Origin of the sequence: Brachybacterium sp. SGAir0954 (assembly GCF_005490785.1) — a bacterium.
GTDB lineage: Bacteria > Actinomycetota > Actinomycetes > Actinomycetales > Dermabacteraceae > Brachybacterium > Brachybacterium rhamnosum.
This window is the reverse complement of record NZ_CP027295.1, coordinates 2,824,746-2,881,316: the sequence shown is the minus strand read 5'-3', so window position 1 is coordinate 2,881,316 and position 56,571 is coordinate 2,824,746. Positions and strand designations below refer to the sequence as shown.

Genomic DNA, 56,571 nt, shown 5'->3' with positions numbered 1-56,571 from the left:
CCGGTCCCGGCCCGCGGGCAGCGCGTCGAGGGCTCCCGTCGCGCCGAGGGCTCGCACGGCCGCCCAGCCGAGGGCTCCGCACAGCAGCGCACCGGAGACCAGGAAGAAGGCCAGCAGCAGAAGGGCGAAGGTCCAGCTCATCTCGGGGTAGTAGGAGAAGCGCTCCCACACCCATTCGAGCGCCGCCGCGATCACGCCGCCGAGCATCGCGACGGGCAGCGTGAAGCGGCGGTAGACGAAGAGCAGGAAGCCGATCTCGACGCCGCCGCCCTGCAGCAGGCCCGAGACGACGGTGCCCCAGCCCCACTGGCCGCCGAGGATCATCTCGAGCGTCGCGGCGACGAGCTCCGCGAGAAGCGCCGCGCCGGGCTTGCGCACGATGAGCGCGGCGAGCACGGCGGGCAGGAACCAGATGCCGGCGAGGATGCCCTCGGCGGGCTTGAAGGCCGCGGTGAGCGGCCCGATCAGCGAGTACAGGGCCCCGTAGCCCAGGAAGGCGACCCCGAAGGCCGCTCCGATCGCGACGCTGACCAGCAGGTCGATCGTCCTCATGCGTGTCATTCCGACTCCTCTCCTCGTGGAAAGGGGCGTCGTGGCGCCGGGGGCGCCGCGACGGAAATCCCGACTCCCTCCGCCGGCATGACCCGGTTCAGGTTCGAGGGTCTGCGCATGCGCGCACTCTCAGCACCGTGCGGTGCTCCCCTGTCAGTGGATGACCGCGGGCCAGTCTACCGCCGCGCGCGGATCGCCTGGTCGATAGCCTCCGCAGTGGACCGCGGGTCCGTGGGGGAGAACAGGCAGTGGGTGCCGCCGCGACCGATGATCTCGACCTGGGTGCCCGGCCGGGTCACGAGCAGGCGGTAGGTCGCCTGCGTCTCGGTCAGGGTGAGGGTGCGGCGCGAGCCGACGGCGGTGAGCTGCTCCGGGGCGGGGGTCAGCGCGTGCCCGCGACGCCATCCGTAGCCGCCCACGGTGACGCCCACGACCGTGGCGTCCAGCTCGCGCAGCTGCACGCCGCGGAAGTCCTCGACGGGCCATGTGGCCTGCGGCCAGAACCCGCCGAGGCTCACGGTCACCCCGCGGCCGTCGACCAGGATGCGCGTCGCATGGTGCATCCACGTCCACACGGCGAGCAGCGCGAAGAGCACGGCCGCGGCGACCAGCAGCGGCGGCGGGACGGTCGCCCGCACGAGCGCGAGCACCAGCAGCACGACCCCGGAGGCGGCGGTGAGCGCGATCCGCGTCCAGCCCACGGCCGAGGGCCGGGTCGTGTCGGTGAACGAGGGCGCCTCGGGCCTCATGCCCGCCCCGCGTACGCGCTCACCAGATGCGGACGCGCTCGGCGGGCGTCCGGTACATGCCGTCGCCCTCGCGCACGTCGAACGCCTCGTGGAAGGCGTCGAGGTGGCTCACCACCGTGTTGCAGCGGAACTCCATCGGCGCATGGGGGTCGATCGCGAGGCGGCGGATCGCCTCCTGCGGCCGGGTCAGGCCCCGCCACACGGTCGCCCAGGACCAGAAGACGCGCTGCAGGCCTGTGAGGCCGTCGAGCTCGGGGGACCCCTCGCCCGCGGTCGCGAGGTACGCCTTCACCGCGATCGTGAGGCCGCCCAGGTCGCCGATGTTCTCGCCGACGGTGAGGGCGCCGTTGACGTGGTGGGCGTCGTCGAGGTCCCGGGGCGAGAGCGCCGAGTACTGCTCGATGAGGGCTGCGGTGCGCTCGTCGAAGGCGGCGCGGTCCTCCTCGGTCCACCAGGTGACGAGGTTGCCGTGGCCGTCGAACTTCGAGCCCTGGTCGTCGAAGCCGTGGCCGATCTCGTGGCCGATCACGGCGCCGATCCCGCCGAAGTTCACGGCGTCGTCGGCCTCCGCGTCGAAGAACGGCGGCTGCAGGATCGCGGCGGGGAAGACGATCTCGTTGCGGCCGGGGTTGTAGTAGGCGTTGACCGTCTGCGGGGTCATGTGCCACTCGGTCTCGTCGACCTCGCCGCCCACCTTCGCGTACTCGAACTCGGCGTCGAAGCGGCGCGAGGCGCGCACGGTCGCGACGAGGTCGCCCTCGACGATCTCGAGGCCCTCGTAGTCCCGCCAGGTCTCCGGGTAGCCGATCTTTGGGACGAACAGGAAGAGCTTCTCGAGCGCCTTCGCGCGCGTCTGCTCGGTCATCCAGTCCAGGCCCTCGATCGAGACGCGGTACGCCTCGAGCAGCGCGGCGACCAGACGCTCCATGTGCGCCTTGTGCTCCGGCGGGAAGTGGCGCGAGACGTACTCGCGGCCGACCTCGAAGCCGACGGCTCCCTCGACGAAGCCGACGCCGCGCTTCCAGCGCTCACGCAGCTCCTCCGCGCCCGAGAGCACGGTGCCGAAGAAGGCGAAGTTCGCGTCGACGAGCGCCGCGGGGAGATAGGGGGCGTAGGCGGAGACGGTGTGCACGGCCATCCAGGCGCGCAGCACCGCGAGGTCCTCGGCCGCGAGCAGCTCGGCTGCCGCGGAGACGAACTCGGGCTGTCCCACGGAGACCACGTCGAAGGTCCCCGCCGGGGCGCCGGTCCCCTCGACGAAGGCGTCCCACGGGAAGGCGGGGGCGAGCTCCGCACGCTGCGCGGCGGTCATCGGGTTGTCGGACTTCTCGCGGTCGCGCACACGGACGACGTCGACGTGGCACGCGGCGAGGCGGGTCTCGAGATCCATGACGGCCGCGGCGAGCGCCTCGGCGTCGCCCTCGGGGAGGCCGGGGCGGCCGGGGAGGTCGGCCAGGCGCGCGAGCTCGGCGAGGTGCGAGACGTAGGCCTCGCGGATCGCCGCATAGGACTCCTCGCGGTAGTACGACTCGTCCGGCAGGCCCAGACCGCCCTGGTGGATCTTGACCTGGTAGCGACTGGAGTCGTGATCGTCGGTCCACACGTAGGCGAGGACGGCGGAGGTGCCCGAGTCCGGGGAGGCCATGAGGCGCACGAGGTCCTCGAGGGAGGCCGCCTCGCCGATCCCGCCCAGCAGCGGCTCGAGCGGCGCGATGCCCGCCGCCTCGATCGCCTCGGTGTCCATGAACATCCGGTACAGGCGGCCGATCCGTCCCGGCTCCTCCGCGCCCGCGGCATCCTCGACGATCTCGCGGACCTGCTCCTCGGAGAGGTCGCGGAGGGCGTGGAAGGCGCCGTCGGTCGAGCGGTCCGCGGGGATCGTGTGCTCCCGCAGCCACGTGCCGTTGACGTGGCCGAAGAGGTCGTCCTGGATCCTCACCGCGTCGTCGCGGGCGCTGAGGTCGAGGCCGGAGGGGCGGGGTGTCGTCATGAGGGCGACCTTTCTGACGGTCAGCGGGCGAGGGCGGTGGTCGGGCGTGGGTCAGGCGGTGGCGAGGCCGAGGACGGCGAGCAGCAGGGTGAGCACACCCACGCCGAGCGGGACGTACGCCCAGGCGGTGCCGGCGCGCTCCGCCGGCGGGCGGCGCTGGAGCACGAGCGTCGAGAGGCCGGAGCCGATCGAGAGCACGGCCGTGCCGATCACGAGCACGGGGGAGAGGATGACCAGCACCGTCGCCCCCACCTGGAAGCAGGCGGTGCCGATGACGTCGAGCAGGCGCATGACGACCGTGGAGCGGGCGCCCACACGATGGTGCAGGAGGGTCGCCACGGCGTCCTCCGCCCACTGCGAGGGGCTGGCGATCCGGCGCCGGGTGGAGACGGTCTGCGTGGTGGCCAGCACGAGCCAGACGATCGCGGCGCCCGCGCCGATCCACACGCCGAGCTCACCGCGCAGCTCCCCGGGCCACAGCAGCAGGCCCAGCAGCACGGCGGCCACGCGCAGCAGCTCGTCGACCGCGCTGCGCACGGCGAGCAGTCCCGGGTTCACGGCCAGCTGACGGCGCGTGCGGCTCACGAACAGGCTCGTCACCACGAGGGAGAGCAGGTGCGCGGCGCCGAGCGCGAGACCCAGCACGAGCGGCAGCGGGGTCGAGGGCGCCATCGGCAGGATCGTGAGCAGCAGGACGACGATCACGACGGGGATCAGCAGCGCGACGACCGAGAGCCCGCGCACGAGGTCCCGGACGAGGTCCGCTCCCGTCGGCGGATGGTCGTGGTCGGAGTGGTCGTGCGGGTCGTGGGCCGTGTGCGGATCCTGCGGCGTCGCGGCGCAGGAATCGGCGGTGCCCTCCACGCGGGGGGAGGTCCCCGGGGTCTCGGTCATGGAGCTCCTTCTGGTCCCCACCAGGGTACCGGGATCAGGGTGGCCCCGATCCGATGTGCGACGATGCCCCCTGTGACGTCGGACGGCAGGAAGGTCGAGGGCATGGGGCTGACGCCTGCGCAGAGGCAGCGAGCGCTCGGTGCCGTGGTCGCCGCGGCGACGGGGGACGCCCTCGGCGCACCCTACGAGTTCCAGGCCCCGGTGGCCGCCTCCGACGACGTCGACATGGTGGGCGGCGGCATCCTCGACTGGCAGCCCGGCGAGTGGACCGACGACACCTCGATGGCGATCGTCGTGCTCGAGGCGGCGGCGACGTCCCCGGGTCTGCACGACCTCCGCGTCGACTCCGCGCAGGACCAGATCGCCCGCGAGTGGTACTCGTGGTCCCTCGGCACCCCGGACATCGGCACCCTCACCTCCTCCGTCATGCGCCGCGCGGCGGACAACGCCCGTGAGGACGGTCACTTCGCCCCGCGCGCCGCGGACCTCCGCCGCGCCGCGGAGGCGGCCCACGCGGCGACGCCCCGCAACGCCGGCAACGGCTCGCTCATGCGCACCCACGCCGCCGTGCTCCCGTACCTCCTCACCTCCGAGGACGACGCCGTCGCCGGCATCGAGGCCGTGTGCACGCTCACCCACGTCCACCCCGACACGGTCGAGGCGTGCATGCTCTGGGGCCTCGCCGTGCGCCATGCGGTGCTGACCGGGGAGATCGACGTGCGGCGCGGCCTCGAGCGGCTCGACGAGGACCGTCGCGCCCTGTGGAGCAGCCGCATCGACGAGGCGGAGGGCGCCGCGCCGGAGGACTTCCGGCGCAACGGCTGGGTCGTCCACGCCTTCCAGGCGGCGCTCGCCGCCGTCCACGGCGCCGGGCCGATCCCCGAGGACCGCTTCGCCCGCCGCGACATGCTGCGCCGCGTGCTCGACTCCGCGGCGCGCGCCGGCTACGACACCGACACCGTCGCGTGCATCGCGGGCGCCCTCGCCGGCGCCGCCCTCGGCGTGAAGTCCGTGCCGCCCGAGTGGCGGCGCATGCTCTTCGGCTGGCCCGGCTACGAGCTCGACGAGCTGGTCAGCCTCACCGACCGCGTGATCGGTCCGGTCGGGGGCGCCGGCGAGGGGCGGGAGCGGTCCGCATGAGCGGCGCCGTCTGGGACCTGCGGATCCTCTCCTGGAACCTGTGGGAGCTGCGCGGCGACCTCCCCGCGATCATCGACACCGTCGAGGACCTCGCCCCGGACGTCCTGCTCGTCCAGGAGGCGCCGCGCTTCGTGCTGCCGCGCGCACGGCTCGATTGGTTGTCCCGGCGGCTGGACCGGCGCGTGCTCGTGGGCGGCGGGGCCCGCGGCCGCGGCCTCGCCGTGCTCGGGACCGATGCGGTCGCCGCGCAGGTGGTCCGCCGCGGGGCGCACGGGGTCTCCCAGAGGGTCTCGGACCTGAACTCGACCTACCCGCGGGGCGTCGCCGCGGTGCGGCTCTCCGTCCCGGAGGGGGACGGCCGCTCGGTCGTCGTCGCCGCGACGCACCTCGCCCTGCAGGAGGACAACCGCCGTGCCCACGCCGAGCACCTCGCCGCGCTCGTGCGCGGCGCCGGGTCGCCGGTGATCCTCGGAGGGGACCTCAACGAGACGGCCGACGGCACCGCCCGCACGCTGCTCGCTCCGCTGTGCGACGATCCCGCCGACCAGGGCGAGTGGACCTTCCCGGCGCGCCGGCCGCAGCGCCGGATCGACGCGGTCCTCGCCTCGCCGGGGGTGCGGGTCCGGGCGGCGCGGTCGGTGCACGCCACGGAGCGCGTGAGCCGGGAGCGGCTGGCCGGGGCCTCCGACCACCTGCCGACCCTGCTCGACGTCACCCTCTGAGCGTCACCGCCCCGCCCCTGCCCCGGGCTCAGGGCCGGGCGTCGGTCGTCGCGGTGCGGAGCCCGGCGGAGAAGGGCACGAGCTGGTCCTGTCCGCCCACGTGGCGCACGAGCACCCCCGCGTCGTCGGCCGAGACGACCGTGAGCTGGGTGCGGTAGCAGCGCAGCGCCGCCGTCACCGCCGCGGCGGTGCCCGGCAGCTCCCGCACCGCGCCGTGCTCGGAGATCTCGAGCATCGGGACGGAGCTCTCCGCGCTCGCCGCGCGCGCCAGGTGGTGGGTGCGCACGTGGTCGGGATGGCCGTAGGTGCCCTCGTCGTCGTAGCTGACGATCAGGTCGGGGCCGGTGGAGGCGATCAGCGCGAGGAGGTCCGCGACCTCCGTCTCGAGGGGCCGACGGGTGAGACTGTCCTCCCCGGCGGTGTCCGAGGGGCCGGCGAGCCCCTCACGGATCCACTGCATGCCCGAGTCGCGGTAGCGGCGTGGGGCGGCGCCCGCGGCGAGGGCCGGCGCCGTCCCCAGGAGGTGCCGGGCCGCGAGGCCGAGTGCGCGGGTCGCCCCGTCGATCTCCGCGGCGCGGACCTCGTCGAGCGGGCGGTCGTCGTCCTCCGCGATCGCACCGGGGACCACCTCGCCCTCCTCGCCGCGGGTCGCGGTGACGAGCTCGACGTGCACACCGCGCGCGGTGAGATCTGCGATGAGCGGGCCGGTGGAGAGGGTCTCGTCGTCCGGATGGGCGTGGACGACGAGCACCCGGCGGGCGGCGTCGAGCAGCGCCCACGGGTCCTGCGGGGAGGGGGTCATCGCCGGGCCTCCGAGCGTGCGAGCTGCTCGCGGTACAGCGCGGCGAGGGCCTCCCCGGAGGCCTCCCAGGTGCGGGTCGTCGCGAACTCGCGAGAGGCGGTGACGGCCTCCGCGAAGCGTGCGGGGTCGCCGAGCATCGCCTCCACGGCCTCCGCCCAGACGTCCGGGTCACGGCTGCCGAGCACCACGCCGCCCGGTCCCACCGCCTCCTTCACGCCGCCCGCGCAGCGCCAGGCCACGACGGGGGTGCCGCTCGCCTGCGCCTCGAGCGCGACGAGGCCGAAGGTCTCCGACCAGCTCGTGAGCAGCAGCACGCCGGCCCCGCGCATGGCCGCGGCGAGCTGCTCCCGGCCCATCGATCCGGCGAACTCGACCCGGTCCTGGACACCGAGCTCACGGGCCCGGTCGCGGAGCTGCTGGAGGTACGGGGCGAAGTCCTGGGAGACGCCGCCCGCGAGCACGAGCCGGGCCCCGATCGCGGGGTCGAGGTGCGCGAGCACCTCGAGGGCGAGATCGGGGGCCTTGAGCGGCTGCAGGCGTGCCGTGAACAGGAGCGTGGGGCGCCGGCGGCGCTCCTCGGGATCCTCCGGGGAGGGGCGGAAGCGCTCGACGTCCACGCCGGGGCGGACGATCGTGATGCGCTCCCCGGGCACGCCGTAGCGCTCGGCGACGGTGCAGGCCTCCGCCTCGGAGACCGCGACCACGAGGTCGGAGCCCTCCGCGACGGCAGCCTCGCCGGGGATCCGGCCGGGCGACTCCGCGGGCTCGCCCGCGTCGAGCGAGCCGGAGCCCTCCGGGGCCGCGACCGAATGGAAGGACTGCAGGTGCGGGACCCCGAGCTCGCGCGCCACGGGCAGGGCGGCGACGCCGCTGAACCAGTGGTGGGAGTGGACGAGGTCCACGTCGAGCTCGGCGAGCAGGCCGCCGAGGTGCTTGCGGAACGGGGCGATCGCCTGCTCCATCGCGCTCTTCGCGAGCGTCGCGGGCGGGCCCGCGTCGAGGTGGTGCAGGCGCACCCCCGGGGCGACGTCGACCACGTCCGGGGCGTCCGGCGCGGCGCGGCGCGTGATGAGCTCGACGGTGTGGCCCGCCCGGGCGAGGGCGAGGGACAGTTCGAGCACCACGACGTTCATGCCGCCGGCGTCGTCCCCGCCCGGGTCCTCGAGCGGGGAGGTGTGCAGCGAGATCGCGGCGATCCTCAGGGGAGCGCCGCTTCGCGAGGTGGTCTCCGGCATGGGAGCCATCCTAGGTGGGAGCACGGTCGGTGCCGTGCCGGCACTCGGCCCCTGCCGGTGCCGGGAGACGTCCCCGGTGCGCTGCCGGGCGGGGTCCGCGACCGCGGCGAGGGTCCCGGCGCGGTCCTCGTCCGGAGGTCCCGAACCCATACTCCCCGGGGGTCCCGTCTATTCCCCGCCGGCACCCGTGTTCGCCCGTGACGAAAACCGGGGCGGCCTGGGTCACGAGAAGTTGAACACGCCCCGACAAGGGTCCAGAGTCGTGGGCATGGACACAGCCCAGACGGTGGATTGGGGGGCGCTGAACGCGAGCGCCGCCGGGCGACCCGCGCGCCGCCTGGTGGACCGCGCGATCACCGCCGCCGGTGGCGCGCGCCGCCCCGGCACCGTGCTGGACATCGGCGCCGGCGCCGGCGCCGACTCCCTCCAGTTCGCCCGCCGCGGCTGGACCGTGCACGCCTACGATGCGGACGACACCCTCGCCGCCCGGCTCGTCGAGAACCAGCGGATGAGCGGCACCGTGCGCTTCCACCACACGGACGTCACCTCGGTGCTCGAGTTCCCGCCCGCGCGGATCGTCTACTCGACCTACACCCTCTCCCTGCTCGGCGAGGAGGGACTCACCCGGACCTGGCCCCGACTGGTCTCCGCGCTGCCCCGCGGCGGCGTGATGGCCGTCGACGTCATCGGCCGGAACGACTCGTGGGCCGAGCGGGACGACATCGCCGCTCTCGACGCCCCGCAGATCGACGCGATGTTCCGCGGCTTCCAGGTCCTGGATCGCTCGATCCGCGACGAGGACGGCCGCTTCCAGGCGGACAAGAAGCACTGGCACGTCATCACGACGCTCGCGCGGAAGACCGCCTGACCGCCGTCGCGGTCCCCAGCGCACCGAAGGCCCGTCGCGGAGCCGTGCGGGAGCGCCGTCCACCACCTCCGTGCGCGCCCTGACGGACGAACCGAGCCGCCGCGCCTGAGCGGCCGGTCCCGCCGCCGGGCGTGCGCGTCACGGGCGACATCGCCCGACTCCTGCAGGTGCTCGTCCACCGCGAGATCGGGATCCTGCTCGCGCACCTGCGGCGGCGGTCCACGCTCCTTCCCGAGCGCATCACCCGCCTCACCGCCACGGCCCGCACCGTGGACGCCGTGATCGAGAGGATCGCCCTCATGGACGAGAGCGCCGCCTGCTGGGACTGAGCGACCGCCGCCGGCGGGGACGAGCCGCGGCTCAGCGCTCCTCGAGCAGGCCCTTCAGGGTCGCGAGGTCCGCGCTGACCGCGGCCTCGTCGGCCGCGAGCTCATCCTCGCCCATCGTGCCGCGGCGCAGGGTGAAGACCACCTCGCTGCGCTCCTCGCCCAGCGGAAGCACCCGCATCGGGTTCAGCGTGGACTCGCCGCTCTCGAGGGTCACCGTGTGGTCGAGCACCCCGTACGGGTTCTCGGGCGCGAAGCTCACGAGCACTCTGCCCATCGGGGAGCTCATCGACCACTGCTCGATCTCCCGCTGCGGATCGCTGCCCGCGAGGCCCGCGGCCCAGCGCGGCAGGTTCCGCGGATCGGCGGTGAAGGCGTAGACGTCTTTCCAGGGACGCTCCACGACCACGCTGAGGTGCCGGCTGTCGCTGCTGCTCGTCGTGCTCATGCGATCGACGCTAGCAGGCGCGGTGCACGGGGAGCCCGGCTCCGCCCGCGGCGCTGTCGAGGGCGCGCAGCACCGTTCGCACGAGCGCGGCGGTGCCACGTGGCTCCTGCACCATCGCCCCCTGGCCCGCGGGGGAGACGACCACCCAGCGGGCGCGGCCCCGGCGGGGCAGGCGGCCGATCTCCACGTGCCGCCCACCCGCGAGCGGGATGGTCAGCGCGCCGCTCGGGCCGCGGGTGATGTGCGCGGCGAGTGCCGGGCGCGCCTCCAGGAGACCCTCCAGGATCCGGTCGCGCTCGACCTCGGCGGGGCTGCGACCGGAGGACCGGTCGAGGATCGTCGGGGACATCGGCTGCCTCCTTCCGTGGCGTGATGCTCACGCTAGGGAAGGGGGCCGACGGACGAGCGGGTGCCGCGGACGGGGCGGAGGTCTCCCGGTCCTTCCCTCGCTCCCCCGTGGGCCGGTGCCCGGCGAGCAGTCGGCGTCCCCTTCCCGTCAGCGGAAGGAGACGCCGACGGCGCGCGCGTCAGCGCGTCATGGCGCTGGGTCGCCGGGATCAGCGGCCGCGCCTCCAGACGAAGCGGGCGGTCTCCTCCGGATCGAGCACCGCCGCGGGATGGGGGCCCGCCGCCCACCAGCGCTGCGACTGCTCGTCGATGTCCGCCGCGGCGAGGGCGCCGCCGGCGAGGAGCACGTAGTTGCCGAAGTCGCTGCGCTCCACGAGGGCGGCCGCCGTCAGCATCCACACGCCCGGCAGGCCGAGGGAGACGCTCGCCGCCTCGAGCGCCGCGGCCTGGGCCGCGATGAAGTGCTGCCCGGCGTCGTCGCCGACGTTGACCAGCAGCAGACCATCCACCTCGAGGTGCTCGAGCGCCTCGACGTAGAACTCCTCGGCGGCGAGGTGCGGGGGAGAGGCCTCGCCGGAGAAGACGTCGAGCACCACGACGTCGAAGAGGCGTCCGGGCATCTCGCGCAGCCGGTCGCGCGCATCGCCCACCACCACCTCGAGCCGCGTGCCCGCGGGCAGGGGCAGCGCGCCGACGACGAAGCTCACGAGCTCGCGCTCGAGCTCGATCACGAGCTGCTCGGAGTCGGGCCGCGTGGCCTGCACGTAGCGCACGAGGGTGAGGGCGCCGCCGCCGAGGTGGGCGATCGTGAGCGGTTCGCCGCGGGGCCGCACGGTGTCCACGGCTGCGGCGATGCGGCGGAGGTACTCGTGGGAGATCCGCGAGGGATCCGCGAGGTCCACGTGCGACTGCTCGATCCCGCCGATCCTCAGCACCCACCCCTCGTCCCAGTCGGAGCGCTCGACCACGGCGGGCAGGCCGCTCTCGGACAGGTGCACGGTGCGGGGCCGGGCCGGGCCGTCCGGGGTGCGGGGCAGATCGTCGTCCGGGGGGCCCGTGACGGGGTGGGTGCGCCCCATCAGAGGTCGCCGGCGAGGTCGTCGATCACGGTGCGGGCGGAGACCGCGCGTGCCGCACGGAACCCGGTGCCGGCCCAGAGGTGCACGAGCTCGGCCAGGCCGCGCCGGCTCGCCTCGGCCCGCAGGGCACGGGTGAGGTGGTGCACGGCGGGATAGGCGGTGGGCGCCTCCGCGTCGTGCCGCTGAAGGAACGGGGTGCGCAGCGCGCGGGCGGGTCGTCCGGTGAAGGCCCGGGTGACGGCGGTGGCGGTGAAGCGCGGGTCGGCGAGGGCGTCGCGGTGCGTCGCGGAGGTCCCGGCCTCCTCGGCGCGCAGCAGCAGGGTGCCGACGGCGACCGCCTCGGCCCCGGACTCCCGGAGCGTGGTCACGGCGGCCGGGCCGTCCACGCCGCCGGCGGCGACGAGGGGGAGGCGGGTCTGCGCGCGGACGGCGCGCACCACGGCGGCGGTGTCCTCCTCGCCGATCCGCCGCCCCGGGTCCCAGGTGCCCGAGTGGCCGCCGGCGCGCGGACCCTGCACGACGAGGCCGTCGGCCCCGCGCGCCTCCGCCTCGCGGGCCTCCTCGGGCGTCGTCACGGTGACGAGCACCCGGGAGCCGGCGCGTTGAAGGGCCGCGACGTCGGACGCCGCGGGCGGGCCGAAGGTGAAGCTGACGAGCGGGACGGGGTCGCCGAGGAGCAGTGCGAGCTTCGCGGGATAGGCGTCGTCGTCCACGCGCGGCGCGGGGTCGAGGTTGATGCCCAGCTGTTCCGCCTCGGGGGCGAGGCGCTCCGCGTAGCGGGCGAACGCGTCCCGGTCGAAGTCCGGGGGACCGGGGACGAAGAGGTTCACGCCGAAGGCGTGACCGGTGGCCCGCGCCGCGGTGACGCGCTCCCCGAGGGCCCCGGGGGAGAGGTAGCCGCCCGCGACCATGGGCAGGGCGCCGCCGGCGGCGAGGGCGGCGACGAGCGCGGGGGAGCCGGGCCCGCCGGCCATCGGTGCCCCGACGAGGGGGAGGTCGACGCCGAGGGAGGACAGCAGCGGGGACGGGGTCATGGTCCGACGGTAGCGCTCGGCGGCCGGGGACGGGTGCACCGGGAGCGCTGGTCGGAAGGCTCCGCGATCCGATGCCGATGCTGCCCGTCCGTGCACGGCGACGATCGCATCACCGCTGCAGGCCGGTCGGCCGCGGGGCCCCGTCCCTCGCGGCATCCGGGATAGGCAGGTGCGATGAGTCGGCTCCACAGCCGGGGTCACGGCTGTGGAGCCGATCGGGGCCTCACCCCGATGTCAATCGACGCTGATGCTCTAGGCGGTCTCGCCGGGCAGCTTGTACGCGATCACGTCGACGTTCTGGATGCTCGGCTCGGTGCTGAACAGATCAGCTCCCTGCGCAGCGAGTGCCTGACCGACGCCACCCGAGAGGTGGGTCTGGCGGGCCTCGTCGTCGGGGAACACGTCGAAGATCCCGAAGGTCGATGGGTCGAACTGCAGGGCGAACCAGGCATGCGTCCCCTCCTCCTGCTCGACGATGGGGCGGGCGCTGCGGAGGAAGTCCGCGACGTCCTGCTCCTTCCCCGGCTTGGCGTGAACGACGACCGACAATGCAACGTTGACCATGTTTTCCTCACTTGTCCTGGCTGAACAGCTCGACCATCGCGGCGTTGAAGGCCGGGAGATCCTCGGGCGAGCGGCTGGTGATCAGATTCCCGTCGCGCGCCACCTCTTCGTCGACGACGTTCGCTCCGGCATTGCGCAGGTCGGTGCGGATGCTCGGGTACGAGGTCAGCGTCCGACCCTTCGCGACACCGGCCTCGACCAGCGTCCACGGTCCGTGGCAGATCGCGGCGACCGGCTTGTCGGCGACCATGATGTCGCGCACGAATCCGACGGCGTCGGCGTCCATGCGCAGCTGATCGGGGTTGACCGTGCCGCCGGGAAGCAGCAGGGCGTCGTACTCGTCGGCCGAGGCGGACTTCACCAGGGCGTCGACCGAGAACGTTCCGGCCTCGTCCAGGTCGTTCTCGCGGGCCTTGATCTCGCCATCGTGCAGCGAGAGCAGCACGGTCGTGGCCCCGGCGTCCTGAAGAGCCTGTCGCGGCTGCTCGAGCTCCACGCGCTCGACGCCGTCCGCGGCCAGGATCGCGATCCGCTTGCCATGCAATTCGTCTGCCATGTTCTGCTCCGTTCTGCGAGAGATGACGGCTTGCCCGTGGGGCGAGCCGCACGCTGTCCGTACCGGGCAGCGTGGTTCGGGTGCAGGACGACTCGGGTGCGGTCGTCGTTGCGCTCATCGAGGTCCCGGCAGGTGGTGGCTGCCGATTCTCGGGCCGGGTCCTGGGGGACGGAGAGGAAGCTTCGGCCCGGAGGTCGTCGCTGACGTTCCGCCATCGACGGTGGGACTTCTTCGCCGGGGCCTGGCCGAGTGTGAGCGCCTGCCCCTCAGTAAGGGTAGACCTCGCACGTCAGCGACGGGGCGCACGTGGCCATCTCATCCGGGACGCCGGGACGCCGGGACGTCGGGACGCCGGGGCACGAGGACGTCGACGACGCCGCAGGACGTCCGGTCGGCGTCGTCCGAGGGTCGCCGATCTGGCGACGCAGCCTGTTCGTCCGATGCGCTCCCTGCGACGAGGTCATCGACCCCGTCGCAGCCGTCCGACGCTCACGCCCGGGAGGCGGCCTCCCGGAGCGCGGCCTCGAGGTACGGCGCCGACGCACCGGCTCCGGACGAGGCGACCTGCGCGGGCGTGCCTGAGGCGACCACCGTGCCGCCATCGTCCCCCGCCCCGGGCCCGAGGTCGATGACGTGGTCCGCCACGGCGACGATGCGCATGTCGAGCTCGACCGCGACGACGGTGTTGCCTGCGTCCACGAGGGTCTGGAGATGCGTCACGAGCCGGTCGGAATCGGCGCTGTGCAGCCCGGACGTCGGCTCGTCGAGGACGTAGAGGGTGTCACCGCGCTGGGATCGTTGGAGCTCGGAGGCGAGCTTCACCCGCTGCGCCTCGCCTCCGGACAACTCGGTGGCCGGCTGTCCGAGACGGAGATATCCGAGGCCGACGTCGACCAGCGCCGCGAGCGACCGCATGATGTCGAACTCGCCCTGGAAGAAGTCGTGGGCCTCCTCGACGCTCATGGCGAGGATCTCCGCGATGTTGCGGCCGCGCCAGGCGATCTCCAACGTGCTGGACTGGTAGCGGGTGCCGTGGCAGTCGGGGCACTCCGTGTAGACCGAGGGGAGGAAGAGCAGCTCCACCATGACGGATCCCTCGCCCTTGCAGGTCGGGCAGCGACCGCCGGTGACGTTGAAGGAGAACCTGCCCGCCTTGTACCCGCGAGCGCGAGCCTCGGGCGTCTCCGCGAACCTCCGCCTCACGTGGTCGAACAGGCCCGTATAGGTGGCGACGTTCGAGCGCGGGGTGCGCCCGATGGGCTTCTGGTCGATGCTCACGACGCGGCGCACCCCGTCGACGTCGCCGCGGATCTCTCCCTCGAGCTCGTCGGGCTCGTCCGACAGCAGGAGCTCGTCCCCTTCGGCGGCGTCAGCGTCCTCCGCCTGGTCAGCTCGTCCCTGCCGTTCGTCGAGCAGTGCGGGGAGGGCCTGGCTGACCAGGCTGGACTTGCCTGATCCCGACACTCCGGTGACGGCGGTGAACACCCCGAGCGGGAAGGAGATCGACACGTCGCGCAGGTTGTTGCGCGTGACGTGCTCGAGCTTCAGCCATCCCTGCGGCTCGCGAGGCGTCCGGTGGGGCAGGCCGCTGCCCCCGAAGACGTATCCGCGGGTGACGGACTCCTCCACCTCGGCGAGCCCTTCGTAGGGCCCGCTGTAGACGACACGCCCGCCGCGCTCACCCGCGCCGGGCCCGATGTCGACCAGCCAGTCCGCGTGCCGCATCACATCCACCGAATGCTCCACCACGAACAGGCTGTTGCCCCGGCGCTTGAGCCCGTCGAGGATGCCGAGCAGCGCGCTGACGTCCTGCGGATGAAGCCCAGCGGACGGCTCATCGAGCACATAGACCACGCCGAAAAGTTCGGAGGTCAGCTGGGTGGCGAGCCGCAGCCGCTGCAGCTCCCCGCCGGAGAGGGTGGGGGTGGTGCGGCCCAGGGACAGGTACCCCAGACCGAGATCGATGATCGGCCGCAGTCTGTTGACGAGCTCCGCGCCCAATCGTGCTGTCGCGGCCAGCTTCTCGACCGATCGGTCAGACGACATGCGTGCGTCTTCGACGACCGCGGGGGCGGATCCTCCGGCGTCGGCCCGCTGCCCGGCGTCGCGCCGGCCAGCCCGGCCACCGGTGCTGCCCGCCGACTCAGCCCCGTCGAGAGCGCTGGTGGCCCGTTCGACCGCCCGGTCGATCAGCGTCGAGAGCTCCGCGAGCGGCAGAGCGGAGAGATCGGCGATGTCGAGGCCGTCGAACGTCACGGACAGGGCCTCCGGCTTCAGCCGCTTCCCATGGCAGGCGGGGCAGGGAGCAACCGTGAGGAACTCCGCCACGCGACGCTTCATCGACCCGCTCTTGGTGTTCGCGAACGTGTCCAGGACGTACCGACGAGCTCCGACGAAGGTGCCCGAGTAACTCGGTTCCACGCCTGCCGCGGTCGCGGCCTGCGCCTCGGAGAGCGTGAGCCGCGAGTGGACCGGGACGTACGGCGTCTCGTCCGTGTAGAGGATCCAGTCCCGATCCTCCTTCGGCAGATCCTTCCAGGGCACATCGACGTCGTAGCCGAGCGCGACGAGCACATCGCGCAGCTGATGACCGTGCCAGGCCGTCGGCCAGGAGGCGATGGCCCGCTCGCGGATCGTCAGCGAAGGGTCCGGCACCATCGTGTCCTCGGTGACCTCGTACACCCGGCCGATGCCGTGGCACTCCGGGCATGCGCCCTGCACCGTGTTGGCGGAGAAGTCCTCGGCGTAGAGCATCGGCTGGTCATCGGGGTAGTGGCCGGCCCGGGAGTAGAGCATGCGCACCAGTGACGAGAGCGTGGTGATGCTGCCCACCGAGGACCGCGCACTGCGGCCCCCGCGCTGCTGCTGAAGAGCGACGGCCGGCGGCATGCCCGTGATGGAGTCGACGTCCGGGACGCCGGCCTGGTCGATCAGGCGACGAGCGTAGGGAGCGACGGACTCGAGATAACGGCGCTGGGACTCCGCGAACAGGGTTCCGAACGCCAGGGACGACTTCCCCGAGCCCGAGACCCCGGTGAACACCACCAGCGCGTCGCGAGGCACCGTCAGGTCGATGTCCTGGAGGTTGTGCTCCCGTGCGCCGAGAACCTGCACGTCGGGCTGAACGGATGTGGAGTCCGACGGTGCGGACCTGCGTGCGTCGACCATGCCGGCGACACTAGCAACGCGTTCCACCGATCGGTCGGAGCATGGCCCCGTCCTCCACGGCCCACCTGCCCGTGGCGCCTGTCGCCGCAGCGGCGGCAGGCGCCAGGGTGGAGCACGGGGCTCCGTCTGTCCTATGCTCGAAACGAGCCGAGGTCACGGGCGACGGGCATCCATATGACCGTGGCACTTCCGCGACCGGGCCATCCCCAACCGGAGGAGAACGTCATGGCAAGCAGCAACCGCGCCGTCGTGTTCCAGAACGTCAAGGACATGCGCGTCGAGACCCTCGACTTCCCGAAGCTCGAGATGCCGAACGGCAAGAGCGCCCCGCACGGCGTCATCCTCAAGATCGTCGCCACCAACATCTGCGGCTCCGACCTGCACATCTACCGCGGTTCCTTCCCCGTCCCCCAGGGCATGGTGATGGGGCACGAGATGACCGGCGAGGTCGTCGAGATCGGCGCCGACGTCGAGTTCCTCTCCGAGGGCGACCTGGTCTCGGTCCCCTTCAACGTCGCCTGCGGCCGATGCCGCAACTGCCGTGCCCGCCACACCGAGGTGTGCGAGACCGTGAACCCCGACGTGTCCTGCGGCGCCTACGGGTTCAACCTGGGCGACTTCCAGGGTGGGCAGGCGGAGTACCTGTTCGTCCCCTACGCCGACTTCCAGCTGCTCCGCTTCCCGGACAAGGACCAGGCCATGGAGAAGATCCGTGACCTCGCCCTTCTCTCGGACATCCTGCCCACCGCGTTCCACGGCCTCGTCGAGGCCGGGGCCAAGCCCGGCTCCACCGTCTACATCGCCGGCGCCGGACCTGTGGGACGCTGCGGCGCCGCGGCGGCCCGTCTTCTGGGTGCGTCCTGCATCATCGTCGGTGACTACCACCAGGACCGGCTGGACCTGATGAAGAACAACGGCTGCGAGACCATCGACCTGAACCAGGACGTGCCGCTGACCGATCAGATCGAGGCCATCCTCGGCGAGCCCATGGTGGACTGCGCCGTCGACTACGTCGGCAACGAGGCACACGGGATCGGCCGCGAAGCCGATGACATGAACCCCGCCCACGCCATCAACCAGGTCATCGACGCCACCCGCGCAGGCGGTGCCACCGGCATCGTCGGCGTCTACGGCCCCGACCCGCTGGCCTCCTCCAAGGCCGAGCAGGAGGGCACCTTCTCGATCGACTTCGGCAAGGCGTGGATCAAGTCGCCTCGGATCTCCGGCGGCCAGGCCCCGATCATGCACTACAACCGTGAGCTGATGATGTCGATCCTCTGGGACCGCATGCCCTACCTCAGCGACATGCTCAACACCAAGGTCATCAGCCTCGACGAGGCCCCCGACGCCTACGCGGCGTTCGACACCGGTGTCTCGGAGAAGTTCATCATCGATCCCCACGGCATGATCCCCGCCTGATCCCAGGCCGTCGTGCACCCGGCCCGCGATCGTCACTCCAGCGGCGGTCGCGGGCCGTGCGCGGATCCGTCGCCCCTGGACGATGCCCGGCGCGGGCCTGGGGCAGGTGGGGCCGGCATGCCGGCGCCCAGCGGCGCGGGGGAGCGAGGAGGGGCGATCCTGGGAGACGGGGCAGCTCGCTGCGACGCTCCTGACGCCCCTCACGATCCGGAACGCACCGCGGGGTGAGGAGGACGATCACCGGCGCCCGGACCGTCGGGACGCGCCGCGGCGCCGCCAGGCACGTCTCGATCATCATGACGCGGATCGAGCGCTTCTGCGAGAGCATCGCCGCCGCCCGCGCCGGACGCTCGGTGAGATCGTGTGCTCCGAGGCCCGACGGCGGTCGATGAGCCGGAGTCCGCTGCTGCCGATCGAGCCGTTGCGGGGAGTCCGGCGTATGCGCGTCATGACAGCAGCCATCGCCGGGATCGAGCGGACCTCCGACCGGCGCCGATGCCGGGCACACCTGGGTCGGTCGACCCCCATCGGGGAGACAGACCGTCCTGCACCCGGTCGCGGCCCGGCACCTCGTCGTGCAGCACGCTCGTCCCTTGTTCTGCCCGACGCCTCGAGGGGGAGTGGACGGGTGCTGGTGGGCCAGCGCGGCGTCGGGACCCGATCACCGTCCGGCACGCCCTCCGGGGCTGAGCGCCATGTGGAGCTCTGCGCCACGGGGCAATCGTCTGCGGCATCAGTCCACCGCACCCGGGGAGGGGACAGGGTCCGGGCGTGCCGTCACCTGCCCCCTCACCACCGGATGCGGTGGGCGGTGGTCACCGGATGGCGGAGCGGATGGCGGCGGCCGCGGCGGCGACGTCCGATGCGCTGTAGATGGCGCTGCCCGCGACGGCCACGTCTGCTCCCGCCTGCTGGACGGCCTCGACAGAGTCCGCACTGACGCCGCCGGCGACGGAGAACGGGACCTCGGCGGCCTCGCCGGCGGCGAGCAGGGCGTCGAGGCTGTAGCCGTCCTCCGCCTGCTCGTCGAGGCCGGCGTGCATCTCCACGAAGACGGCGCCGAGGGCGACGACCTCTCGGGCCCGTGCGGCCTTGTCGGACACGCCGATCAGATCGACGACGACGCCCTTGCCGTGCTTGGTCGCCGCGGCGACCGCTCCGGCGATCGTGCTGTCACCGGCGACGCCGAGGACGGTGACGAGATCGGCTCCGGCGGAGAAGGCGATGTCAGCTTCCAGCTCTCCGGCATCCATGGTCTTGAGATCGGCGAAGACGGTCTTGTCGGGGTGGGCGGCCTTGACCGCCGTGATCGCCGCGAGGCCCTCGCTCTTGATCAGAGGGGTGCCCAGCTCGAGGATGTCGACGTAGGGGGCGGCCTTCGCGGCGAGGTCGAGGGCGGACTCGGTGGTCAGGGTGTCCATGGCGAACTGCAGTCGCATGTCAGGGTGTCTCTTTCTCGTGGTGGTGTCGATGGTGGAACGGGGAAGAAAGGTCATTCGAGGTTGGCATGACGTGGCCAGAGCGCATCCGCGCTCTGTCCGCTCTTCTGCCACAGGACGTCGAAGAGAGCGTCGCCGACGAGGACGAGGAGCTGCTCGAAGAGGCTGCCTGCGTACTGGGCCGACTGCTGCTCGGACCGGTCCGTCTTCGTCGCCGCCCGGATGACCAGGACGGCGTGGGACAGCTGAGCAAGCGGTGACTCGGGGTCGGTCGTGATCCCGATGACGCGGGCACCGACGGATCGCGCCGTCTCGGCCGCGCTCACCACCCCCGAGGTCGTGCCGGAACCGCTGGCGGTCAGGAGCAGGTCGCCCTCTCCGATCGCCGGGGTCGTCGTCTCACCGACGACGTGGACCTGCAGCCCGAGATGCATGAGGCGCATGGCCGTCATCCGCAGCGCGAGCCCGGACCGTCCAGCGCCGTGGACGAAGACTCGCCGGGCGTCCGCTGTCAGCTCGACGGCGGCCGCGAGCGCGGGCGCGTCGGGAAGGGCAGCTGCCCCCTCGATCTCGTTGACGATCCGCGCCAGCGAATCCTGGATACCTCGTTCTTCCATGTCGACCAGCATGGACCGGCCCGCGGCGCTCCACTGCTGCCCGATGAGCGGGGCGCCCCGTTCGATCGGGTGGGCCTCCCAGGTCGGGCTAGAGTAGCGGAGTGAGCGACCTCCCGACCCCGCTGGAACGTGCCCGCTCCCTGTCGCGGGACCGTGCCCTGACCGAGCAGGCCGATCAGCATGCGATCACCCTCGAATCGATCCTCGCCGTGCTCCGCTCCGGCCGACTCGCGGATGCGGCCGCGCGCAGGGAGGCCACGGAGATCGCCTCCTCCGCGCTCATCCGTGCTCGTTCGGTCCATGAGCAGCAGGAGAGCGTGCTCGAGCCGGTGGCGGAGGCGTTCTCGCGCCTGCGCACCGAACTGCGTCCTCTGATCCGCTCCGGGCCGTTGCAGGTCCAGTTCGCAGAGCCTCCTGCGCGAGGACGGGCGCTGCCGGGCCCGGTCGCTCGGGAGGCCCGCGCCATCTCCCGCACAGCAGTGCTCTCGCTCATGGACCGCGCGGACGCTGCACGCGCCCGGGTCGGCTGGGACTGCGATGGCCGCAACCTGCTGATGGAGGTCCGTGACGACGGGGGAATCGCGGTGACGGCGCACGACGACTCCTTGCGTCCGATCGTGGAGCGGGTGGCGGCGCTCGACGGAACCATGGACGTGGAGACGACTCCGGGCTGGGGGACGACGCTGCGGATCGAGATCCCGCTGGACCCACCCAGCGCAGCGCTCACCGTGGAGGGCGCCGAGGAGCTCACCGACCGCGAGAAGCAGGTGCTGCGCCTGGTCGCGACCGGGATCTCGAACCAGCGCATCGGCGATCAGCTCGGGATCACGGCCAACACCGTGAAGTACCACGTGGCCAACCTGCTGCGGAAATACGGTGCCCGCACGCGCGCCGAGCTCGCAAGCATCGCTCACTCCCATGATGCGCACTCTCCGAGCGCCCAGACTCGATAGCGGGCCTCGGTCCGGACGTCGGCAGCGGTGTCGCACCCGCTGCGCTGCGAGCCTCATGACCGTGACCTCGAAGAGCTGGTGGCCGGCGGTGAAGGCGATGCCGCACGGTGTCCATGACCAGCCCGACGCGAGAGCGGTGAGCGCGCAGCTGTGACTCATACGCGCTGGCACCGCCCGCGTCCCACCGTGTTCTGGGTACGCGGATCGGCCTCAGGCCTTCGCCGCCTGGGTGCGGCTCCCGCGACGGCTGGATTCCAGCATCTCGGTCAGTGAGCGCGCGTCATAGCTGCCCACCATCCGGCAGCCGTCGACGAAGAACGTCGGGGTCATCTTGGCGCCGCTCGCCTCCGCGCTCGCGATGTCCCGCTGCACCCTCGCAGCAACCTCGTCGCTGTCGAGATCCTCGATGAACGCCTCGACATCGAGTCCCAGCTCCGCCGCGTAGCCGATGAGATCCTCCCGCTCGAGCGCGTCCTGCCGAGTGAAGACGAAGTCGAGCCACGGCCAGAACATCTCCTGCTTCGCGGCCGCCTCGGCGGCCCGTGCGGCGAGGGGGCCGTGAGGATGGTGAGGCAGATGCCGCACGACGTAGCGCAGATCGTCACCGAAGCGCCCGTGCAGGTCTTCCCATGAGCCAGTGGCGTGCGCGCAGTACTCGCACTCGAAGTCCACGAACTCCACGAGGGTGAGCCGGGCGTCCTCCGGTCCGCGGATGTGATCCACCTCGGGGTCCACCGGGGAGTCGAGCGTCATCGGGAGATCCGCCGTCTCCTCTCCCCACCGACGGGCCGCCACCTTGAAGATCGACCAGCCCAGAACAGTGGCGAGCACCATCGCCACGAGCACGCCCAGCGTCGCCTGGCGCCCCAGATCCGAGGAGGAGTCGAAAGCGAGGCTGATGACCAGCAGCGACACGGTGAAACCGATGCCCGAAAGTGCTGCCCCGCCGAACACGCTGCCCATTCCGACCCCCTCCGGAAGTCGACCTGCGCCCATCCGAACGGCGAGGAGCGTCGCGATCCCGATTCCGAGGAGCTTGCCGAGCACGAGCCCCGCGATGACGCCCCACGTCACAGGCGAGCCCAGCGAGTCGGCCACCACCCCGCCGCCCAGGTTCACCCCGGCATTGGCGAGTGTGAAGATCGGCACGACGAGCAATGCCGTGGGGAGACGGAGGTACTCGTGCAACCGCTCGTTGACCGATACGCCCTTGGACAGCCCCCGTCCCACAGCTCGCGCCGAGGAAGCGCTCGGGGATTGCCAGAAGTCGCGGAACAGCTGCCGGGCGGCGACCACCTCCTGCCGTTGCGTCGGGTAGGCGGGGATCAGAAGGCCGGCGATCATGCCCGTCAGCGAGGCGTGGATGCCGGAGGAAAGAGTCGCCAGCCACAGCACGATGACGATCCCGACGTACGGAGCGGCACTCCACTGCCGGGAACGGCCCACCAGCCACAGGGCGACGAGGCAGCCGAGAGCGAGCAGCAGCGGGGCGAGGTGGATCTCGTCGCTGTAGAACACCCCGATGATCGACACCGCGAGGAAGTCGTCGACCACCGTGAGGGTCAGGAGGAAGACGCGCAGCTGCCCGGAGAGCCGGGGGCCGACGATCGCGAGAGCGCCGAGCATGAACGCTGTGTCCGTGCCGACGACGGCCCCCCACCCCCGAAGCCCCTCGCCACCGGACGCGCCGACGACCAGGACGTACACCAGCGCAGGCAAGGCCACCCCGGAGATGCCCGCGATCACTGCCAGGCGTGCGCGACTGCTGTCCCGGAGGGCCCCGTGCGCGAACTCCTGGCGCACCTCGAGTCCCACGACGAAGAAGAACACGACCATCAGTCCGTCGTTGATCCAGTGGTGCAGATCCAGATGCAGGCCGAACGGGCCGACGTCGATCCCGACGCTCTGCTGCCACAGCTCGTCATAGGACGAGGACAGGGGCGAGTTCGCCCAGAGGAGGGCGAAGGCCGTGACGACGATGAGCACCACGGCCGAGCCCGACTCCGTGCGGAGTCGTCCGGCGATGCCGCGCGGGGGCGCGGATTCATGGGGCACGGCTCGATTATGACGGAGCATGGGTGCCCCGTGCAGTTCGCGGTCGTACCGAATGTCTCGACGTGGCGGGTGTCCGAGGGCTGGGGCGCGCCAGGGCCGCGTCGGCGGCGACGAGACGCGAGACCCGAGAACGCGCAAGAGTGGCCTGCGTCACATCGCTCGACGGCGGGAATGATGGCGACCACCGCGCAGTTGAGTCTGTTGAACTCAAGTTCGATGAGCGACTGATTGACAACCGCGATCGGGCGTCATGTACTTGAGCTGTAGTCACTCAATCGTGCCGCCGGCCAGGCGGCCGGCGGAGCCGCGGACCCCGCGGCCAGTCGAACCACCGCGGCGCCAACGCCGCAGAAGGGCAGGCACACATGTCCCGTGTCGTCGGAATCGATCTCGGCACCACCAACTCCGTCGTCTCCGTCCTCGAGGGCGGGCAGCCGACGGTCATCGCGAACGCCGAGGGCGCTCGCACCACCCCGTCCGTCGTCGCCTTCTCCAAGCAGGGCGAGGTGCTCGTCGGCGAGGTCGCCAAGCGTCAGGCCGTCACGAACGTCGACCGCACGATCGCCTCGGTCAAGCGCCACATGGGCACCGACTGGACCGTGGAGATCGACGGCAAGAAGTACACCCCGCAGGAGATCAGCGCCCGCATCCTCGGCAAGCTGAAGAAGGACGCCGAGTCCTATCTCGGTGAGCCCGTCACCGACGCCGTCATCACGGTGCCGGCGTACTTCAGCGACTCCGAGCGTCAGGCCACGAAGGACGCCGGCACGATCGCCGGCCTCAACGTCCTGCGCATCATCAACGAGCCCACCGCCGCGGCCCTCGCCTACGGCCTCGAGAAGGGCCAGGACGACGAGCAGATCCTCGTCTTCGACCTCGGCGGCGGCACCTTCGACGTGTCCCTCCTCGAGGTGAGCAAGGACGAGGACGGCTCGGCCATCCAGGTCCAGGCCACCGCGGGCGACAACCGCCTCGGCGGCGACGACTGGGACCAGAAGATCGTCGACTGGCTCATCTCCCAGGTGAAGTCGAAGGACGGCGTGGACCTCTCCAAGGACCGCATCGCCCTGCAGCGCCTCAAGGAGGCCGCCGAGCAGGCGAAGAAGGAGCTCTCCTCCTCGACCTCCACGTCGATCTCGCTGCAGTACCTCTCCATGTCGGAGAACGGCCCGCTGCACCTGGACGAGAAGCTCACCCGCGCGCAGTTCGAGGACATGACCAAGGATCTCCTCGAGCGCACCAAGGCGCCCTTCCACCAGGTGATCAAGGACGCCGGCGTGAAGGTCTCCGACATCGACCACGTGGTCCTCGTGGGCGGCTCGACCCGCATGCCCGCGGTCTCCGAGGTCGTCAAGGAGCTCACCGGCAAGGAGCCCAACAAGGGCGTCAACCCGGACGAGGTGGTCGCCGTCGGCGCCGCCCTCCAGGCGGCCGTGATCAAGGGCGAGCGCAAGGACGTCCTGCTCATGGACGTCACCCCGCTCTCCCTCGGCATCGAGACCAAGGGCGGCGTGATGACCAAGCTCATCGAGCGCAACGCGGCCATCCCGACGAAGACCTCCGAGGTGTTCTCGACCGCGGAGGACAACCAGCCCTCCGTCGCGATCCAGGTGTTCCAGGGCGAGCGTCAGTTCACCCGTGACAACAAGCTCCTCGGGACCTTCGAGCTGACCGGCATCGCGCCGGCCCCGCGCGGGATCCCGCAGATCGAGGTCACCTTCGACATCGACTCCAACGGCATCGTGCACGTCACCGCCAAGGACCGCGGCACCGGCAACGAGCAGTCCATCCAGATCACCGGCGGATCCGCCCTCTCCAAGGACGACATCGACCGGATGGTGAAGGACGCCGAGGCCCACGCCGCGGAGGACGAGGAGCGTCGCAAGAACGCCGACGCCCGCAACACGCTCGAGCAGCTGACGTACCAGGGCGACAAGCTCCTGGCCGACAACGCCGACAAGATCTCCGACGCGGACCGCACGCAGGCCGAGGACGCCATCAAGGCGGGCAAGGAGCTGCTGGCCACCGAGGACGCCTCCACCGAGGACCTCGAGGCCAAGCGCGACGCGCTCAACGAGGCCCTGCAGGCCGTGGGCACCGCGATCTACGCCCAGCAGGGCGACGCCGCGGGCGCCGAGGGCGCCGAGGGCACCGCCGACGACGCCTCCTCCTCGGACGAGGACGTCGTGGACGCGGAGATCGTGGACGAGGACGAGGAGAAGAAGTGATGACCGAGGACCGGAGCACCCCCGACGACGCGCAGCGGCCCGAGGGCGAGCCGAGGTTCTCCTTCACCGACAAGCGCAAGGTCGACCCGCAGGACGGCAGCGTCCGTCCTGCGGGGGAGGCCCCCGCCGCCCAGGAGCCGCAGGACGAGGCCGTCGACCCGATCGACGCCGAGGCCGCGCAGCTCTTCGAGGAGGCCGCCGCCTCCGAGGCCGACGGGCGGGTCGCCGAGCTCGAGGCGCAGGTCGCGTCGCTGACCGACCAGCTCAAGCGCGAGCAGGCGGAGTACGTCAACTCCCGTCGTCGCATCGAGCAGGCCGCGGAGACGGCGAAGGAGGCGGCGGCGAGCCGCGTCCTCGCCTCGCTCATCGGCGTGCTCGACGACATCGAGCTGGGACGGCAGCACGGCGACATCGCCGAGGGCACCCCGTTCCACTCGATCGCCGGGAAGCTCCAGGAGACGCTGCGCTCGCAGGGTCTCGAGAGCTTCGGCGCGGTGGGCGACGAGTTCGACCCGTCCCTCCACGAGGCCCTGATGCACCAGGACTCCGAGGAGGCCACCTCCACCACGGTGACGATGGTCATGCAGCCCGGGTACACGGTGGGCGGTCGCGTCGTGCGGCCGGCCCGCGTGGCCACTCAGGGCCCCGCCTGACCCTCGCCCCCTCCCCGGCCGTGGGGTCCGTCGGACCCCCTCCGACGGGCCCCACGGCCAGGCCCTTCCCGTCGTGACCCCGTGCCACGACCCTCCCCATCGACGCTCCCCGGAAGGAGGCGCGACACATGTCCGGACAGGACTGGATCGACAAGGACTTCTACGCGGTCCTCGGCGTCTCGAAGGACGCCGATGCCGCGGCGATCAAGAAGGCGTACCGGAAGAAGGCCAAGGAGCTGCACCCGGACCGCCACCCTGATGACCCCACGGCCGAGGACCGCTTCAAGGCGGTCGGCGAGGCCTACGCGGTGCTCAACGACCCCGAGCAGCGGCAGCAGTACGACGCGATCCGCGCGATGGGCTCGGGCGGCGCGCGGTTCTCCGCCGGGCAGGGCGGCGCCTCGGGCGCCGGCTTCGACGACGTCTTCTCCGCCATGTTCGGCGGGGCGGGCGGCCGCGCCGGCGGCTTCGCCGGCGCCGGGGGCGGTGGTGCGAACCCCGATCTCGACGACATCCTGCGGATGTTCAACCAGGGCGGCGGCGCGGGCGGGCCCGCGGGCTTCTCCGCCGGCCCCCGGGCCGGCGAGGACGTCACGGCGCGCATCCGCATCACCTTCCGCCAGGCCGCGCTCGGCACCGAGGTGACGGTGAGCGTCGAGGGCCGGTCGGTGACCGCCCGGATCCCCGCGGGGGTCCACGACGGCCAGAAGATCCGCCTGCGCGGCAAGGGCCGGCCCGGCCAGGGCGGCGGTCCCGCGGGCGACCTCCTGCTCCTGCTCGAGGTGGACCCCCACCCCGTGTGGTCCATGGACGGGAGGAACCTGCGTCTCACGGTCCCCGTCGCCTTCGACGAGGCCGTGCTCGGCACGACGCTCGAGGTGCCGCTGCTCGACGGCGGCAGCGTGCGCATGAAGGTCCCCGCGGGCACGCCCTCGGGTCGCGTGCTGCGCGCCCGGGGCAAGGGCCTCGCGACGTCCAAGGGCACCGGCGACCTGCTGGTGACCCTCGAGGTCGCCGTCCCCTCGCACGTCGAGGGCGCGGCGAAGCAGGCCGTCGAGGACTTCCGTGCGGCCCGCGGCGACGAGAATCCGCGCGCCGGCCTGGCCGAGGCCGCCGCGCGCTGACATCCCGACGGGCCCGCCCACGCGGCGGGCCGTCGGATCACCCAGGGAAGGAGCGGCGCATGGCACCGCAGCAGCGTCTCGACGAACGGGCTCCCGTCTTCGTCATCTCCGTCGCGGCGGAGCTCTCCGGCATGCACCCGCAGACCCTGCGCCAGTACGACCGCCTGGGGCTCGTCTCCCCGCAGCGCACGAGCGGGCGCGGCCGCCGCTACAGCGCGCGGGACGTGGCGAACCTGCGCGAGGTCCAGCGGCTCTCCCAGGAGGAGGGCATCAATCTCGCGGGCATCAAGCGCATCCTCGAGCTGCAGGACGAGGTCGGGGCGCTGCAGGAGCAGCTGGACCGCGTGAGCGAGGCGCTCGCCGCGATGACGCCGAGCGACCGTCGGCGCGTGTTCTCCGCCGACAGGACCGGTGAGGTCAGCGCGCTGCGGCGCGGGGAGCGTCCGGGGCGCCGCCAGTCCGGCGCGCTCGTGCTGTGGCGCCCACCCCGGCGCGGCGGCGGGGCGTGACGCCCGCGGCGTCGTAGATCGCCGCGAGCCGCTCCGCGACCCGGTCGAGGTCGACGTCCTCCGCGGCCGCGCGACCCGCCGCGCGGAGATCCGCGAGCTCCCCGTCCAGCAGCGCCCGCAGCTTCCGCGCGGTCGCCGCGACGAAGACGGGGCCCTCGCCGGTCACCTGGTGGGTGACCTCGCCGTCGGGGAACTGGTCGCGGTACAGGGGGATGCCGCGCACGAGCACGGGAGCGCCGCACGCGAGCGCCTCGAGCAGCACGATCCCCTCGGTCTCCTCCGTGGTGAGGAAGCAGAAGGCGTCCGCCCCGCAGTAGGCGTCGCGGAGCTCGGCGGCCTGCACGTAGCCCGGGAAGAGGGCGTTCGCGGGAGCGCCTGCGAGGGCCCGGCGCACGGCGGCGGTGAGCATCCGCGGGTCCGTGCGGCCGTACCAGACGAAGGTGGTGCCGGGCATGGACCGGGCGAGCTCCACCCAGTCGACGATGCCCTTGCGCACGAGCTGCATGCCGACGCTCACGACGACCTCCGCCTCCGGGCCGAGGCCCAGGCTCTCGCGGAGCCGCCCGCGGGCCGACGGGTCCGGGCGGAAGAACGACGTGTCCACGCCGTTGGAGAGCACGTGGATCGGTGCCCGCAGACCGTACTTCGGCGCGGAGATGAGCTCGCGCGCGTAGCCGCTCGGCGTGACGACCGCGTCGCCGCGGCGGTACAGGTGGGCGATCCAGCGCCGGAACAGCGGCGCGACCGCGTTCGCCCCCGTGAAGGAGTTGCGGAAGTCGTCCTCCGTGGAGTGCGCCCACATGAGCACGGGCCGGCGCCGCAGCCGCGCCCAGCGGGCGAGCAGCGGGGTGTCCGGGAAGGGGGTGTTCAGGTGCACCACGTCGAAGTCGTCCAGCGGGCTGCGGACGACCTCGTGGCCGAGCGACCGGATGACCTTCTCCTGGTGCCGGATCGCGGCGCCGATCCCGGACTCGCGGGCCAGCTGGTCCATGCCGCGGGGGACGAGCACCCGCAGCCGCGGGGCAGGGTCCGGCCCGGGGACGGGGGCGGGGCCGCTCATGCGGCGAGGGGCTCGAGCGCGAGGACCCGCAGCGGGGAGCGCCGCTCGATCGCCGAGCGGTACACGGACAGCACCGAGGAGCCGAAGGCCCGCGAGCCGAAGGTCGCGTGGACGTGGGCGACACCCTCGTGGGACATGGCCGCGCGCAGCAGGTCGTCGCCGAGCATCTGGTCGAGGTGGGCGGCGAAGTCCGCCGCGCCGTCGTACTGCCAGCCGGTGCGGCCGTCGACGACCACGCGGGCCAGGGACGGGTCGCGGCGGCAGAGCAGCGGCAGTCCGCAGGCCATCGCCTCGATGAAGGTGAGGCCCTGGGTCTCGGAGAGCGAGGCGGAGACGAAGAGGTCACCGATCCGGTACCAGCGCTGGACCTCGGCGGGGTCCACGACGCCGGCGAAGACGACCTGGTCGCTCACGCCGCGCGCGGCCGCATGGGCGACGAGCTCCTCGCGGTACGGGCCGTCGCCCACGAGCACGAGCACGCTGTCCTCGCGGCCCGCGCCGGCGACCAGGTCGATCACCTCGTCGAGGTTCTTCTCCTTCGCCAGGCGCGCCACGGAGAGCAGCACCCGCTGGTCGGGGCGGATGCCGAGGCCCGCGCGGAGCTCGGCCGCGTCCCGCAGCTCGGCCTCCGTGCGGGCCGGGCGGAAGCGGTCGAGGTCCAGCCCCGTGGGGATGACGTACTGCGGGCGGGTCACGCCGTAGCCGGCGAGCAGCCGGGCGACCTTCTCGGTGGGCACGACGACCGCGTCGGTGCCGTCGAGCACGCGACGGGAGAAGGTCGCGACGACCTTCCGGCCCACGGTGCGGCTCGGGGAGTAGTAGTGCGTGTAGTCCTCGTAGATCGTGTGGTACGTGTGCACGATCGGCACGTCGAGCGCGCGGGCGATCTTGCGGGCCCACATGTGGGAGGAGAACTCGCAGTGCGAGTGGATGACGTCCGGGTGCCAGCGGAGGATCTCGCGGAGCACGCGCTTCGAGGCGGGCATGCCGATCCGGGCGCTGTCGTAGACCATGCCCGCGGAGACGGAGCCGATCCGGTACACGCCGTCCTCGTTGCGGGTGCGCAGGCCGGAGGCGAGGGTCAGCACCCGCACGTCGCAGCCCAGCGCGATCAGCTCGCGGCGCAGAGTGGCGACCGAGGCCACCACGCCGTTGACCACGGGCTCCCACCAGTCGGTGGTCAGCAGGACCCGCAGCGGCCGGCCCGAGCCGGTCGTCCGTTCCGCATGTCGCTTCCTCATCACGTGCACCCCCCGAGCCTCGCACCTGGGAACGCCGGGGACATCCTCCGCGCGGTGGAACTTCGTCCGACCACGGTCTGATCCTCGGTGCTGCCGGGTGGTCCCGGACCGGTGCCTGCTCATACGTCGAGCGTAGGGCGGGGTTCGGGGAGCGACGACGGGGCACGCCCGTGACGTTGCGGAGTGTTACCCCCTTGTGTGCTCCTCGGACACCTGATAGGTGGCTGTGAACGAGGTGGAGGCCAGCTGCTGGGTGAAGATCGCGAAGCGCGCGGCCACGTGGGGCGCCGCCGGATCCGCGTCGAGGTGCTCCACGGGAAGCGCGTGCACGGTGAACACGTAGCGGTGCGGGGGACCGGCCGGGGGCTCGGGCCCGTCGTAGCCGGGGTTGCCGAAGTCGTTGACGGCCTGGCGGATCCCGGGATGCTCCCGCTCGAGACCCGCGGGGAGCGAGGTGGTCGCGGCGGGCACGTCCCAGGCGATCCAGTGCCAGAAGCCGGAGCCCGTCGGCGCGTCGGGGTCGTAGCAGGTCACCGCGAAGGAGCGGGTGCCCTCGGGGGCTCCGCTCCAGGCGAGGTCCGGGGACAGGTTCTGCCCGCCCTGCGAGGCCACCAGCTGCGGACGCCCGACGACGGAGCCGTCCGGGAGGGCGCGGGAGACGAGGGTGAAGGCGTCGGCGTCGGTCATGGCGCCACCTTAGGAAGACGGCCCCCGCCTGTCGAGGCGGGGGCCGTCCGGGGTCGGCGCGCGGGGCGCGGGAGCGGGGGTGCTCAGAACCCGAGCGCCGTGGGCCTGGGGTAGTGGCGCAGGAACTTGCGCACCTGGTTGGCCTTCGCGACCGCGACGTAGCCGCGTCGGCGCGGCCCCTCGACGGGCGAGGCGAGCGGGTGCACCGTGCGGCGCCGGCCGATCGCGCGCACCCGGGCCCGCAGCGCCGGGTCGACGATGTAGCGCCGCAGCAGCGCCCACGGGACGATCGAGTAGAGGATCTCCGCGGTGGGGACCATGCGCTCGATCGCACGGTCCTCGACCATGTCCGCGACGACGGGGATCGCGACGTTCGCCCCGGCGGCGGTCATGTAGTAGTTGTTGCGGCCGATCCGCGGGTTCACCTCGAAGAACTTCGCGACGCCGTCGCGGGGGTCCACCTTCACGTCGAAGTTCGCGAAGCCGCGGTAGCCGGTGCGGCGCAGGAACCGCTCGGACTGCACGAGCACGTCGCCGAGGTCCGTCGTGAACATCGCGGCCGGGTTCCCGAGCGCCCCGGGGGTGTGCTCCTCGAGCAGCACGTGGGCGCCGCCGAGCAGGGTCACCTCGCCGCGGGTGTCGACGTACGCGGTCACCGAGAGCATGGAGGTGTCGTCACCGGGGATGAGCTCCTGCACGACGAAGCGGTCGGTGTAGCCGGCCCTCTGGAGCCGCCCGGCGAGGTCCTCGAGCTCGGCGCGGTCCGCGATCTCGAAGACCTTCCGCTTGCCGGGGAAGCTCACGGCGGAGTACGCCGAGGAGCGGGAGGCCTTCGCGACGACCGGGAAGTCCCAGGGGATCTCCGGGATCTCCGGGAGCGCACCGCCCGCGAAGTCCAGGACGATCGTGCCCGGGGTGGGCACGCCGATCTCCTCGCAGGTGAGGGAGAAGGTCGCCTTGTCGGCGACCGCGGCGAGGACGTCGTCCCCGAGCAGCGGCAGGTGGAAGAGCTCGCCGAGCTCCTCGCGGTGGTTCGCGATGAGCAGCACCAGGAAGTCGGCGTTGGCGAGCAGGATCGGGCGCAGGCCGGCGGCCTTCTTCTCGCGGCCCACGGCGAGCAGCGCCCGGACCATGGCGTCCTCGGAGGCGTCCGCGCCGAGCTCACGGGTGGTGAGGAGGCGCGAGTCCGCGACGGGCCCGGAGACGGTGCGCGTGACGACGGTCGCGACGGTGCCGTAGCGCTCGTGGAAGGCGCGGGCGAGGGCGTAGACGCCGATGTCGCCGCCCAGCAGGACGAGGTCGACGCCGGGGGTGCTCGGGGTGCCGGTCATGGGGGAGAGGTCCTTTGCTCAGAAGCCGGAGTCGGTGGGCCGCGGGTAGACGGCGCGGTACTTGCGCACGAAGTTCAGCCCGGAGACGGTCGCGTAGGCGCGCATCCACAGGCCCTCGGGGCCGTAGCGGAAGGGGTTCGCCAGGCGCGTGCGGGCCAGGCGCCTCACGCGCGATCGGAGCACCGGGTCGCGCAGGTAGCGCAGTACGAGAGGCACCGGGAGGATCGAGTAGAGCACGGGCTCCGTCACCCGCACGGGCGTGATGTCCCGCCCGTGGACGCGGTCCTCGACGACGTGCCGGGCGACGGACTCGCCGGTCGCGGTGACGTAGTAGTTGTTGCGGCCGATCCGCGGGTTGATCTCGAAGAAGCACTCGCGGCCGGTGCGGGGGTCGACCTTCACGTCGAAGTTCGCGAAGCCCACGTAGTCCACCGCGTCGAGGAAGCGGGCGGCGGCGTCGGTGAGAGTCGGGAAGTCGCCGGTGACCATCGCGGCCGGGCGGCCCAGCGCTTCCGGGGTGTGCTCGCCCAGCAGCACCTGCGCGGCGCACAGCAGGGTGACCTTCCCACGGCTGCTGCGGTAGGCGGTGATCGAGCGCTCGGCGGTGTCGTCCCCGGGGATCAGCTCCTGGAACAGGAAGCGCCCCGTGAAGCCGGCGGCGCGGAGGTCCGCGATGAGCTCCTGCTGCTGCGCGGCGGACTCGAGGAAGAACACCTTGCGCTTCCCGGGGAAGTGCACGTCGTGGTACTCCGCCGTGTTCGCGGCCTTGCCGACGACCGGGTAGGACCAGGGCAGCTCCGCGGTGCCGTTCCAGCCCTCCTCCTCCTGGCGGGAGAAGTCGACGACGACGGTGGGGACCGTGCCGATGCCGAGCTCCTCGCACAGCTCGGCGAACTCCGCCTTGTCGGCGAGGCGCTCGAGGAGCTCCGCGGGCACCTGGGCGAGCAGGTAGTGCGGCTCGAGGTCGGCGCGGAAGCGGTTGATGAAGGCGATCAGCGAGTCGGCGTTCGTCAGCAGCAGGGCGGGCCGTCCCTCGGGGCGCTGGGCGGCGAGGTCGAGGAGTGCGTCGCGCATGTCCTCGTCGGTCGCGTCGGCGCCGAGCTCGACGAGGTCGGTGGAGACGGTGCGGGCGTTCATCTCCACGGGGATCCGCACCACGGTGGTGCATCGCATCCCGTACTGCTGGTGGAAGGCGATCGTCAGGTTCAGGGAGTTCAGTCCCGCCCCGAGGACGACGACGTCGAAGCCGGGATCGGTCGGCGTGGAGGGCGTGCGCATAGGGGCGATCCTAACGAGGGCTCGGGCCCGGGCCGCGCAGCCACACGGCTGCGCGGCCCAGGTCACGCCGGGAGCGGGTGTCAGGCCGTGCGCAGCCAGACGGCGGTGTCCGCGGGGAGCTCGCCGGCGGGGGCCGGGCGCTCCCCGGAGCCGACGAGCACCTCGGCGCCCGCGAGCGCGGAGGGCAGGGCGACGGTCTCCTCCGAGGTGTTCACGAGCACCGTCACCTCGCCGCGGCGCACGCCGAGCACCCCGGCGGGCAGGCCCTCGAGGAAGGCGACGCCCTCCCCGGGCCGGCCCAGGCCGAGCTCCGAGCGCAGCGCGAGAGCGCGGCGGTACATCTCGAGCGTCGATCCCTCGCGGCCGGACTGGGCGTCCGCGGCGAGCGGGCCGAACTCGGCGGGCTGGGGGAGCCAGGACTCGCCGGTCGCGGAGAAGCCGAAGGCGGGCGCGTGCTGCTCCCAGGGGAGCGGCACGCGGCAGCCGTCGCGGCCGGGGACGCCCGCGCGGTGGTGGGAGGGGTCCTCGCGCAGCTCGTCGGGGATGTCGCGCACCTCCGGCAGGCCCAGCTCCTCGCCCTGGTACAGGTAGGCGGCGCCCGGCAGGGCGAGCATGAGCAGGGTCGCGGCGCGGGCGCGGGCGAGGCCCAGCGCGGCATCGGGCACCTCGTCGCGCGCGAGGCCCTCGCCGAAGGCGTGGTCGGGGGCGAAGCCGTAGCGGGAGGCGTGGCGGATGACGTCGTGGTTGGAGAGCACCCAGGTGGTGGGGGCGTCGACGGCGTCGGCGAGGGCGAGCGGCTTCTCGATCGCGGCGCGCATCGTCTCCACGCCCCAGCGGGCCTGGAGGAAGCCGAAGTTGAAGGACTGGTGAGCCTCCTCCCTGCCGATGTAGAGCGGCAGGCGGTGCTCGGGGATCCAGGCCTCGAGCACCATCATGCGGTCGCCCTCGTAGGAGTCGACGATCGGGCGCCACTCGCGGTAGATGTCCAGCACGCCGTCGTTGTCGAAGTAGACGGGCACCTCGCCCTCGGGGATGTCGATGAGCCCCTCGGCGTTGACGGTCGCGTCCGGCAGACCCTCGGGCTTGACCATGCCGTGCGCGACGTCGACCCGGAAGCCGTCGGCCCCGCGGTCGAGCCAGAAGCGCAGCACGCCCTGGAACATCTCGTGGACGGCGGGGTTCTCCCAGTTCCAGTCCGGCTGGGTGGTGTCGAAGATGTGCAGGTACCACTGGCCGGGGGTGCCGTCGGCCTCCGTGACGCGGGTCCAGGCGGGGCCGTGGAAGATCGAGGTCCAGTTGTTCGGGGGCAGCTCGCCGTGCTCGCCGCGACCCTCGCGGAACACGTACATGTCCCGCTCGGGGGAGCCGGGGGCGGCGGCGAGCGCCTGCTGGAAGAGCACGTGGTCGCTCGAGGAGTGGTTCGGGACGAGGTCCACGATCACCTTGAGGCCCAGGGCGTGCGCCTGCCCGATCAGGGTGTCGGCGTCGGCGAGGGTGCCGAACCGGGGGTCGACGTCCGTGTAGTCGGCGACGTCGTAGCCGGCGTCGTTCTGGGGCGAGGTGTAGAAGGGGGACAGCCAGAGGGCGTCGACCCCGAGATCGCGGAGGTAGGGCAGGCGGGCGGTCACGCCGGGGAGGTCGCCCATGCCGTCGCCGTCGCTGTCGGCGAAGGAGCGGGGGTACACCTGGTAGACGACGGCGTCGCGCCACCATTCGGCACGGGCGGCCTGCTCGGACGATGCGGACTGCTCGAGGGGCGCGGGGGCGAGGGTCATGGGGGTCCTTCCGGTGGTGGTGCCCGAGGCTCGGGACAGGTTCTCAGGTGTATCGGGACCGCGGGGCGGGTGTTCGGTGCGGGAGCGGCGAGGACGCCGCTCAGGACAGGGCGATCACGACCGCGCCGGGGCCCGTGGCCGCGAGGCGGAGCACGGGCCCGTCGACCTCGGCCGTGACCGCGCCGACGACCGCCCGCACGGCGGGGGCCCCGGCCGGGCCGGGTCCCTGCGGGTCCAGCAGGACCGGCGGATGGGCGTCGCGCGCGAGGTGCACGAGCACGTCGCTGTCCGGGTGGGTGCGCACGAAGGTGAGGGAGTCGGCCCCGGCATGGAGCCAGCGAAGGCCGCCGCGGCGCAGCGCGACCTCCTCGCGGCGCAGGCCCAGCAGCGCGCGGGTCGCGGCGAGCACTGCGGTGTCCACGGCCGTCACGTCCTCGGCGGCGATCGCGTCCCAGGGCATCGGGGTGCGGGAGTGCTCCCCGGTGAGGCCCTCGGCGCCGATCTCGTCGCCGGCGAAGAGGGTCGGCACGCCGGGGAGGGTCGCGAGGGCGGCGACGGCGACGAGCTGCCGCTCCCGCGTCCCGACCACCGAGCGGGTGCGCGGGGTGTCGTGGCTGGAGAGCTGGTTCTGGGAGTGCAGGCGGGAGGGCCAGGGGAGGTGGGCGCCGTAGCCGGCAAGGGTGCGGCGCACGGCGGTGCCCGGCAGGGAGGGGAGCGTCATCGGCAGCCCGAGCCAGTTCAGGCTCGAGCCGGGATCGGCGAGCCAGGCCCAGAGCGGGCGGGTGAAGCCCGCGTAGTTCATGGTGCCGTGCCAGCCGTCACCGGCGAGGTCCCCCGACGCGTCGTGGCCGTGCTCGGCGATCAGCCAGGTCTCCCGGCCGGTGCGCTCCTGCGCCTCCCGCAGGGTGCCGCGGATCTCCCGCGCCACCTCGTGGGTCACGTCCACGTCGCGGTGGCGCCCGGTCATGTTGGCGACGTCGATGCGCCAACCGTCGGCCTCGATCGGCGAGTCGAGGTAGCGGCCCACCACCGAGCCGGGGCCGCGGGTGAGGCGGTCCCGGAGCGCGTCGGAGCGCAGGTCGAGCTTGGGCAGCGAGGCGACGTCGAGCCAGCTGACGTAGCCGTCCGGGTGATCGGTGAAGAGGTAGAAGCCGGCCTCCTCGGAGGCAGGGTCCGCCTGGGCGGCGCGGAACCACTCGTGGGTCGCGCCCGTGTGGTTCGTGGTGAGGTCCAGCAGCAGGCGCATGCCGCGCTCGTGCAGCGCCGCGGAGAGCCGGGCGAGGGCCTCGTCGCCGCCCAGCAGCGGGTCCACGCGGTCGAAGGTCGAGGCGTCGTAGCGGTGCACGGAGCCGGCGGGGAAGACGGGCGTGAGGTAGAGCGTGTCCGCGCCGAGGGAGGCGATGTGGTCGAGCCGGTCGATGACCCCGTCGAGATCGCCGCCGTAGTACTGGCGGCCCGTGAGATCGCCGCGCACGGCGGGCTCCTCGTCCCAGGCCATGGGCACCGCCCAGTCGGGCAGCTCCGCGGGGGCGGGGCGGCCCTCGGCATCGACGGGCACGCGGGCGCTGCGGGAGAAGCGGTCCGGGAAGACCTGGTAGACGACCGCGTCGTCGACCCACTCCGGCGCCGGGTCGTGGGCCACGAGGCGGAAGTCGGTCGCGTCGGCCACGTCCCAGGGGACGAGGCCCGCGGCGGTGAGCCAGGCGTAGGCGGGCACGGGGGCACCGGAGGCGGTGACCGCGCCGGGATCGGCGAGCACGCAGAAGCGGTAGCCCACCACGGGGTTCGCGGCGACGAGGGTCGTCGTGAACCAGCGGCCGCGCTCGCCGGGGGAGGCGGGCTCCTCCTCGAGCGTGGCGGTGAGGATCTCCCCGTCGACCATGGCCCGCAGCGCGACGGCGCGCACCGGGTACGCGGCGGGCACCCACACGCGCAGGACGGCGTGGTCGCCGAGGCGCAGCGCGCCCTCGTGCCGCACGTGGCGGGGGCCGCCGTCGTGGTGCGGCTGCTCCGCGAGCGGCACGCCGGAGTCGTCGACGGGCGGGAGGCCGGGAGGGCCGACGAGGAGATCGGTCACGGGGATCAGCCCTTCACGGCGCCGGCGGTCGAGCCGCCGACGATGTAGCGCTGGAGGAACTGGTACAGCACGATCACCGGGATCATGATCATCACGGAGCCCGCGGCGAAGACGCCGAGGTTGTTCGAGCGGTCACCCGAGAGCAGGCCGTACAGGCCCACCGCGAGGGTCTTCTTGTCGTTCGCCGTGAGGAAGATCGAGCCCAGCAGGAACTCGCTGAGCACGCCCACGAGGGCGAGCAGCACGGTCGTGGCGAGGATCGGCGTGAGCGTGGGCAGCAGGATCCGGGAGAAGACCTGCCAGTGGCTCGCGCCGTCGATGATCGCGGCCTCGTCGAGCTCCCTCGGCACGGTGTCGAAGAAGCCCTTGATGAGCCACACCTGGCCCAGGGACCCGCCGAGCAGGACCACGATGTAGCCGGGCAGCGAGTTCAGGCCGAGGCCCGGGAAGATCTGGCCGAGGCCCGAGATCATCGTGTACACGGCGATCATCGCGAGCACCGACGGGAACATCATGATCAGCAGCAGCGAGAGCAGGCCGATCCGGCGGCCCGCGAAGCGGAAGCGGCTGAACGCGTAGGCGGCGAGGGTCGAGAGGAACACCTGCACCACGGCGACGACGACGCACACGATGATCGTGTTGAGGTACCAGGTGAGGAAGGGCCCGCGCGCGCCGGAGATGAGCTCGCGGTAGTGCACGAGGCTGAAGGACTTCGGGATGATCCCGGTCGAGGAGACCGTGCCGAGCGGGTTGAGAGAGGCGGAGACCACGAAGAGGATCGGGAAGATCGCGAAGAGGACGGCGAGGATGCCGACGACGTGGCGCCAGCCGATCTCGGCGAACCAGCGGCCGAACGGGAGACGTCGCTGCTGGGTGACGGAGGTGGGGGGAGTGCTCATGGTGGCCGCCTCTCAGTTGACGTCTTCGAGGACGTTCGTGAACCGGAACTGGATCGCCGCGAGGATGCCGGTGAGGGCGAACAGGGCGACGGAGACGGCGGAGGCGAAGCCGAAGTCGGCCCCCGAGCCGCCGAAGGCGATGCGGTAGATCATCGAGATGAGGATGTCCGTGCCGCCGCGCGTGTACTCGCCGGGGAGGAACGGTCCGCCCTCGGTGAGCAGCTGGATCGCGTTGAAGTTGTTGAAGTTGAAGGCGAAGCTCGCCACGAGCAGCGGGGAGACCGCGACCAGCAGCAGCGGCGTGACGACCTTGACGGTGGTCTGGAGGCGGTTCGCGCCGTCCATCCGCGCGGCCTCCATGACGTCGTTCGGGATCGCCTGCAGCGCACCCGTCGAGACGATGAACATGTACGGGAAGCCCATCCAGAGGTTCGTCAGCAGCACGGCCGCCTTGGCGAGGGTCGGGTCGCCCATCCAGTTCAGCGAGAGGCCCAGGGTCTCGTTGATGAGGCCGAAGTCCTTGTTGTAGAAGCTCGACCAGACCAGCAGCGAGATGAAGCCGGGCACGGCGTAGGGCAGCAGCAGCACGGAGCGGTACAGGCGCCGGCCCTTCATCCGCTCGTCGTTGAGCACGAGCGCGAGGGCGAAGCCGACCACGAAGGTCAGCAGCACCGAGCCGAGCGCGAAGACGAGGGTCCACACGAAGGCGGCGCCGAACTGCTTGGCGATCGCGCCGTTGGTGAACAGGCGCAGGTAGTTCTCGCCGCCCACGCCCTGCAGCCAGGACTGGCTGAACGCCCGCTTGCCGTCCGCGCCCACGAAGTACTCGGAGTCGCCGACCTTGCCGACCGTGTAGGTCTCGCCGGTGGCCGCGTTCGTGATGGTGTCGCTCGCCTCGTCGTAGGAGAGGGCGGTGGTGCCGACGAAGGCCTGGTTCGCGCCCTGGACGCGCACCGCGGAGGTGTCGTCGACGGGGACCGCGAGCTCCTGCAGCGCCTTGTAGGCCGTGTTGACCTGGCGGGCGTCGAGCACCTCGTAGTCCTTCGCGGCGGTGACGAAGCCCGAGGTGACGGTGACGTCGGAGGCGGGGACCGGCTCGAGGGAGGTCTCGGCGTCGCCCGCGAGCACCTCGCCGCTCGCGGGGTCCACGAGCAGGAGCGTGAAGGGACCGGCCGCGGGGTCGCCGCCCGGCTCGACCGCGACCGACATGTTGTACCAGGTCGAGTCGTCCGTCTGCTGCACGGAGTTCGCGACGATCTGCTCGATCGCCTGCTCCTTCGTGCCGCGGGTGCCGTCGCCGAAGTTCGTGAACGAGTAGCCGATCGTGAGGACGATCGGCGTGATGAGGAAGACGGCGAGGAACAGCGTGCCCGGCAGGAGGTACTTCCCCGGGATGAAGCGCTTGGTCGAGTAGACGACGAAGATCGCGACCGCGGCGAGCAGCATGACCACGAGCCACATCCACTGCTTCTGGGCGACGGCGATCGGGACGGTGAAGGCGACCACCGCGAGGACGGCGCCGAGCAGCACCACGCGGGCGATCACGGCGGGGATGGTCGTGGTGCGCTCGCGGTGCGCGGGCGCCTGGGCGGAGGACATGGCGGCGTTGCCTTTCGGTCACGGCGGAGGGCCGGCGGAGGGGGAGCGGGGTGCGGCGCGATCGCGGCGCACCCCGCTCGGGGTCACCTGGGGGCGGTCAGCCGCCGATCTGCTTGGTGATCTCCTCGCCCGCGGAGGTCATGGTCGACTCCGGGTCGGCGCCGCCGACGATGTTGGCGTCGGCCTGGCCGAGCGGGCCCCAGATGGCGGCCATCTCGGGGATCGCGGGCATCGGCTCGGCGCTGCCGGCGAGCTCCGCGATCTTGACGATCTCGGGGTAGTCGCCGGAGAGCTTCTCCTGCAGCTCGAGGTTGATCGGGGGCAGCTCGTTCTTCGGGAACATCTGCTCGGCGATGTCCGCGGAGGAGGCGACCGCGGTCGCGAACTGCTGCGCGAAGGCGGGGTTCTTGCCGTTGGTCGCGACGTAGAAGGCGTTGACGCCCGCGAAGGGCACCGCGGGGTCCATGCCCTCGAAGCCGGGGACGGCGCTCATGGCGAAGTCGATCTTCGCGGTGCGGATGTCCTCGAGCGCCCACGGGCCCGAGACCAGGTAGGCGGCCTTCCCGTCGGTGAACAGGGAGATCGCGTTGTCGCCAGAGATCGAGGTCTTCAGCACGCCGTCCTTGCCGAGCTCGCCGATCTTCTCGGCGGCCGTGATCGAGCCCTCCTTGCCGACGCCGACGTCGGACGGGTCGAAGTTGCCCTCGCCGTCCTTGCCGAAGAGGTAGCCGCCGGCCGAGGTGTAGAAGGGCTCCATGTGGTAGGCGTCGCCCTGCTCGCCGACCGGGAGCGCGAGGACGTTCTCGGCGCCGCCGGCCTTCGCGGCCTCGACGAGCTCCTCGACCGTCTTCGGCTCGGGGACGTCGGTGAGGGCCTTGTTCGCGAAGAGCACGAGGGTCTCGACCGCGTAGGGGGCGCCGTAGGTCTGACCGTCGTAGGTCACGGCCTCGAGGCCGATCGGGGCGATGGCCTCGGTCGCGGCGGCCGGGAGCTGCACGGGCTGGATGGAGCTGTTCTGGACCAAGTTCCCGATCCAGTCGTGGGCCGCGACGATCATGTCCGGGCCGTTGCCGGCCTGGTTGGCGGTGATGAAGTTGGGCTGGAGGTCCTCGGCGACGGTCTGCACCGCGACGGTGAGGCCGTTGGCCTCGCCCCACGCCTTGGCCGGCTCCTCGAGGGAGACGGCCTTCTCCTCGTCGGTCCAGATGACGAGGTCGGCGTCGGCGCGGGTGACGGCGCCGCCCGCGTCGGAGGCGCCCGAGGCCCCGCCGGCGTCGGAGGCGCCACCGGTGGTGCCCGCGTCGTCGGAGGAGCCACCGCCGCAGGCGGCGAGCAGGGCAGTGGCGGTGGCGGCACCGCTGAGGGCCAGGAAGTTCTTGCGACGGATCAGCACGTCTTCTCCTTCGAATCGTGTCATCCCGGACCACCCTTGGGCCGGTGAATGATGTGAGCACTGTAGATCCACGGATGGAGGATGTGCAAGAATACGCAAGATCTTGCAGGCAACGAATCGGTCACGGCGATGGAGCCACGATCGGAGAGGATGGGCGGCATGGCACGACTCATCGACATCGCCCAGGAGGCCGGTGTGAGCGAGGCGACCGTCTCGCGGGTGCTCAACGGCCGCAGCGGCGTCAACGAGGAGACCCGGCGGGTCGTCATCGACGTCGCGCGGCGGCTCGGCCGCGACGTGGGCCTCGACGCCGTCCGCAGCGGGCCGCTCGTGGGCCTGCTCGTCCCGGACCTCGAGAACCAGGTGTTCACCGCGTGGGCGGAGCGGATCGAGGCGGAGCTCTTCGAGCGCGGCGCCTCGCTCCTGGTCGGGATGCGCGCGCGGACCGTGGACCGCGAGCGGGAGATCCTCCAGCGCTTCCTCTCGAGCGGGGCGGAGGCGATCATCGTCGTCTCCGGCCACCACGCCCAGGAGGTCGGCCCCATGGACCACTACCGCGAGGTGATCGCCGCAGGCACCCCGCTCGTGCTCGTCAACGGCGTGCGCGACGACCTCGACGCCGCCTACCTCTCCACGGACGACGAGCACGCCGTGCGCTCCGCCCTCAGCCACCTCCAGGACCTCGGCCACCGCCGGATCGGCCTGGCGATGGGCGACGAGCACACCTGGCCGGTGCGCGAGAAGCTCCGCGCCTTCGACGAGGGCATGGCCGCCGCCCCGCCCGAGGACCGTCCCGTCGCCTTCACGGACTTCTCCTACGCGGGCGGCTACGAGGCCGCGCGCGACCTCGTGGACCGCGGCGCGACTGCGATCGTCTGCGGGTCCGACGTCATGGCGGCGGGCGCCCTCGAGGCGGTCCGCGCTATGGGGCTGAGCGTGCCCGGGGACGTCTCCGTCGTCGGCTACGACGACGTCTTCTGGGCGGCGCTGACGAACCCGCCGCTGACCACCGTGCGACAGGCCGTGCCGGCCCTCGCACGCGCCGCCGTGCGCGCGGCCCTCGGCGGCGGGGAGCAGTCCCGCCGGCCCGCCCGCACGGAGGTCGTGGTCCGGCCCCAGCTCGTGGCCCGCGGCTCGACCGGCGCGGCCGCTAGCATGGGGCGGTGACCGAGACAGACCGCACCGACAGCTACTCCACCTCCCAGAAGCGCAGCGACGCCCTCTGGGAGAAGATCCGCACCGACCCCTCGGGGCTCCGGATGCTCACCGGCGACCGCCCCACCGGGGCCCTGCACATCGGCCACTACTTCGGCTCGCTGCGCAACCGGGTGCGGCTGCAGGACGCCGGGGTGGAGAGCTGGGTCATCGTCGCGGACTACCAGGTCATCACCGACCGCGAGATCCTCGGAGACATCCAGGGCTCCGTGCGCGAGCTGCTCACCGATTACCTCGCCGCCGGGATCGACCCCGAGCGCTCCACGATCTTCACGCACTCCGCGGTGCCCGCCCTGAACCAGCTCATGCTGCCGTTCCTGTCCCTGGTCACCCAGCCCGAGCTCGAGCGCAACCCCACCGTGAAGGCGGAGCTGCAGGCGGCGGGCAAGACGGCCATGGGCGGCCTCATGCTCACCTACCCCGTGCACCAGGCGGCGGACATCCTCTTCTGCCACGGCAACCTCGTCCCCGTGGGCAAGGACCAGCTGCCGCACATCGAGCAGACCCGCGTCATCGCCCGGCGCTTCAACGAGCGCTACGCGGACGGTGAGGCGTACTTCCCCGAGCCCGACGCGCTGCTCTCCGAGGCGCCCACGATCCTGGGCCTCGACGGCTCCGCGAAGATGAGCAAGTCCCTCGGCAACACCGTCATGCTGCGGATGAGCCCGGAGGAGACGCTCAAGAAGATCAAGAAGGCGAAGACGGACTCGGAGCGGCTGATCACCTACGACCCCGAGAACCGCCTCGAGGTCGCGAACCTGCTCATGCTCTCGTCCCTCTGCTCCGACCGCACGCCGGAGGAGATCGCGGAGGAGATCGGCGACAAGGGCGCCGGCACCCTCAAGATCATGACCGCGGAGCTGATCAACGAGCACCTCGCCCCGCTGCGCGCCCGTCGCGCCGAGCTCGAGAAGGATCCCGGTTACCTCTTCTCCGTGCTCCGCGCGGGCAACGAGCGCGCGAACGCCGTCGCCGACGAGACCCTCGCGCACGTGCGCGAGGTCATGGGGATGGTCTACTGATCCGCTGAGCAGCCGGATGCCGAGGCGGCCCGGATCCCGTCGGGGGTCCGGGCCGCCTCGCGTCGACGGGGAGGGTGGGCTCAGAAGCTGCTCGAGCTGCCCGCGCCGGAGAAGCCGCCGCCCGAGTAGCCGCTCGTGCTGCCGCTCGAGGAGGCCGGCGGGTGGCGGTGGGTGTCCAGGGCCGACGTCGCCCCGCCGTACCAGGCGCCCGTCCACAGCACGGGGCTCAGCGAGTAGTCCGTGGCGTAGGCCCCCGGGTGCCGGGCCTGTCGGCGTTCCCGCACCGAGCTGGGGAACTCGCTCACGAAGCCCTTCTCCGGCTCGGCCTGCCGCATCAGCTCGATCTCGTCGCGGTCCTCCGCGCGGGCGCCGATGACCTCCTCTCGCAGCCGGGAGCTCGCGGTCGCGAGTCGGGCGGTCAGCTCGTCGAGCCGTTCGAGGCACTCGTCCGGGGTCCGGGCGCCCTCGAGGTAGTCGCGCGAGACCTGCTCGAGCTCCGGGGCGACCTCGCGGGCGGTCGCGCGCAGGGCGTCCGCGGCCGCGCTCGGGCCCTTCTCCTCGACCTCGGAGTCGAGGATGGTCTCCTCGACCGCGGCGAGGGACTCGTCGAGCGGTCGCCGCTCCTCCTGCCAGGCGGCGCGATGGTCCCCCGAGCGGCCCAGCAGGTGGGCCGCGTTGATGATGGTGTCGTCCGCGGCGTCGGCGGTGCCCACCGCCTCTTCGTAGTCCTCCCCGAGGCGGGAGGTGGTGGGGGAGATGCCCCAGAGCGGTCCCGGGCGGTCCGGGAGCTGCTGGGCCAGGCGCTCCGCCTCGTCGGCCGAGCGGCGATGGTCCTCGACGTCCGCGAGGACCGCGGCGCCGTAGGAGGAGTCGCGGGGGATCCGCGCCGCGGCGTCCTCGGTCTCCCGTCGGCGGGTGCGGACGTCCTCGTGCTGGGCCCGGGCCTCGGCGACGCGGTGGCGCACGCCCGCGCCGCGCCAGAGGGCGGAGATCGCGCCGATCGCGACGAGCACGAGGGCGACGGCCGCGCCGAGGATCCCCCCGGGGCTCTGCCACCAGGGACGCCCCAGGAGGTCCGCGTACTCCTGCGCCCCGGCCTCGAGCGCGTCCCCCCAGGCGCCGTCGGCGGCGTCGTCGCGCATCGCGTCCTGGACGTCCTCGAAGCCGCTGTCGGAGAGCTTGACGTCGTCGCCGGCGTAGGTGCCGAGCTTGCGCTGGACCGGGTCGAGCGCGACGATCACGACGCCGTCCGCCCAGGTGTCCCCGTCGATCCACTCCGGGTGCTCCGCGCGGGCGTAGGCGAGGACGGCGTCGTTGAGGACGCGGTCGTCCGAGGTGTCCACGTCCTGGGTCGCGGAGTCGAGGATGAGCACCTCGAGCTGCACCTCCTCGCGGAAGGAGACCGCGGAGATGCGGTCCTCGACCGCCTGCGGATCGCCGAGCACCCCGGCCTCGTCGAGGACCTCGACGGCGGGCGGCGTCGCGTGCGCGGCGGGGACCGCCGCGAGCGGGGCGAGGAGGGCCAGCAGGGCGAGGGCGAGCATCAGCAGGCGGTGGCTCCGCTCGTGCGGGCGGCTTCCGGCGCCCGGCGGCAGGGCGTCGGCGATGACGGGGACTGGTGATGCGCTCATGACCCCACCGTAGGCAGGCTCCCGCCGCCGACGGGCCGACGATCGTCGGGAGCTCCGCCCGACGCCGGTCGTCGCCGCATGACGCAGGGTGGACGTGGCTCCCCGATGTCCAGGTGGTCCCACCTATACTCCCCAGAAGCAGAACTTTGCACGGACTCCGCGGACCGCCGTGGCGGCCGCCCCAGGACAGGAGAGAAACCGCATGCCCATCTATGAGAACGTCTCCGAGCTCGTCGGCCGCACCCCGCTCGTGCGCCTGAACCATCTGGGCGAGGACGTCAAGGCGACCGTGCTCGCGAAGCTCGAGTTCTACAACCCCGCCAACTCCGTCAAGGACCGCATCGGCGTGGCCATGATCGACGCCGCGGAGAAGTCCGGCCAGCTGCAGCCCGGCGGCACCATCGTCGAGGCGACCTCCGGCAACACCGGCATCGCGCTCGCCATGATCGGCAGCTCGCGAGGCTACAAGGTCGTCCTCACGATGCCCGAGTCGATGTCCAAGGAGCGCCGCGCGCTGCTGCGCGCCTTCGGTGCGGAGCTCGTGCTCACCGAGGCCCCCAAGGGCATGAAGGGCGCCGTCGAGAAGGCCCAGGAGATCGCCGCGGAGACCGGTGCCGTCCAGGTCAAGCAGTTCGAGAACGAGGCGAACGCCCAGATCCACCGCGACACCACCGCCGAGGAGATCTGGTCCGACACCGAGGGCGAGGTCGACGCGATCGTCGCCGGCATCGGCACCGGCGGCACCATCACCGGCGTGGGCCAGGTGCTCAAGGAGCGCAAGCCCGGCGTGAAGGTCTTCGCCGTCGAGCCCGAGGAGTCCGCGATCCTCAACGGCGGCCAGCCCGGCCCCCACAAGATCCAGGGCATCGGAGCGAACTTCGTGCCCGCCCTCCTGGACACCGAGGTCTACGACGAGGTCCTCGACATCGACGCCGAGACCGCCATGGAGCGCGCCCGCTCCGTCGCCCGCAGCGAGGGTCTGCTCGTCGGCATCTCCTCCGGCGCCGCGATCGAGGCCGCCGTGCGCGTGGGCTCCCGCGAGGAGCTCGCCGGCAGGACGATCGTCGTCATCGTCCCGTCGTTCGGCGAGCGGTACCTCTCCACCCCGCTGTACGCCGAGTACATGGACTGACGGGTGCCCCGTCCCCTCGACCGCGTCCTCGACGCCGTCGCGAGCGTCCGCGAGGACCTCGCGGCGGCGCGTCGACGTGACCCCGCCTCGACCGACGACCTCACGATGCTCCTGAGCTCGCCGGGGCTGCACGCGATCTGGGTGCACCGTGTTGCGCACCGCCTGTGGGCGCGCGGCGACCGCCCCTCGCGCACCGCCGCCGTGGTGCTCGCCCAGGGCGCCCGCTCGATCACCGGCGTGGAGATCCACCCCGGCGCGACCATCGGCCGACGCTTCTTCATCGACCACGGCATGGGCGTGGTGGTGGGGGAGACCGCCGAGGTGGGCGACGACGTCATGCTCTACCACGGGGTCACGCTGGGCGGCCGCTCCATGCAGCGGGTCAAGCGCCACCCCACCGTCGGGGACGGCGCGGTCATCGGCGCAGGTGCCCGCATCATCGGCCCCGTGCTGGTCGGTGCGGGCGCGCAGATCGGCGCCAACGCCGTCGTCGTCAAGGACGTGCCCGACGGCGCCACCGCCGTGGGCGTCCCGGCGACGGTGCGGCGCGGCGCCGCCCATCCCGAGGAGCAGATGGATCCCGCGATCTACATCTGAGCCCGCGCCGCGGGGTCAGGAGCCGAAGGGATCCAGGAAGCTCCGCTGGGCGACGCCGTTGACGGCGCGCTCCCATGCGGGGAGCACCTCATGGGCGTCGCCCTCGATCACGAGGTCGAAGCCCGTGCGCGGCCCCGCCTGGGACGGCGGTTCGAGGTCGACGAGCACGGTCAGCGCGCCCGCCTCCCTCGCGAGGGGCGCGAGCTGCGCCGCCGGGAAGACGACGCCGCTCGTGCCCACCACGGCGAAGAGATCCGCCGAGCGGGCGAGCTCGAGGGCGAGGTCGAGATCCGCCGCGGGCAGCTGCTCGTCGAAGAGCACCACGTCCGGCCGGGTCGGCGCCCCGCACACCGGGCACGCCGCGGGCACGCCGTGGTCCTCCGCGCGCTCACCCGGGCCGGGGGTCGTGGGGGCGCGCCAGTCGCAGCGCGCGTCCAGGCAGGTGGCCCGCAGCGCGCTGCCGTGCAGCTCCGCGACGTCCTCGCTCCCCGCCGCCTGGTGCAGCCCGTCGATGTTCTGCGTGATCACGTGCGCGCCCATCCGGGCGAGCGCGCGGTGGCCGGGGGTGGGGCCGTGAGCCGCGGCGATCCCCGCCATGCGGCCCCACACGCTCCACAGCTGCGGGATCGAGCCGGGGAGCCGGCCGGCGTGCATGGCCGCCTCGAGCTCGGGCTCGAGGTCCCACACGCCGCCCGGCCCCCGGAACGTGCCCAGCCCCGTCCGGGCGCTCAGCCCCGCCCCGGTGAGCACCACGATGCGGTGGTGCTCAGGGCCGGGGACGAACGCGCTGCGACGGGGGGAGGTCACCACTCCTCGTGCTCGCGGGAGTCCCAAGCGGTCTCCTCGCCGAGGTCGAGGGAGGCGAGCAGCGCGCGGTCGGCGTCGTCGAGGGTGAAGCCGTCGAGGGTCGCGTTCTCCCGGCGGCGCTCCGGGTTCGAGGAGCGGGGGATCACGACGACGCCCTGGTCGATCGTCCAGCGCAGGATCACGCGGGAGGTGCTCACACCGTGCTTCTCGGCGACCTTGCGCAGCGCGAACTGCTCGCCCAGGCCCTCGCGGCCGCCGAGCGGGCCCCAGGCCTCGGTGACGATCCCGTGCTCGGCGTGGAAGGCGAGCGACTCCTGGCGGGGCAGGGCGGGGGAGAGCTGGATCTGGTTGACCTCGGGCCACACGCCCGTCGCATCGAAGAGCTCCTGGAGCTGCTCGGGGCGGAAGTTGGAGACGCCGATGTGCTGGGCGAGGCCCTCCTCCTTGAGGTCGATGAGGGTGCGCCAGGTGTCCAGGGCGAGACCGCGCGAGGGGTTCGGCCAGTGGATGAGCAGCAGCGCCACGCGGTCCAGGCCCAGCCGGCGCAGGGACTCCTGGAAGCCCACGCGGGCCTCCGCGCGGCCCTGGTCGCCGCCCGCGATCTTCGTCGCGACGAGCACCTCGTCGAGGTCCACGCCGGAGCGGCGCACGCCCTCGCCCACGGCCGTCTCGTTGCCGTACTGGGCGGCGGTGTCGACGAGGCGGTAGCCCTCGCGCAGCGCGGCCGCGACGACCTCGGCGCCCGCGGGCCCCTTGGGCTGGCCGGTGCCGAGGCCGATCAGCGGGAAGGGGGTGCCGTCGGCGAGGGTCGTGGTGGGGATGCTGAGGCCGGTGGTCTCGGACATGGGTTCTCCTCCGGGGAGCGGGTCTCGGACGTCACCAGGCTAGTCCGCCCGGCGAGGTCCGGGTGCACCGGGGAGGGCCGCTGGTAGCGTGCACGCACCGCGAGGTGAAGGAGAGCCATGACCGCCGCGCCGCCCGCCCGTCCCGCCCGTCCGGTCCTCGGGGTCCTCGACGAGATCTCGCCCCTGCGCTCGGTGATCGTCCACACGCCGGGGCCGGAGATCGACCGCCTCACCCCGGACACCCGCGAGCGCTTCCTCTTCGACGAGGTCCTGTGGGGCGACCGCGCCCGCGCCCAGCACGAGGACTTCATCACCCTGCTCGAGGGCGAGGGGGCGGAGGTGCTGCGCCTCGCGGACCTCCTCCGGGGCGTGCTCGCCGATCCCGCGGCCCGCGAGGAGCTGCTGGAGGGCACCCTGGACCCGTGGGTGCTCGGCGACATGGCCGCGGCCGATCTCCGCGCCGCCTTCCGCGCGCTCGACCCCGACCGACTGCTCACGATCCTCCTCGGCGGGATCACGGTGGGGGAGCTGCGGGCGCTGGGCGTCACCCCCCGCTCCCTCGCCCTGCAGCTCGCGGCCGAGGACGACATGGTGCTCGACCCGCTGCCGAACCACCTGTTCACCCGGGACCCCTCGGCCTGGATCGGGGACACCGCGGTGCTGAGCCCCATGCGCCGGGGTGCGCGCCGGCGCGAGTCCCTCCATCTCGAGGCGGTGTACCGCCACCACCCGCGCTTCGCCGGCACGGGCGAGGGCGCCGGGGCCGGATCGACGGGACTGCGACGGGTGCACGCGCCGGGCCACGGCGGCGGCCGTGCGACCCTCGAGGGCGGCGACGTCATGGTGCTCTCGCCGCGGACCGTCGCGGTGGGGCTCTCCGAGCGCACGAGCGCGGTGGGGGTCGAGCACCTCGCCGCGGCCCTGCTCGAGGACGCCGCCCGCGGGGAGGGCACCGTCGAGCGGGTCGTCGCGATCGCCCTCCCGCACCGGCGCTCGATGATGCACCTGGACACCGTCACCACCGTCGTGGACCACGAGTCGATGCTGCGCTACGGACCGCTCGGCCCGCTGGAGACCATCGAGATCGAGCAGGGTCCCGGAGGACTCGTCACCCGGGCGCACCCGGCGGGCGAGATGGACGCGGTGCTCGCCCGCGGGATGGGGGTCGACGCGCTGCGGGTGATCACGCCCCCGCTCGATCCCACGGCCGCGGCGCGGGAGCAGTGGGACGACGGCTGCAACGTGCTCGCGGTCGCCCCCGGCCGCGTCGTCGCCTACGCCCGAGCGAGCGCGACCAACGACCACCTGCGCTCGCTCGGCATCGAGGTGCTCGAGCTCGACGGGGACGAGCTCGGACGCGGCCGGGGCGGCCCGCGGTGCATGAGCTGCCCCGTGTCCCGCGGCTGAGGGGGGCGGAGGGGCCGGTGCGGGGCCCGCTCAGGCCCGGCGGCGCGTGGGCGGCGGCGGGTCCGCGGAGGTCTGCAGCGCGGCGGGGAGCGTGGGCAGGGTTTCGAGCAGGGAGCGCTCCATGAGCAGCTGCTGGGCCCCGAACTCCTCGAGCCCCTGGCGCACGGTGAAGCCGAGCCGGCGCAGCAGCGCCACGCTCCGCTTGTTCCGGGTCTGGGTGACGGCGATGACGTGCCGGTCCTCGAGATGCTCCTGCGCCCAGGCGAGCACGGCGAGGCACGCCTCCGCGGCGTAGCCCTGGCCGGTGCGCTCGGGCAGCAGCGCGTAGCTGAGCGAGAGCTCGCCGCGGTCGCGGTCCAGGCTGATCGAGCCGATCATCGCGTCGTCCTCGCGCAGCGCGAGCGCCCACTGGCCCCAGCTGAGGCCGAGGGGGGAGAGCTCGAGCGCCTGGCGCGAGGCGTAGTCGACGCTGCCGCCGAGGTACTCCCGCGTCACGGGGTCCGTCATGAGGCGGATGTGGGCGGGACGGTCGGCTTCGCGGGCCTCACGGATCGAGAGCCTGTCGCTCTGCATCCGCACCGGCCATTCCCAGGCGCCCGTCGTCGTCACGCCCCCACCGTACCGGGCGGCGGGGGCCTGGCGGCGGGCTCCGCCGAACTCGCCGTGACCACCGCGGGCTGGCGGTAGGGTGACCCTGCGTCCGGCCGTGCCGGGCGCGTCAGGGCCAGCACCTCGAAGGAGACCCATGTCCGCGTCGGACCTCCGCAGCACCCCCCTCGAGCAGGTGCACGAGCGCCTCGGTGCGACGTTCACCGACTTCGCCGGTTGGAGGATGCCCGTCCGCTACGGCTCCGACCTCGCCGAGCACGCCGCCGTGCGCACCTCCGCGGGGCTCTTCGACCTCTCGCACATGGGGGAGATCCACGTGCGCGGCCCGCAGGCGGGGGAGCTGCTCGACCACGCGCTCGCCGGGAAGCTCTCCTCGATGAGCGTGGGCCGGGCCAAGTACTCGCTGCTGCTCGCCGAGGACGGCGGCGTCATCGACGACCTCATCACCTACCGCCTCGCCGAGGACCACTTCCTCACCGTCCCCAACGCCTCGAACGCCGCGGCGGACCTCGCCGCGCTGCAGGAGCGCGCCGCCGGCTTCGACGCCGAGGTGCGCGACGCCTCCCTCGAGACCGCGCTGATCGCCGTGCAGGGACCTGCGAGCGAGGAGATCCTCGTGGCGGCGCTGCTCGGGGCCGACGGCGGCACGGAGGGGTTCACGGCGGAGGACCTCGCGGCCCTGCGCTACTACCGGGCGCTGGCGGGCACCTACCGCGGCGAGGAGCTGCTGGTCGCACGCACCGGGTACACCGGCGAGGACGGCTTCGAGCTCTACGTGCCGAACGAGCTCGCCGAGCAGCTGTGGGATCAGCTCACCGCCGCCGGCGGGGACCGCCTCACGCCGTGCGGCCTCGCCTGCCGCGACACCCTCCGCCTCGAGGCGGGCATGCCGCTGTACGGGCACGAGCTCTCCCTCGACCTCGACCCCCGTCAGGCGAACCTCGGCCCCGTCGTGGCGCTGCGCTCCAAGGAGGACTTCGTGGGCCGCGCCGCCTACGAGGCCGCGGATCCCTCCGTCCTCCCCGTGCTCGTCGGCCTCGCCGGCGAGGGCCGCCGCGCCGGCCGCGCCGAGGCCGCCGTGCGGACCCCGGAGGGCGAGGCGATCGGCCGCGTCACCTCCGGGGCGCTCTCGCCGACTCTCGGCCACCCGATCGCGCTCGCGCTCGTGCGGCCCGACCTCGCCGCCGTCGGCACACCGCTCGTGATCGACGTGCGCGGCAAGGACCTCCCGGTCGCCGTCGTCGAGCTCCCCTTCTACTCCCGCGCCTGACGCCGTCCGGCACGACCTCCGCACCCCGAGGAAGGACCACCCCATGTCCGACGAGATCCGCTACAGCAAGGACCACGAGTGGGTCCGCATCGACGCCGACGGCCACGCCGTCATCGGCGTCACCGACTTCGCCGCCGGCCAGCTGGGCGACGTCGTCTACGTCGACCTGCCCGCCGTGGGCGACGAGCTCACCGCCGGCACCGAGATGGGCGAGATCGAGTCGACGAAGTCCGTCTCGGACCTGTTCTCGCCGATCGACGGCACCGTCCTCGAGCAGAACCAGGAGGTCGTCGACGCGCCCGAGCTCGTGAACTCCTCGCCCTTCGAGAAGGGATGGCTCCTCAAGGCGAGCTTCGAGGAGCTCCCGGAGGATCTGCTCTCCGCGGACGAGTACCGCGAGCTCACCCAGTCCTGAGCGGAGCCGACGGCCCCGCGGCACCCGCCGCGGGGCCGTCGGACGTCCTGCCCCTCGTGCGGCCCACCCCCGCCGCGCACCGCCGCCCGCCCCTCACCCCCCGGGAGCCCCAGCTCGATGACCGCCCAGCCCGTCCCCTCCCACGAGTCCTTCGTGCCGCGGCACGTGGGCACCGACCCCGCCGCCCAGGAGCGCATGCTCGCCGCGCTCGGCTACGCCACGCTCGACGAGATGCTGCAGGCCGCCGTCCCCTCGACGATCCTGCTCGACGAAGAGGCCCGCGAGGCCACCTCCGTCCCCTCCGGCGTCACCGAGCCCGTCGCCCTCGCCGAGCTGCGCGCCCTCGCCGACCGCAACACCGTGCGCCGCTCGCTCCTCGGCACCGGCTACTTCGGCACGCACACCCCCGCGGTCATCCAGCGCAACGTGCTCGAGAACCCCGCCTGGTACACGGCCTACACGCCCTACCAGCCCGAGATCTCCCAGGGCCGCCTCGAGGCGCTCCTGACCTTCCAGACGATGATCTGCGACCTCACCGGGATGGACGTCTCCAACGCCTCGACCCTCGACGAGGCGACCTCCGCCGCGGAGGCGCTCATGCTCGCCCGCCGCACCGCGAAGCGGAAGGCGCCCGTGTTCCTCGTCGACGCGGACGCGCTCCCCGCCACGAAGGACGTGCTCGCGGGCCGTGCCGCGGGGCTCGGCATCGAGCTGCGCGAGGTGGACTTCGCGGTCGACGGGGCCCCCGAGGGGGAGGACTACCTCGGCGCCCTCGTCCAGTACCCGGGCGCCTCCGGCCGCGTGTGGGACCCGAGCGAGGTGCTCGCCGCCGTCACCGCGAGCAAGGCCGTCGCGATCGTCGCCGCGGACCTCCTCGCCCTCACCCGCCTCGCCTCGCCGGGCTCGCTCGGCGCGGACGTCGTCATCGGCTCCTCGCAGCGCTTCGGCATCCCGCTCGGCTTCGGCGGCCCCCATGCGGGCTTCGTCGCCGTGCGCAAGGGCCTCGAGCGGCAGCTGCCCGGCCGGCTCGTCGGCATCTCCGTGGACGCCGACGGCAACCCCGCCTTCCGGCTCTCGCTGCAGACCCGCGAGCAGCACATCCGCCGCGAGAAGGCGACCAGCTCGATCACGACCGCGCAGGTCCTGCTCGCCGTCATGGCCGCCATGTACGCCGTCTACCACGGGCCCGAGGGGCTCGCCGCGATCGGCGGGCAGGTCGCGGACCGCACCGCGACCCTCGCCGCGCAGCTGCGCGCGAGCGGCTTCGCGCTCGTCCACGACTCCTTCTTCGACACCCTCGAGATCCGCACGGCCGCCCGCGCGCCGGAGATCGTCGCGGCCGCCGCGGAGTCCGGATGGCTGCTTCGCGCCGTGGACGCGGACGTCGTCCACCTCTCCCTCGACGAGACGGTCACCGAGGCCGATCTCGCCGGGATCGCCGCGGTGCTCGCCCCCTTCGCGGAGACCCCGGGCGCCGAGCTCACGCCCGTGGAGTCCGGCGAGGGCTGGGGGGAGCTCGTGCGCGAGGTCGACTACCTGCGCCACCCCGTCTTCTCCTCCTTCCGCTCGGAGACCGCGATGATGCGCTACCTGCGCCGCCTCGCGGACCGCGACTTCGCGCTGGACCGCGGGATGATCCCGCTCGGCTCCTGCACGATGAAGCTCAACGCCGCGACCGAGATGGCGGGCATCACCTGGTCCGGCTTCAACGCCGTGCACCCGCTCGCCCCGCGCGAGGACGTGGAGGGCTACCTCGACCTGGTCACCCAGCTCGAGCAGTGGCTCGCGGACCTCACGGGCTACGACACGGTCTCCCTGCAGCCCAACGCCGGCTCCCAGGGCGAGTTCGCGGGCCTGCTCGCGATCCGCGCGTACCACGCCTCCCGCGGCGAGGGCTCGCGGGACGTGTGCCTCGTGCCGAGCTCCGCCCACGGCACGAACGCGGCCTCCGCCGTGAACGCCGGCCTGCGGGTCGTGGTCGTCGCCTCCGACGAGCGCGGCAACATCGACCTCGACGACCTCCAGCAGAAGATCAAGGACCACGGCGAGGAGCTCGCCGCGATCATGATCACCTACCCCTCCACGCACGGCGTCTACGAGGAGCAGGTGCGGACGGTCTGCCAGCTCGTGCACGACGCGGGCGGCCAGGTCTACGTGGACGGCGCGAACCTCAACGCGCTGCTGCAGGTCGCGCGGCCCGGTGAGTTCGGCGGCGACGTCTCCCACCTGAACCTCCACAAGACGTTCTGCATCCCCCACGGCGGCGGCGGACCGGGCGTGGGCCCGGTCGCCGCGAAGGCGCACCTCGCCCCGTTCCTGCCCGGCCATCCCGCGATCCAGCAGGCCGAGCATCCCGTGACCGGGGCCGGCGCGCAGATGCACGGCGGCGCCCCGGTGTCCCAGGCGCCCTACGGCTCCGCCTCGATCCTCCCGATCTCCTGGACCTACATCCGGCTCATGGGACCCGAGGGGCTGCGGCACGCGACCGCCTCCGCGGTGCTCGCCGCGAACTACCTCGCCGCCCGGCTCTCCGAGGCGTACGAGATCCTCTACACGGGGGAGAACGGGCTCGTCGCCCACGAGTGCATCGTGGACCTGCGCCCCTTCACCGCCCGCACCGGGATCACCGTGGACGACGTCGCCAAGCGTCTCGTGGACTACGGCTTCCACGCGCCCACCATGTCCTTCCCGGTGGCGGGCACGCTCATGGTCGAGCCCACGGAGTCTGAGGACCTCGTCGAGCTGGATCGCTTCGTCGACGCGATGCTCATGATCGCGAAGGAGGCCGAGCAGGTCGCCGCGGGCGTCTGGCCGGCCGACGACAACCCGCTCGTGGGCGCCCCGCACACCGCGGCGTCGGTCGTCGCGGGGGAGTGGACCCACCCCTACTCCCGCGAGGTGGCCGTGTACCCGGGCACCTGGGCCACGCCCGAGGACCTCTCCGTGCACGACAGCGTCCAGATGCGGATCCAGTCGAAGTACTGGCCCGCCGTGCGCCGCATCGACCAGGCCCACGGGGACCGCAACCTCGTGGCGACCTGGCCCCGCGACTGAGCAGGGCGCCCCACCCGCCGCCGGCCCGTCGGAGCACCGCTCCGACGGGCCGGCGGCATGTGAACGGTCGTGACGCGCAGATGACGAATGGACGATCAGGCCGCTAGCCTGCACGTATGACCGAGATCCTCACCACGCACGCCGGCTCCCTGCCCCGCAGCCCCGAGCTCATCGCCGCCAACTCCGCCCGCCAGGTGGGCGAGGACGGCCTGACCCCGCAGCCCACGGACGAGTTCCGCGGTGTGTTGCGCCAGGCCGTGGCGGACGTCGTCGCGAAGCAGCGCGAGATCGGCATCTCGATCCCGAACGACGGCGAGTACGGGCACCTCATGACCTCCGCCGTCAACTACGGCGCCTGGTGGTCCTACATCTTCGACCGCGTCGACGGCCTCGAGCTCACGGGGGAGGACCACTTCTCCTCGGAGCCGGTGCGCTCGTCCCCCGGTGACGTGCGCCTGACGGTCTTCCCGGACCGCCGCGACTGGACGATCTTCCAGCGCGCGTACCAGGACCCGACCTCCGGGATCACCGTCGGCGCGCAGACGACGTTCCCGGCCGCGACCGGCCCCGTCTCCTACTCGGCAGCGGGCCGGGAGCTCGTCGCCCAGGACACCGCGAACCTCCGCGCCGCGCTCGACGCCTCGGGCTACGCGACCGGCTTCCTGCCCTCTCTCTCCCCGGGCTCCGGCAGCCGCATCGTCGACGCCCACTACGGGACCGTCGACGCCTTCCTCGACGCCTGGGTCGAGGTCATGGCTCCCGAGTACGAGGCGATCGCCGCGGCCGGCCTCATCGTGCAGGTCGACGACCCCTCGATCGCGGAGAACTGGGACCAGATCAACCCCGAGCCGAGCGTCGAGGACTACGTCGCCTTCACCCGCAAGCGCGTCGAGGCCGTGAACCGCGCGCTCGCGAACGTGCCCACCGAGCAGACCCGGTTCCACCTGTGCTGGGGCTCGTGGCACGGCCCCCACACGACGGACATCGAGCTGCGCCACATCGTGGGTCTCCTGCTCGAGATCGACGCGAAGTACTACTCCTTCGAGGCCGGCAACGTGCGCCATGAGCACGAGTGGACCGTGTGGCAGGACGTCGAGCTGCCCGAGGGCAAGGTCATCGTGCCCGGTGTCGTCTCCCACGCCACCAACGTCGTCGAGCACCCCGAGCTCGTCGCCCAGCGCATCGAGCGCTTCGCGCGGATCGTCGGCCCCGAGCGCGTGATTGCCTCGACGGACTGCGGTCTGGGCGGGCGCATCCACCCCGACATCGCGTGGGCGAAGCTCGAGTCGCTCGTCGCGGGCGCCCGGATCGCCTCCTCCCGCCTCTGAGTGCCGGGGCGCCCGGGGGAGCGAAGAGTTCACCCGGGCGTCCCCGATGTGTCACACGTCGGTGGGGCCGTGGAAACGGCGGGGGCGGAGCATCGCCGGTGTGAGGATCCTCGTCATCACCGAATCGTTCCTTCCGCACATGAACGGCGTCACCAACTCCGTGCTCCGCGTCGTGGACCACTTCGCGGGCCAGGGTGACGACCTCGAGATCATCGCCCCCCAGTGGCCGCACGCCGACCGCTTCTGGCGCACCTCGGGTGGCCGTCGGGTCCGCGTGCACCGAGTGGCCTCGGTGCCGCTGGCCGGCTACACCGACGTGCGGATCGCGGCGGCGAGCGCGACCGGTCTGCGCCGCCGGATCGCCGATTTCGCCCCGGACGTCATCCACCTCGCCTCGCCCACGATCCTCGGGGGTCGTGCGGTCGTC

The 56,571-nt window shown here is 72.7% G+C and carries 50 protein-coding genes and 1 riboswitch (2 of these 51 running past the window's edge); of the genes, 20 read left to right on the top strand and 30 right to left on the bottom strand.

Annotation, left to right across the window (positions count from 1 at the left end):
- From C1N80_RS12955 to C1N80_RS12940, 4 genes are all read right to left on the bottom strand, one after another.
- A protein-coding gene (locus C1N80_RS12955) for an ECF transporter S component (RefSeq protein ID WP_240811129.1) crosses the window boundary here: on the bottom strand, positions 1-552 show its 5' portion. It extends 39 nt beyond the left edge of the window; 552 of the gene's 591 nt are visible here — the first part of the coding sequence; its start codon is at positions 550-552; its stop codon lies beyond the left edge, outside the window.
- Between the two features lie 57 nt (positions 553-609).
- A riboswitch (TPP riboswitch) is annotated at positions 610-714 on the bottom strand.
- Between the two features lie 14 nt (positions 715-728).
- Positions 729-1,301: a hypothetical protein gene (locus tag C1N80_RS12950; RefSeq protein WP_137771149.1), complete on the bottom strand. Its 573-nt coding sequence runs from the start codon at positions 1,299-1,301 to the stop codon at positions 729-731.
- A gap of 19 nt (positions 1,302-1,320) precedes the next feature.
- The gene (locus C1N80_RS12945) at positions 1,321-3,291 is read right to left on the bottom strand and encodes a M13 family metallopeptidase (RefSeq protein WP_137771148.1); all 1,971 of its coding nucleotides are present in this window, start codon (positions 3,289-3,291) and stop codon (positions 1,321-1,323) included.
- A gap of 51 nt (positions 3,292-3,342) precedes the next feature.
- The gene (locus C1N80_RS12940; RefSeq protein WP_240811128.1) at positions 3,343-4,185 is read right to left on the bottom strand and encodes a hypothetical protein; all 843 of its coding nucleotides are present in this window, start codon (positions 4,183-4,185) and stop codon (positions 3,343-3,345) included.
- Between the two features lie 102 nt (positions 4,186-4,287).
- On the opposite strand from C1N80_RS12940, the gene C1N80_RS12935 reads away from it, so the two are divergent.
- Entirely contained in the window at positions 4,288-5,325 is a 1,038-nt protein-coding gene (locus tag C1N80_RS12935; RefSeq protein WP_240811127.1) for an ADP-ribosylglycohydrolase family protein, read from the top strand.
- Complete coding sequence (locus C1N80_RS12930) at positions 5,322-6,047, top strand: endonuclease/exonuclease/phosphatase family protein (protein ID WP_137771146.1); 726 nt, start codon at positions 5,322-5,324, stop codon at positions 6,045-6,047. Before C1N80_RS12935 ends, C1N80_RS12930 begins: the two co-directional genes overlap by 4 nt.
- A gap of 28 nt (positions 6,048-6,075) precedes the next feature.
- Here C1N80_RS12930 and C1N80_RS12925 read toward each other — a convergent pair whose 3' ends face one another.
- Both C1N80_RS12925 and C1N80_RS12920 read right to left on the bottom strand, forming a co-directional pair.
- Entirely contained in the window at positions 6,076-6,849 is a 774-nt protein-coding gene (locus tag C1N80_RS12925) for a PIG-L family deacetylase (RefSeq protein WP_137771145.1), read from the bottom strand.
- The gene (locus C1N80_RS12920; protein WP_137771144.1) at positions 6,846-8,084 is read right to left on the bottom strand and encodes a glycosyltransferase; all 1,239 of its coding nucleotides are present in this window, start codon (positions 8,082-8,084) and stop codon (positions 6,846-6,848) included. The genes C1N80_RS12925 and C1N80_RS12920 overlap by 4 nt, the downstream gene beginning before the upstream one ends.
- Positions 8,085-8,352: 268 nt before the next feature.
- Here C1N80_RS12920 and C1N80_RS12915 point away from each other — a divergent pair, with 268 nt between their 5' ends.
- Positions 8,353-8,952 (top strand): trans-aconitate 2-methyltransferase, encoded by a 600-nt coding sequence (locus tag C1N80_RS12915; RefSeq protein ID WP_137771143.1) that lies wholly within the window; start codon positions 8,353-8,355, stop codon positions 8,950-8,952.
- A gap of 131 nt (positions 8,953-9,083) precedes the next feature.
- Positions 9,084-9,281 (top strand): hypothetical protein, encoded by a 198-nt coding sequence (locus tag C1N80_RS12910; RefSeq protein WP_137771142.1) that lies wholly within the window; start codon positions 9,084-9,086, stop codon positions 9,279-9,281.
- A 31-nt stretch (positions 9,282-9,312) separates the two neighbouring features.
- Here the strand turns inward: C1N80_RS12910 and C1N80_RS12905 are convergent, their stop codons facing one another.
- The 7 genes from C1N80_RS12905 to C1N80_RS12875 all read right to left on the bottom strand — a co-directional run bounded on the left by C1N80_RS12905 (position 9,313) and on the right by C1N80_RS12875 (position 16,475).
- The gene (locus tag C1N80_RS12905) at positions 9,313-9,726 is read right to left on the bottom strand and encodes an SRPBCC family protein (protein ID WP_137771141.1); all 414 of its coding nucleotides are present in this window, start codon (positions 9,724-9,726) and stop codon (positions 9,313-9,315) included.
- Between the two features lie 10 nt (positions 9,727-9,736).
- Positions 9,737-10,075 (bottom strand): hypothetical protein, encoded by a 339-nt coding sequence (locus C1N80_RS12900; protein WP_137771140.1) that lies wholly within the window; start codon positions 10,073-10,075, stop codon positions 9,737-9,739.
- Between the two features lie 208 nt (positions 10,076-10,283).
- Positions 10,284-11,153, bottom strand: a complete 870-nt coding sequence (locus C1N80_RS12895; protein WP_168198107.1) for a spermidine synthase — start codon at positions 11,151-11,153, stop codon at positions 10,284-10,286.
- Complete coding sequence (locus tag C1N80_RS12890; RefSeq protein WP_137771139.1) at positions 11,153-12,187, bottom strand: nitronate monooxygenase family protein; 1,035 nt, start codon at positions 12,185-12,187, stop codon at positions 11,153-11,155. The genes C1N80_RS12895 and C1N80_RS12890 overlap by 1 nt, the downstream gene beginning before the upstream one ends.
- A gap of 252 nt (positions 12,188-12,439) precedes the next feature.
- The gene (locus tag C1N80_RS12885) at positions 12,440-12,751 is read right to left on the bottom strand and encodes a putative quinol monooxygenase (protein WP_137771138.1); all 312 of its coding nucleotides are present in this window, start codon (positions 12,749-12,751) and stop codon (positions 12,440-12,442) included.
- A 7-nt stretch (positions 12,752-12,758) separates the two neighbouring features.
- The gene (locus tag C1N80_RS12880; protein ID WP_137771137.1) at positions 12,759-13,307 is read right to left on the bottom strand and encodes a type 1 glutamine amidotransferase domain-containing protein; all 549 of its coding nucleotides are present in this window, start codon (positions 13,305-13,307) and stop codon (positions 12,759-12,761) included.
- 489 nt (positions 13,308-13,796) lie between these two features.
- Positions 13,797-16,475 carry an excinuclease ABC subunit UvrA gene (locus C1N80_RS12875; protein ID WP_137771136.1) on the bottom strand — a complete coding sequence of 893 codons (2,679 nt, stop codon included), beginning with the start codon at positions 16,473-16,475 and terminating at the stop codon, positions 13,797-13,799.
- 225 nt (positions 16,476-16,700) lie between these two features.
- Between C1N80_RS12875 and C1N80_RS12870 the strand changes: the two genes are divergently transcribed.
- On the top strand, positions 16,701-17,894 hold the full coding sequence (locus C1N80_RS12870; RefSeq protein WP_137771135.1) for an alcohol dehydrogenase catalytic domain-containing protein: 1,194 nt from the start codon (positions 16,701-16,703) through the stop codon (positions 17,892-17,894).
- An 815-nt stretch (positions 17,895-18,709) separates the two neighbouring features.
- Here C1N80_RS12870 and hxlA read toward each other — a convergent pair.
- Together hxlA and hxlB are read right to left on the bottom strand one after the other, a co-directional pair.
- On the bottom strand, positions 18,710-19,333 hold the full coding sequence (hxlA, locus tag C1N80_RS12865) for a 3-hexulose-6-phosphate synthase (RefSeq protein WP_137771134.1): 624 nt from the start codon (positions 19,331-19,333) through the stop codon (positions 18,710-18,712).
- A gap of 53 nt (positions 19,334-19,386) precedes the next feature.
- Entirely contained in the window at positions 19,387-19,962 is a 576-nt protein-coding gene (hxlB, locus tag C1N80_RS12860; RefSeq protein ID WP_370297002.1) for a 6-phospho-3-hexuloisomerase, read from the bottom strand.
- 89 nt (positions 19,963-20,051) lie between these two features.
- Here hxlB and C1N80_RS12855 point away from each other — a divergent pair, with 89 nt between their 5' ends.
- Positions 20,052-20,903 (top strand): response regulator transcription factor family protein, encoded by an 852-nt coding sequence (locus C1N80_RS12855; RefSeq protein WP_137771133.1) that lies wholly within the window; start codon positions 20,052-20,054, stop codon positions 20,901-20,903.
- Positions 20,904-21,113: 210 nt separating this feature from the next.
- Here C1N80_RS12855 and nhaA read toward each other — a convergent pair whose 3' ends face one another.
- A complete protein-coding gene (nhaA, locus tag C1N80_RS12845; RefSeq protein WP_370297288.1) occupies positions 21,114-22,892 on the bottom strand; it encodes a Na+/H+ antiporter NhaA in 1,779 nt (592 codons plus the stop codon).
- Positions 22,893-23,323: 431 nt separating this feature from the next.
- On the opposite strand from nhaA, the gene dnaK reads away from it, so the two are divergent.
- The 4 genes from dnaK (at position 23,324) to C1N80_RS12825 (ending at position 27,472) form a co-directional block, all read left to right on the top strand.
- Complete coding sequence (dnaK, locus tag C1N80_RS12840; RefSeq protein WP_137771131.1) at positions 23,324-25,186, top strand: molecular chaperone DnaK; 1,863 nt, start codon at positions 23,324-23,326, stop codon at positions 25,184-25,186.
- A complete protein-coding gene (locus C1N80_RS12835) occupies positions 25,186-25,839 on the top strand; it encodes a nucleotide exchange factor GrpE (protein WP_137771130.1) in 654 nt (217 codons plus the stop codon). Before dnaK ends, C1N80_RS12835 begins: the two co-directional genes overlap by 1 nt.
- A 128-nt stretch (positions 25,840-25,967) precedes the next feature.
- Positions 25,968-26,963, top strand: coding sequence for a DnaJ C-terminal domain-containing protein (locus C1N80_RS12830; RefSeq protein WP_137771129.1), 996 nt, complete (start codon positions 25,968-25,970; stop codon positions 26,961-26,963).
- Between the two features lie 59 nt (positions 26,964-27,022).
- Positions 27,023-27,472 carry a heat shock protein transcriptional repressor HspR gene (locus C1N80_RS12825; protein WP_137771128.1) on the top strand — a complete coding sequence of 150 codons (450 nt, stop codon included), beginning with the start codon at positions 27,023-27,025 and terminating at the stop codon, positions 27,470-27,472.
- Here C1N80_RS12825 and C1N80_RS12820 read toward each other — a convergent pair.
- The 10 genes from C1N80_RS12820 to C1N80_RS12775 all read right to left on the bottom strand — a co-directional run bounded on the left by C1N80_RS12820 (position 27,381) and on the right by C1N80_RS12775 (position 40,812).
- On the bottom strand, positions 27,381-28,532 hold the full coding sequence (locus tag C1N80_RS12820) for a glycosyltransferase family 4 protein (protein WP_137771127.1): 1,152 nt from the start codon (positions 28,530-28,532) through the stop codon (positions 27,381-27,383). The two genes, C1N80_RS12825 and C1N80_RS12820, sit on opposite strands and share 92 nt — an antisense overlap.
- Positions 28,529-29,773 (bottom strand): glycosyltransferase family 4 protein, encoded by a 1,245-nt coding sequence (locus C1N80_RS12815; protein ID WP_137771126.1) that lies wholly within the window; start codon positions 29,771-29,773, stop codon positions 28,529-28,531. Before C1N80_RS12815 ends, C1N80_RS12820 begins: the two co-directional genes overlap by 4 nt.
- Before the next feature lie 186 nt (positions 29,774-29,959).
- Positions 29,960-30,460: a YbhB/YbcL family Raf kinase inhibitor-like protein gene (locus C1N80_RS12810; protein ID WP_137771125.1), complete on the bottom strand. Its 501-nt coding sequence runs from the start codon at positions 30,458-30,460 to the stop codon at positions 29,960-29,962.
- A gap of 83 nt (positions 30,461-30,543) precedes the next feature.
- Positions 30,544-31,791 (bottom strand): carboxylate--amine ligase, encoded by a 1,248-nt coding sequence (locus C1N80_RS12805; protein ID WP_137771124.1) that lies wholly within the window; start codon positions 31,789-31,791, stop codon positions 30,544-30,546.
- A gap of 18 nt (positions 31,792-31,809) precedes the next feature.
- On the bottom strand, positions 31,810-33,069 hold the full coding sequence (locus C1N80_RS12800; protein ID WP_137771123.1) for a carboxylate--amine ligase: 1,260 nt from the start codon (positions 33,067-33,069) through the stop codon (positions 31,810-31,812).
- Positions 33,070-33,149: 80 nt separating this feature from the next.
- On the bottom strand, positions 33,150-34,844 hold the full coding sequence (locus tag C1N80_RS12795; protein WP_137771122.1) for a glycoside hydrolase family 13 protein: 1,695 nt from the start codon (positions 34,842-34,844) through the stop codon (positions 33,150-33,152).
- Positions 34,845-34,944: 100 nt separating this feature from the next.
- Entirely contained in the window at positions 34,945-36,921 is a 1,977-nt protein-coding gene (locus tag C1N80_RS12790; RefSeq protein ID WP_240811125.1) for a glycoside hydrolase family 13 protein, read from the bottom strand.
- A 5-nt stretch (positions 36,922-36,926) separates the two neighbouring features.
- A complete protein-coding gene (locus C1N80_RS12785) occupies positions 36,927-37,820 on the bottom strand; it encodes a sugar ABC transporter permease (protein ID WP_137771120.1) in 894 nt (297 codons plus the stop codon).
- Positions 37,821-37,832: 12 nt separating this feature from the next.
- Entirely contained in the window at positions 37,833-39,419 is a 1,587-nt protein-coding gene (locus tag C1N80_RS12780; protein WP_137771119.1) for an ABC transporter permease subunit, read from the bottom strand.
- Between the two features lie 97 nt (positions 39,420-39,516).
- Positions 39,517-40,812 carry an extracellular solute-binding protein gene (locus C1N80_RS12775; protein WP_137771118.1) on the bottom strand — a complete coding sequence of 432 codons (1,296 nt, stop codon included), beginning with the start codon at positions 40,810-40,812 and terminating at the stop codon, positions 39,517-39,519.
- A 159-nt stretch (positions 40,813-40,971) separates the two neighbouring features.
- On the opposite strand from C1N80_RS12775, the gene C1N80_RS12770 reads away from it, so the two are divergent.
- Entirely contained in the window at positions 40,972-41,979 is a 1,008-nt protein-coding gene (locus C1N80_RS12770; RefSeq protein WP_137771117.1) for a LacI family DNA-binding transcriptional regulator, read from the top strand.
- Complete coding sequence (trpS, locus tag C1N80_RS12765) at positions 41,976-43,049, top strand: tryptophan--tRNA ligase (protein WP_137771116.1); 1,074 nt, start codon at positions 41,976-41,978, stop codon at positions 43,047-43,049. The genes C1N80_RS12770 and trpS overlap by 4 nt, the downstream gene beginning before the upstream one ends.
- Before the next feature lie 80 nt (positions 43,050-43,129).
- Here trpS and C1N80_RS12760 read toward each other — a convergent pair whose 3' ends face one another.
- Positions 43,130-44,680, bottom strand: coding sequence for a DUF5129 domain-containing protein (locus C1N80_RS12760; RefSeq protein ID WP_137771115.1), 1,551 nt, complete (start codon positions 44,678-44,680; stop codon positions 43,130-43,132).
- 202 nt (positions 44,681-44,882) lie between these two features.
- Here C1N80_RS12760 and cysK point away from each other — a divergent pair, with 202 nt between their 5' ends.
- Positions 44,883-45,812, top strand: a complete 930-nt coding sequence (cysK, locus tag C1N80_RS12755; protein ID WP_137771114.1) for a cysteine synthase A — start codon at positions 44,883-44,885, stop codon at positions 45,810-45,812.
- 3 nt (positions 45,813-45,815) lie between these two features.
- The gene (gene epsC / locus C1N80_RS12750; protein WP_137771113.1) at positions 45,816-46,409 is read left to right on the top strand and encodes a serine O-acetyltransferase EpsC; all 594 of its coding nucleotides are present in this window, start codon (positions 45,816-45,818) and stop codon (positions 46,407-46,409) included.
- A gap of 15 nt (positions 46,410-46,424) precedes the next feature.
- On the opposite strand, the gene C1N80_RS12745 is transcribed toward epsC, so the two are convergent.
- On the bottom strand, positions 46,425-47,216 hold the full coding sequence (locus C1N80_RS12745; protein ID WP_137771112.1) for a Sir2 family NAD-dependent protein deacetylase: 792 nt from the start codon (positions 47,214-47,216) through the stop codon (positions 46,425-46,427).
- Positions 47,213-48,061, bottom strand: a complete 849-nt coding sequence (locus C1N80_RS12740) for an aldo/keto reductase (protein WP_137771111.1) — start codon at positions 48,059-48,061, stop codon at positions 47,213-47,215. The genes C1N80_RS12745 and C1N80_RS12740 overlap by 4 nt, the downstream gene beginning before the upstream one ends.
- A gap of 117 nt (positions 48,062-48,178) precedes the next feature.
- Here C1N80_RS12740 and C1N80_RS12735 point away from each other — a divergent pair, with 117 nt between their 5' ends.
- Positions 48,179-49,468 carry an arginine deiminase family protein gene (locus C1N80_RS12735; protein WP_137771110.1) on the top strand — a complete coding sequence of 430 codons (1,290 nt, stop codon included), beginning with the start codon at positions 48,179-48,181 and terminating at the stop codon, positions 49,466-49,468.
- Positions 49,469-49,498: 30 nt separating this feature from the next.
- Here the strand turns inward: C1N80_RS12735 and C1N80_RS12730 are convergent, their stop codons facing one another.
- Positions 49,499-50,077 (bottom strand): GNAT family N-acetyltransferase, encoded by a 579-nt coding sequence (locus C1N80_RS12730; RefSeq protein ID WP_240811124.1) that lies wholly within the window; start codon positions 50,075-50,077, stop codon positions 49,499-49,501.
- A 136-nt stretch (positions 50,078-50,213) separates the two neighbouring features.
- On the opposite strand from C1N80_RS12730, the gene gcvT reads away from it, so the two are divergent.
- The 5 genes from gcvT to C1N80_RS12705 form a co-directional block, all read left to right on the top strand.
- Positions 50,214-51,347: a glycine cleavage system aminomethyltransferase GcvT gene (gene gcvT, locus C1N80_RS12725; protein WP_137771109.1), complete on the top strand. Its 1,134-nt coding sequence runs from the start codon at positions 50,214-50,216 to the stop codon at positions 51,345-51,347.
- Between the two features lie 43 nt (positions 51,348-51,390).
- Positions 51,391-51,762 carry a glycine cleavage system protein GcvH gene (gene gcvH, locus C1N80_RS12720; RefSeq protein WP_137771108.1) on the top strand — a complete coding sequence of 124 codons (372 nt, stop codon included), beginning with the start codon at positions 51,391-51,393 and terminating at the stop codon, positions 51,760-51,762.
- Between the two features lie 117 nt (positions 51,763-51,879).
- Positions 51,880-54,816 (top strand): aminomethyl-transferring glycine dehydrogenase, encoded by a 2,937-nt coding sequence (gcvP, locus tag C1N80_RS12715; RefSeq protein ID WP_137771107.1) that lies wholly within the window; start codon positions 51,880-51,882, stop codon positions 54,814-54,816.
- Between the two features lie 116 nt (positions 54,817-54,932).
- Positions 54,933-56,144: a cobalamin-independent methionine synthase II family protein gene (locus C1N80_RS12710; RefSeq protein ID WP_137771106.1), complete on the top strand. Its 1,212-nt coding sequence runs from the start codon at positions 54,933-54,935 to the stop codon at positions 56,142-56,144.
- Positions 56,145-56,244: 100 nt separating this feature from the next.
- Positions 56,245-56,571, top strand: partial view of a glycosyltransferase family 1 protein gene (locus C1N80_RS12705; RefSeq protein WP_137771105.1) — the 5' portion only. 825 nt of this gene lie beyond the right edge of the window; only the first 327 of its 1,152 coding nucleotides appear in the window; the start codon lies at positions 56,245-56,247; its stop codon lies beyond the right edge, outside the window.

Bases quoted from the DNA above. Each gene is read 5' to 3' on its own strand.
- C1N80_RS12950 (WP_137771149.1), bottom strand. From the start codon at position 1,301: ATGAGGCCCGAGGCGCCCTCGTTCACCGACACGACCCGGCCCTCGGCC.
- C1N80_RS12945 (WP_137771148.1), bottom strand. From the start codon at position 3,291: ATGACGACACCCCGCCCCTCCGGCCTCGACCTCAGCGCCCGCGACGAC.
- C1N80_RS12940 (WP_240811128.1), bottom strand. From the start codon at position 4,185: ATGACCGAGACCCCGGGGACCTCCCCCCGCGTGGAGGGCACCGCCGAT.
- C1N80_RS12935 (WP_240811127.1), top strand. From the start codon at position 4,288: ATGGGGCTGACGCCTGCGCAGAGGCAGCGAGCGCTCGGTGCCGTGGTC.
- C1N80_RS12930 (WP_137771146.1), top strand. From the start codon at position 5,322: ATGAGCGGCGCCGTCTGGGACCTGCGGATCCTCTCCTGGAACCTGTGG.
- C1N80_RS12925 (WP_137771145.1), bottom strand. From the start codon at position 6,849: ATGACCCCCTCCCCGCAGGACCCGTGGGCGCTGCTCGACGCCGCCCGC.
- C1N80_RS12920 (WP_137771144.1), bottom strand. From the start codon at position 8,084: ATGCCGGAGACCACCTCGCGAAGCGGCGCTCCCCTGAGGATCGCCGCG.
- C1N80_RS12915 (WP_137771143.1), top strand. From the start codon at position 8,353: ATGGACACAGCCCAGACGGTGGATTGGGGGGCGCTGAACGCGAGCGCC.
- C1N80_RS12905 (WP_137771141.1), bottom strand. From the start codon at position 9,726: ATGAGCACGACGAGCAGCAGCGACAGCCGGCACCTCAGCGTGGTCGTG.
- C1N80_RS12900 (WP_137771140.1), bottom strand. From the start codon at position 10,075: ATGTCCCCGACGATCCTCGACCGGTCCTCCGGTCGCAGCCCCGCCGAG.
- C1N80_RS12895 (WP_168198107.1), bottom strand. From the start codon at position 11,153: ATGGGGCGCACCCACCCCGTCACGGGCCCCCCGGACGACGATCTGCCC.
- C1N80_RS12890 (WP_137771139.1), bottom strand. From the start codon at position 12,187: ATGACCCCGTCCCCGCTGCTGTCCTCCCTCGGCGTCGACCTCCCCCTC.
- C1N80_RS12885 (WP_137771138.1), bottom strand. From the start codon at position 12,751: ATGGTCAACGTTGCATTGTCGGTCGTCGTTCACGCCAAGCCGGGGAAG.
- C1N80_RS12880 (WP_137771137.1), bottom strand. From the start codon at position 13,307: ATGGCAGACGAATTGCATGGCAAGCGGATCGCGATCCTGGCCGCGGAC.
- C1N80_RS12875 (WP_137771136.1), bottom strand. From the start codon at position 16,475: ATGGTCGACGCACGCAGGTCCGCACCGTCGGACTCCACATCCGTTCAG.
- C1N80_RS12870 (WP_137771135.1), top strand. From the start codon at position 16,701: ATGGCAAGCAGCAACCGCGCCGTCGTGTTCCAGAACGTCAAGGACATG.
- hxlA (WP_137771134.1), bottom strand. From the start codon at position 19,333: ATGCGACTGCAGTTCGCCATGGACACCCTGACCACCGAGTCCGCCCTC.
- hxlB (WP_370297002.1), bottom strand. From the start codon at position 19,962: ATGCTGGTCGACATGGAAGAACGAGGTATCCAGGATTCGCTGGCGCGG.
- dnaK (WP_137771131.1), top strand. From the start codon at position 23,324: ATGTCCCGTGTCGTCGGAATCGATCTCGGCACCACCAACTCCGTCGTC.
- C1N80_RS12835 (WP_137771130.1), top strand. From the start codon at position 25,186: ATGACCGAGGACCGGAGCACCCCCGACGACGCGCAGCGGCCCGAGGGC.
- C1N80_RS12830 (WP_137771129.1), top strand. From the start codon at position 25,968: ATGTCCGGACAGGACTGGATCGACAAGGACTTCTACGCGGTCCTCGGC.
- C1N80_RS12825 (WP_137771128.1), top strand. From the start codon at position 27,023: ATGGCACCGCAGCAGCGTCTCGACGAACGGGCTCCCGTCTTCGTCATC.
- C1N80_RS12820 (WP_137771127.1), bottom strand. From the start codon at position 28,532: ATGAGCGGCCCCGCCCCCGTCCCCGGGCCGGACCCTGCCCCGCGGCTG.
- C1N80_RS12815 (WP_137771126.1), bottom strand. From the start codon at position 29,773: ATGAGGAAGCGACATGCGGAACGGACGACCGGCTCGGGCCGGCCGCTG.
- C1N80_RS12810 (WP_137771125.1), bottom strand. From the start codon at position 30,460: ATGACCGACGCCGACGCCTTCACCCTCGTCTCCCGCGCCCTCCCGGAC.
- C1N80_RS12805 (WP_137771124.1), bottom strand. From the start codon at position 31,791: ATGACCGGCACCCCGAGCACCCCCGGCGTCGACCTCGTCCTGCTGGGC.
- C1N80_RS12800 (WP_137771123.1), bottom strand. From the start codon at position 33,069: ATGCGCACGCCCTCCACGCCGACCGATCCCGGCTTCGACGTCGTCGTC.
- C1N80_RS12795 (WP_137771122.1), bottom strand. From the start codon at position 34,844: ATGACCCTCGCCCCCGCGCCCCTCGAGCAGTCCGCATCGTCCGAGCAG.
- C1N80_RS12785 (WP_137771120.1), bottom strand. From the start codon at position 37,820: ATGAGCACTCCCCCCACCTCCGTCACCCAGCAGCGACGTCTCCCGTTC.
- C1N80_RS12780 (WP_137771119.1), bottom strand. From the start codon at position 39,419: ATGTCCTCCGCCCAGGCGCCCGCGCACCGCGAGCGCACCACGACCATC.
- C1N80_RS12770 (WP_137771117.1), top strand. From the start codon at position 40,972: ATGGCACGACTCATCGACATCGCCCAGGAGGCCGGTGTGAGCGAGGCG.
- C1N80_RS12760 (WP_137771115.1), bottom strand. From the start codon at position 44,680: ATGAGCGCATCACCAGTCCCCGTCATCGCCGACGCCCTGCCGCCGGGC.
- cysK (WP_137771114.1), top strand. From the start codon at position 44,883: ATGCCCATCTATGAGAACGTCTCCGAGCTCGTCGGCCGCACCCCGCTC.
- C1N80_RS12740 (WP_137771111.1), bottom strand. From the start codon at position 48,061: ATGTCCGAGACCACCGGCCTCAGCATCCCCACCACGACCCTCGCCGAC.
- C1N80_RS12735 (WP_137771110.1), top strand. From the start codon at position 48,179: ATGACCGCCGCGCCGCCCGCCCGTCCCGCCCGTCCGGTCCTCGGGGTC.
- gcvT (WP_137771109.1), top strand. From the start codon at position 50,214: ATGTCCGCGTCGGACCTCCGCAGCACCCCCCTCGAGCAGGTGCACGAG.
- gcvH (WP_137771108.1), top strand. From the start codon at position 51,391: ATGTCCGACGAGATCCGCTACAGCAAGGACCACGAGTGGGTCCGCATC.
- gcvP (WP_137771107.1), top strand. From the start codon at position 51,880: ATGACCGCCCAGCCCGTCCCCTCCCACGAGTCCTTCGTGCCGCGGCAC.
- C1N80_RS12710 (WP_137771106.1), top strand. From the start codon at position 54,933: ATGACCGAGATCCTCACCACGCACGCCGGCTCCCTGCCCCGCAGCCCC.